The 57,671-nt window shown below is 42.2% G+C and carries 49 protein-coding genes (1 of these 49 running past the window's edge); 15 read left to right on the top strand and 34 right to left on the bottom strand.

What is annotated here, in order from left to right:
- The 4 genes from AC2FA3_RS06620 to AC2FA3_RS06605 form a co-directional block, all read right to left on the bottom strand.
- Nucleotides 1-744, bottom strand: the beginning of a protein-coding gene (locus AC2FA3_RS06620) for an alkaline phosphatase D family protein (protein WP_490508903.1). It extends 942 nt beyond the left edge of the window; the window shows 744 of its 1,686 coding nt (coding positions 1-744); the start codon lies at nucleotides 742-744; its stop codon lies off the left edge, out of view.
- 146 nt (nucleotides 745-890) lie between these two features.
- The gene (locus tag AC2FA3_RS06615) at nucleotides 891-1,277 is read right to left on the bottom strand and encodes a hypothetical protein (protein ID WP_490508902.1); all 387 of its coding nucleotides are present in this window, start codon (nucleotides 1,275-1,277) and stop codon (nucleotides 891-893) included.
- A gap of 165 nt (nucleotides 1,278-1,442) precedes the next feature.
- Nucleotides 1,443-2,486, bottom strand: a complete 1,044-nt coding sequence (gene lipA / locus AC2FA3_RS06610) for a lipoyl synthase (protein ID WP_490508901.1) — start codon at nucleotides 2,484-2,486, stop codon at nucleotides 1,443-1,445.
- Between the two features lie 197 nt (nucleotides 2,487-2,683).
- Nucleotides 2,684-3,079, bottom strand: coding sequence for a carboxymuconolactone decarboxylase family protein (locus AC2FA3_RS06605; RefSeq protein ID WP_490508900.1), 396 nt, complete (start codon nucleotides 3,077-3,079; stop codon nucleotides 2,684-2,686).
- 398 nt (nucleotides 3,080-3,477) lie between these two features.
- Here AC2FA3_RS06605 and acnB point away from each other — a divergent pair, with 398 nt between their 5' ends.
- The 3 genes from acnB (at nucleotide 3,478) to AC2FA3_RS06590 (ending at nucleotide 7,379) form a co-directional block, all read left to right on the top strand.
- Entirely contained in the window at nucleotides 3,478-6,081 is a 2,604-nt protein-coding gene (acnB, locus tag AC2FA3_RS06600; protein WP_490508899.1) for a bifunctional aconitate hydratase 2/2-methylisocitrate dehydratase, read from the top strand.
- A gap of 207 nt (nucleotides 6,082-6,288) precedes the next feature.
- Nucleotides 6,289-6,732, top strand: coding sequence for a DUF805 domain-containing protein (locus AC2FA3_RS06595; protein ID WP_490508898.1), 444 nt, complete (start codon nucleotides 6,289-6,291; stop codon nucleotides 6,730-6,732).
- 200 nt (nucleotides 6,733-6,932) lie between these two features.
- Nucleotides 6,933-7,379 (top strand): PACE efflux transporter, encoded by a 447-nt coding sequence (locus tag AC2FA3_RS06590; RefSeq protein ID WP_490508897.1) that lies wholly within the window; start codon nucleotides 6,933-6,935, stop codon nucleotides 7,377-7,379.
- A 92-nt stretch (nucleotides 7,380-7,471) separates the two neighbouring features.
- On the opposite strand, the gene AC2FA3_RS06585 is transcribed toward AC2FA3_RS06590, so the two are convergent.
- Complete coding sequence (locus AC2FA3_RS06585) at nucleotides 7,472-8,269, bottom strand: enoyl-CoA hydratase/isomerase family protein (RefSeq protein ID WP_490508896.1); 798 nt, start codon at nucleotides 8,267-8,269, stop codon at nucleotides 7,472-7,474.
- A gap of 317 nt (nucleotides 8,270-8,586) precedes the next feature.
- Between AC2FA3_RS06585 and AC2FA3_RS06580 the strand changes: the two genes are divergently transcribed.
- Nucleotides 8,587-9,399: an alpha/beta fold hydrolase gene (locus AC2FA3_RS06580; protein WP_490508895.1), complete on the top strand. Its 813-nt coding sequence runs from the start codon at nucleotides 8,587-8,589 to the stop codon at nucleotides 9,397-9,399.
- A 189-nt stretch (nucleotides 9,400-9,588) separates the two neighbouring features.
- Here the strand turns inward: AC2FA3_RS06580 and AC2FA3_RS06575 are convergent, their stop codons facing one another.
- From AC2FA3_RS06575 to AC2FA3_RS06545, 7 genes are all read right to left on the bottom strand, one after another.
- Nucleotides 9,589-10,665, bottom strand: a complete 1,077-nt coding sequence (locus AC2FA3_RS06575) for an HpcH/HpaI aldolase/citrate lyase family protein (protein WP_490508894.1) — start codon at nucleotides 10,663-10,665, stop codon at nucleotides 9,589-9,591.
- Between the two features lie 133 nt (nucleotides 10,666-10,798).
- Nucleotides 10,799-12,028 carry a cysteine protease StiP domain-containing protein gene (locus AC2FA3_RS06570; RefSeq protein WP_490508893.1) on the bottom strand — a complete coding sequence of 410 codons (1,230 nt, stop codon included), beginning with the start codon at nucleotides 12,026-12,028 and terminating at the stop codon, nucleotides 10,799-10,801.
- Between the two features lie 7 nt (nucleotides 12,029-12,035).
- Nucleotides 12,036-12,854 (bottom strand): HAD hydrolase family protein, encoded by an 819-nt coding sequence (locus AC2FA3_RS06565; protein ID WP_490508892.1) that lies wholly within the window; start codon nucleotides 12,852-12,854, stop codon nucleotides 12,036-12,038.
- Nucleotides 12,855-12,976: 122 nt separating this feature from the next.
- On the bottom strand, nucleotides 12,977-14,320 hold the full coding sequence (locus AC2FA3_RS06560) for a phosphoribosyltransferase domain-containing protein (RefSeq protein WP_490508891.1): 1,344 nt from the start codon (nucleotides 14,318-14,320) through the stop codon (nucleotides 12,977-12,979).
- Nucleotides 14,313-15,632, bottom strand: a complete 1,320-nt coding sequence (locus tag AC2FA3_RS06555) for an NYN domain-containing protein (protein ID WP_490508890.1) — start codon at nucleotides 15,630-15,632, stop codon at nucleotides 14,313-14,315. The genes AC2FA3_RS06560 and AC2FA3_RS06555 overlap by 8 nt, the downstream gene beginning before the upstream one ends.
- A 64-nt stretch (nucleotides 15,633-15,696) precedes the next feature.
- Nucleotides 15,697-16,950: a S1 family peptidase gene (locus AC2FA3_RS06550; protein ID WP_490508889.1), complete on the bottom strand. Its 1,254-nt coding sequence runs from the start codon at nucleotides 16,948-16,950 to the stop codon at nucleotides 15,697-15,699.
- An 89-nt stretch (nucleotides 16,951-17,039) separates the two neighbouring features.
- Nucleotides 17,040-18,239: an ATP-grasp domain-containing protein gene (locus tag AC2FA3_RS06545; RefSeq protein WP_490508888.1), complete on the bottom strand. Its 1,200-nt coding sequence runs from the start codon at nucleotides 18,237-18,239 to the stop codon at nucleotides 17,040-17,042.
- Nucleotides 18,240-18,565: 326 nt separating this feature from the next.
- Between AC2FA3_RS06545 and AC2FA3_RS06540 the strand changes: the two genes are divergently transcribed.
- Nucleotides 18,566-19,831, top strand: coding sequence for a TerD family protein (locus AC2FA3_RS06540; protein WP_490508887.1), 1,266 nt, complete (start codon nucleotides 18,566-18,568; stop codon nucleotides 19,829-19,831).
- A 111-nt stretch (nucleotides 19,832-19,942) separates the two neighbouring features.
- Here AC2FA3_RS06540 and AC2FA3_RS06535 read toward each other — a convergent pair whose 3' ends face one another.
- The 3 genes from AC2FA3_RS06535 to AC2FA3_RS06525 form a co-directional block, all read right to left on the bottom strand.
- Nucleotides 19,943-20,551: a TerD family protein gene (locus AC2FA3_RS06535; RefSeq protein WP_490508886.1), complete on the bottom strand. Its 609-nt coding sequence runs from the start codon at nucleotides 20,549-20,551 to the stop codon at nucleotides 19,943-19,945.
- Nucleotides 20,552-20,681: 130 nt separating this feature from the next.
- Nucleotides 20,682-21,434 carry a TIGR00266 family protein gene (locus AC2FA3_RS06530; protein ID WP_490508885.1) on the bottom strand — a complete coding sequence of 251 codons (753 nt, stop codon included), beginning with the start codon at nucleotides 21,432-21,434 and terminating at the stop codon, nucleotides 20,682-20,684.
- 195 nt (nucleotides 21,435-21,629) lie between these two features.
- On the bottom strand, nucleotides 21,630-22,205 hold the full coding sequence (locus AC2FA3_RS06525) for a TerD family protein (RefSeq protein ID WP_201543718.1): 576 nt from the start codon (nucleotides 22,203-22,205) through the stop codon (nucleotides 21,630-21,632).
- 351 nt (nucleotides 22,206-22,556) lie between these two features.
- Between AC2FA3_RS06525 and AC2FA3_RS06520 the strand changes: the two genes are divergently transcribed.
- Nucleotides 22,557-23,216: a 7-cyano-7-deazaguanine/7-aminomethyl-7-deazaguanine transporter gene (locus AC2FA3_RS06520; protein WP_490508884.1), complete on the top strand. Its 660-nt coding sequence runs from the start codon at nucleotides 22,557-22,559 to the stop codon at nucleotides 23,214-23,216.
- Nucleotides 23,217-23,479: 263 nt separating this feature from the next.
- On the opposite strand, the gene AC2FA3_RS06515 is transcribed toward AC2FA3_RS06520, so the two are convergent.
- The 9 genes from AC2FA3_RS06515 to queC form a co-directional block, all read right to left on the bottom strand.
- Nucleotides 23,480-24,547, bottom strand: a complete 1,068-nt coding sequence (locus tag AC2FA3_RS06515; RefSeq protein WP_490508883.1) for a DUF475 domain-containing protein — start codon at nucleotides 24,545-24,547, stop codon at nucleotides 23,480-23,482.
- 263 nt (nucleotides 24,548-24,810) lie between these two features.
- Nucleotides 24,811-25,386, bottom strand: coding sequence for a TerD family protein (locus tag AC2FA3_RS06510; protein WP_025650997.1), 576 nt, complete (start codon nucleotides 25,384-25,386; stop codon nucleotides 24,811-24,813).
- Between the two features lie 358 nt (nucleotides 25,387-25,744).
- Nucleotides 25,745-28,042, bottom strand: coding sequence for a bifunctional 23S rRNA (guanine(2069)-N(7))-methyltransferase RlmK/23S rRNA (guanine(2445)-N(2))-methyltransferase RlmL (gene rlmKL / locus AC2FA3_RS06505; protein WP_490508882.1), 2,298 nt, complete (start codon nucleotides 28,040-28,042; stop codon nucleotides 25,745-25,747).
- Between the two features lie 469 nt (nucleotides 28,043-28,511).
- Complete coding sequence (locus tag AC2FA3_RS06500; protein ID WP_490508881.1) at nucleotides 28,512-29,039, bottom strand: peroxiredoxin; 528 nt, start codon at nucleotides 29,037-29,039, stop codon at nucleotides 28,512-28,514.
- A gap of 258 nt (nucleotides 29,040-29,297) precedes the next feature.
- Nucleotides 29,298-30,506: a mechanosensitive ion channel family protein gene (locus tag AC2FA3_RS06495; protein WP_490508880.1), complete on the bottom strand. Its 1,209-nt coding sequence runs from the start codon at nucleotides 30,504-30,506 to the stop codon at nucleotides 29,298-29,300.
- Between the two features lie 91 nt (nucleotides 30,507-30,597).
- Complete coding sequence (locus tag AC2FA3_RS06490) at nucleotides 30,598-32,109, bottom strand: dihydrolipoyl dehydrogenase (protein WP_490508879.1); 1,512 nt, start codon at nucleotides 32,107-32,109, stop codon at nucleotides 30,598-30,600.
- 72 nt (nucleotides 32,110-32,181) lie between these two features.
- Nucleotides 32,182-32,679, bottom strand: coding sequence for a peroxiredoxin (locus AC2FA3_RS06485; RefSeq protein WP_201543727.1), 498 nt, complete (start codon nucleotides 32,677-32,679; stop codon nucleotides 32,182-32,184).
- A 163-nt stretch (nucleotides 32,680-32,842) separates the two neighbouring features.
- Nucleotides 32,843-33,172: a hypothetical protein gene (locus AC2FA3_RS06480; protein ID WP_490508878.1), complete on the bottom strand. Its 330-nt coding sequence runs from the start codon at nucleotides 33,170-33,172 to the stop codon at nucleotides 32,843-32,845.
- A gap of 386 nt (nucleotides 33,173-33,558) precedes the next feature.
- Nucleotides 33,559-34,338, bottom strand: a complete 780-nt coding sequence (gene queC, locus AC2FA3_RS06475) for a 7-cyano-7-deazaguanine synthase QueC (protein ID WP_490508877.1) — start codon at nucleotides 34,336-34,338, stop codon at nucleotides 33,559-33,561.
- Between the two features lie 273 nt (nucleotides 34,339-34,611).
- Here queC and ttcA point away from each other — a divergent pair, with 273 nt between their 5' ends.
- Nucleotides 34,612-35,811: a tRNA 2-thiocytidine(32) synthetase TtcA gene (gene ttcA / locus AC2FA3_RS06470; protein WP_490508876.1), complete on the top strand. Its 1,200-nt coding sequence runs from the start codon at nucleotides 34,612-34,614 to the stop codon at nucleotides 35,809-35,811.
- Nucleotides 35,812-35,958: 147 nt separating this feature from the next.
- Here the strand turns inward: ttcA and AC2FA3_RS06465 are convergent, their stop codons facing one another.
- The 6 genes from AC2FA3_RS06465 to ccoN all read right to left on the bottom strand — a co-directional run bounded on the left by AC2FA3_RS06465 (nucleotide 35,959) and on the right by ccoN (nucleotide 42,134).
- Nucleotides 35,959-36,540 carry a FixH family protein gene (locus AC2FA3_RS06465; RefSeq protein WP_490508875.1) on the bottom strand — a complete coding sequence of 194 codons (582 nt, stop codon included), beginning with the start codon at nucleotides 36,538-36,540 and terminating at the stop codon, nucleotides 35,959-35,961.
- Nucleotides 36,541-36,741: 201 nt separating this feature from the next.
- On the bottom strand, nucleotides 36,742-38,151 hold the full coding sequence (gene ccoG / locus AC2FA3_RS06460; protein ID WP_490508874.1) for a cytochrome c oxidase accessory protein CcoG: 1,410 nt from the start codon (nucleotides 38,149-38,151) through the stop codon (nucleotides 36,742-36,744).
- 517 nt (nucleotides 38,152-38,668) lie between these two features.
- Nucleotides 38,669-39,826 (bottom strand): cytochrome-c oxidase, cbb3-type subunit III, encoded by a 1,158-nt coding sequence (gene ccoP, locus AC2FA3_RS06455; RefSeq protein WP_490508873.1) that lies wholly within the window; start codon nucleotides 39,824-39,826, stop codon nucleotides 38,669-38,671.
- Nucleotides 39,823-40,005, bottom strand: coding sequence for a cbb3-type cytochrome oxidase subunit 3 (locus tag AC2FA3_RS06450; protein ID WP_191690612.1), 183 nt, complete (start codon nucleotides 40,003-40,005; stop codon nucleotides 39,823-39,825). The genes ccoP and AC2FA3_RS06450 overlap by 4 nt, the downstream gene beginning before the upstream one ends.
- Entirely contained in the window at nucleotides 40,005-40,643 is a 639-nt protein-coding gene (gene ccoO, locus AC2FA3_RS06445) for a cytochrome-c oxidase, cbb3-type subunit II (protein ID WP_490508872.1), read from the bottom strand. The genes AC2FA3_RS06450 and ccoO overlap by 1 nt, the downstream gene beginning before the upstream one ends.
- Nucleotides 40,644-40,652: 9 nt before the next feature.
- Entirely contained in the window at nucleotides 40,653-42,134 is a 1,482-nt protein-coding gene (gene ccoN, locus AC2FA3_RS06440; protein ID WP_201543736.1) for a cytochrome-c oxidase, cbb3-type subunit I, read from the bottom strand.
- 853 nt (nucleotides 42,135-42,987) lie between these two features.
- Here ccoN and AC2FA3_RS06435 point away from each other — a divergent pair.
- Nucleotides 42,988-43,377 (top strand): SCP-2 sterol transfer family protein, encoded by a 390-nt coding sequence (locus tag AC2FA3_RS06435; RefSeq protein ID WP_201543737.1) that lies wholly within the window; start codon nucleotides 42,988-42,990, stop codon nucleotides 43,375-43,377.
- A gap of 106 nt (nucleotides 43,378-43,483) precedes the next feature.
- Here the strand turns inward: AC2FA3_RS06435 and AC2FA3_RS06430 are convergent, their stop codons facing one another.
- A complete protein-coding gene (locus AC2FA3_RS06430) occupies nucleotides 43,484-44,467 on the bottom strand; it encodes a hypothetical protein (protein ID WP_490508871.1) in 984 nt (327 codons plus the stop codon).
- Between the two features lie 461 nt (nucleotides 44,468-44,928).
- Here AC2FA3_RS06430 and AC2FA3_RS06425 point away from each other — a divergent pair, with 461 nt between their 5' ends.
- The 3 genes from AC2FA3_RS06425 (at nucleotide 44,929) to AC2FA3_RS06415 (ending at nucleotide 47,402) form a co-directional block, all read left to right on the top strand.
- Nucleotides 44,929-46,164 carry a lipoprotein-releasing ABC transporter permease subunit gene (locus AC2FA3_RS06425; RefSeq protein WP_490508870.1) on the top strand — a complete coding sequence of 412 codons (1,236 nt, stop codon included), beginning with the start codon at nucleotides 44,929-44,931 and terminating at the stop codon, nucleotides 46,162-46,164.
- Nucleotides 46,165-46,208: 44 nt separating this feature from the next.
- Entirely contained in the window at nucleotides 46,209-46,889 is a 681-nt protein-coding gene (gene lolD, locus AC2FA3_RS06420) for a lipoprotein-releasing ABC transporter ATP-binding protein LolD (protein WP_183618766.1), read from the top strand.
- 195 nt (nucleotides 46,890-47,084) lie between these two features.
- The gene (locus AC2FA3_RS06415) at nucleotides 47,085-47,402 is read left to right on the top strand and encodes a hypothetical protein (protein WP_490508869.1); all 318 of its coding nucleotides are present in this window, start codon (nucleotides 47,085-47,087) and stop codon (nucleotides 47,400-47,402) included.
- 98 nt (nucleotides 47,403-47,500) lie between these two features.
- On the opposite strand, the gene AC2FA3_RS06410 is transcribed toward AC2FA3_RS06415, so the two are convergent.
- Nucleotides 47,501-48,076 (bottom strand): DUF2062 domain-containing protein, encoded by a 576-nt coding sequence (locus tag AC2FA3_RS06410; RefSeq protein ID WP_490508868.1) that lies wholly within the window; start codon nucleotides 48,074-48,076, stop codon nucleotides 47,501-47,503.
- Nucleotides 48,077-48,329: 253 nt separating this feature from the next.
- On the opposite strand from AC2FA3_RS06410, the gene AC2FA3_RS06405 reads away from it, so the two are divergent.
- From AC2FA3_RS06405 to AC2FA3_RS06390, 4 genes are all read left to right on the top strand, one after another.
- On the top strand, nucleotides 48,330-51,485 hold the full coding sequence (locus AC2FA3_RS06405) for a ComEC/Rec2 family competence protein (protein WP_490508867.1): 3,156 nt from the start codon (nucleotides 48,330-48,332) through the stop codon (nucleotides 51,483-51,485).
- Nucleotides 51,486-51,800: 315 nt separating this feature from the next.
- Nucleotides 51,801-52,856, top strand: a complete 1,056-nt coding sequence (gene sppA / locus AC2FA3_RS06400; protein WP_490508866.1) for a signal peptide peptidase SppA — start codon at nucleotides 51,801-51,803, stop codon at nucleotides 52,854-52,856.
- Nucleotides 52,857-53,003: 147 nt separating this feature from the next.
- On the top strand, nucleotides 53,004-53,891 hold the full coding sequence (locus AC2FA3_RS06395) for an alpha/beta fold hydrolase (RefSeq protein ID WP_490508865.1): 888 nt from the start codon (nucleotides 53,004-53,006) through the stop codon (nucleotides 53,889-53,891).
- A 73-nt stretch (nucleotides 53,892-53,964) separates the two neighbouring features.
- Nucleotides 53,965-54,753, top strand: coding sequence for a CPBP family intramembrane glutamic endopeptidase (locus AC2FA3_RS06390; protein WP_490508864.1), 789 nt, complete (start codon nucleotides 53,965-53,967; stop codon nucleotides 54,751-54,753).
- A 103-nt stretch (nucleotides 54,754-54,856) separates the two neighbouring features.
- Here the strand turns inward: AC2FA3_RS06390 and dusA are convergent, their stop codons facing one another.
- Both dusA and AC2FA3_RS06380 read right to left on the bottom strand, forming a co-directional pair.
- The gene (gene dusA / locus AC2FA3_RS06385; RefSeq protein WP_490508863.1) at nucleotides 54,857-55,828 is read right to left on the bottom strand and encodes a tRNA dihydrouridine(20/20a) synthase DusA; all 972 of its coding nucleotides are present in this window, start codon (nucleotides 55,826-55,828) and stop codon (nucleotides 54,857-54,859) included.
- A gap of 204 nt (nucleotides 55,829-56,032) precedes the next feature.
- Entirely contained in the window at nucleotides 56,033-57,334 is a 1,302-nt protein-coding gene (locus AC2FA3_RS06380; protein ID WP_201609105.1) for an MFS transporter, read from the bottom strand.
- Nucleotides 57,335-57,671 lie beyond the last annotated feature (337 nt).

Genomic DNA, 57,671 nt, shown 5'->3' with positions numbered 1-57,671 from the left:
ATGCTGGCGATGGCATTCTTGCAAATCAATATCGGTACGGTAGCAAGCATAGCGGCGACGATAATCGTCTAAGCTAATGATTTCATTTTTAGGTTCTAAAGGGCGCTCTTCTTTTAAATCGTTATCGCGATAAAAGCCTTCTGGGTACTCATAGATATAATCGCCTAAATGTATGACGGCAGAGATATCAGCTTGCTTGGCGATATTGGCATAGCCGTTAAAGTAACCAAAACCATAGTTCGAGCAGGAAACTACTGCTAAGCGCACGCGATCGACTTCGTTTGCTGGCAGGTCTTGATGCGGTATAGTGCGTGTGCGACCGATAGGAGAAAGATAGCCCAATGCTTCAAAAGCATAATAATAAGTGGTATTTGGTTGCAGGTTTTTAGGGTCGACTTTTACGGTAAAGTCAGATTGCGCTGTCGCTATTGCGCGACCTTGAGCGACGATATTTTTAAGCGCTTGGTCTGTTGCCACCGTATAAGCCACAGGGATGCTAGAGGCCTCGATACTACCGTCGTTGGTAATCCGTGTCCATAGTATCACACGATCATGCAGCGGATCACCACTGGCAATACCATGTACGAAAGGTGCTGCACCTTGATAACCCAAGTCATCTAAATCATCGAGGCTATTTGGCGGTTTGATGTAATCGTCATCTGACGAACAAGCGCTGAGCTGCGTGAGTAGAGTACCGGCTACCGTTACCTGACCACCCAGTTTTATAAATGCACGTCTTTTCATCAGTCATCCTTGATATGAGTTAAAGATAAATTCCATTTATCATTCGTAATAGTAAGTAATCTATATGAATAGGCTGGGTTTAGCAATCGCCAACCCAGCCTATTTAGTAAACATGAAAATCTTTGATAGCGAGCTTAATAAGCAGCCTATTTAACGATACTGCCATAACAGCTTTGCAGTGTTTTTGCCACCACTCTAGTAACGAGCTGTGTGCGATAGTTGGCATCTATTGCAGCATTGCCGAGCTCGACGATAGTTACTTGCTGCGGCGCTTGCTCACTGACGCAGCCACAAACTCTACCTTTTACTTCTTCCTCTTGGGCATCTGTCATAGCGACACTGGCAATGCGCCAGGCGTTTTGTTTTTCAATCTGACTGCGGCATTGGTTATCAATCGCAGCTTTAAAGATATTCATCCCAATCTCGTTTGCCGAACCAATTGCCGTGCCAGCATTGGTATTGATATCATTGGTGGCACAGCCAGCCAGCGCAAATGTAGCAAACATGATGGTTGAAGCAAATAGTTTTTTCATAAGTTTTCCTTACTGTTTATCAGTATTGGTTTGAGTATCGTTATTTGATATCAGTGGCGATTTTATTTTACAGATTTTTAAGACTATAACGGCAAAGATAAAAAATAAACACAAAAAAAGAGACCATGATAGGTCTCTTTTTTATATTAATAAAGGTTTTAAAATCTAGCAGCCAAGCTTACCTTCCGCTTCTAACGCCTTTTTGCTACGAATTGGTGCTGGGCAATCTTCACCATAGTATTGACGATCAGCAAAGTAGCTTGAGCGTACCATCGGTCCTGCCCAGATGCTAAAGAAACCAATCTTTTTGCCATAGTCCATATAACGCTGGAACTCATCTGGATGCACATAACGATCGACAGGTGCATGGTCTTTACTAGGTTGTAAATACTGACCGACTGTAATCATATCTACGTTATGCGCTTTTAGATCATCAAGCAGCGCATAGATTTCTTCTTCAGTCTCACCAAGTCCAACCATAAAGCCGCATTTGGTGGCGATATCAGGACGACGCTCTTTATAGAGCTTGAGCAAATCTAAGGAATGTTGATAGTCAGAGCCGGGACGGAAAGCTTTATATAAACGAGGCACCGTTTCAATGTTATGGTTAAACACATCTGGCGGCGTTTCGGTCAATAAATCTAAAGCAATCTCCATACGACCACGGAAATCTGGCACCAAAATTTCAATCAAGCAATTTGGGCTTAGCGCGCGAGATTCGTTCAAGACTTCAACGAAATGAGCGGCTCCACCATCTTTTAAATCATCGCGGTCTACTGATGTAATGACAGCATATTTAAGACCCAGGCCTTGAATGGTCTCAGCGGTATGGCGTGGCTCGTCTTTGTCCAATTCATTCGGGCGACCATGACCGACATCGCAGAACGGGCAGCGACGGGTACAGATATCACCCATAATCATAAAGGTCGCCGTACCATCGGCAAAGCACTGCGGCAGGTTAGGGCAGGCAGCTTCTTCACAGACGGTATAAAGCTTTTGCTCACGCAGCGTGGCTTTGATACGCGCCACTTCAGCAGGTGAGGACATTTTAACCCGAATCCAATCAGGCTTTTTCTTTGCCTCGACGGTCGGAATCACTTTAATTGGGATGCGTGCGACCTTGTCGTAGCCACGTAGCTTTTCGCCTTGGATGGCTTTTTTCGGTTTCGCACGGGCAGCGGGGACGTGGGTTTGTACGGCGTTTGTCATAATCAAATGTTCTCTTAACCCTTGATAGTATAAGGGTTTATGGAATTATTAGAATGTTTTATGAATGAAGCTATTATAGCAGATAATGAGTCAAGGTTTTTTAGGCAATCTTGTTAAGATAACTAAGAAAGCTACTAGGAATAAATAAGGTTTTTATAAATAATAAGACTACTACGAAGCTCACCTTTACCCTAGTTTTATTTATTGATATCAATGTCCATGTCATTTAGTACGTCTATGGCAGCGCGAAACGCTTCTTGGCTGGCAGGTGCGCCGCAATAAGGTAGGCTATGCATCAACACTTCTCGGATTTCAGCGACGCTAGCACCATTATTTATCGCCCCACGGATATGACCTTTTAGCTCAGCGGAACTTTTTTGTGCAATTAAAAAGGCAATCGTAATTAATGAGCGATATTTGCGCGGTAATACGGCGTCATCTTGCCAAGTGCTGCCCCAAGCGTGTTCGATAATCCAATCTTGTAAGGGCTGAGTAAATGGCATCGCTGAGCCAAGCGAGCGTTTGACATGTGCCTCGCCCATCACTTCAGTACGAACTTTTAGACCATTTTTATAATTGGCATTATCGTCCATCTTATTGTCCTTAATATTTACTGGAGAAATCTATTTTATAAAGTCATATATACAAAAATCTGCTGATGAAATCCATCTGATAAGTTATTAGATAATAAGAGTATAGCAGGCACGCGGTTTTTATTTAACCGTCGATGTAGAAAAGGAGAAGAGTAAAATGAGCGGTAAGGTGACAGGTTTACTATTTAAGCGCGTCAATCATATTAGTTATGGCACTATTTTTATAATAAATGTCCAATATGGCTTTATTCTACGCCTTTTCGCGGCTCAGCCATTAACATTTTGAGCGTTTTGAGCTATGATTGCACGGATAATTATTCAATGCAGTACATCGATGTAGGCTGTCATCCTGACTACTCACGTGATGTACTGGTCACCAACCGACGAGGACGACTATTGTGTTAGAAGCTTATCGTAAACATGTCGCAGAACGTGCTGAGCTAGGAACTGTACCACTTCCACTAAATGAGAAGCAGGTAGCAGAATTGGTTGAGCTACTGAAAAACCCACCAGCGGGCGAAGATGCGTTCTTAATGGACTTGTTAGAAAACCGTATTCCTGCCGGTGTTGACCAAGCCGCTTATGTTAAAGCTGCATTTTTAGCCGCTATCGTTAAAGGCGAAGCGACTTCACCACTTATCAGCAAGAAAAAAGCCGTTGAAATTTTAGGCACTATGCAAGGTGGTTACAACGTTCAACCATTGGTTGCGGCTCTTGATGATGCCGAAGTAGCACAAGAAGCTGCTGATGCGTTGAAAAAAACCTTGCTAGTATTTGACGCGTTCAATGACGTAACTGAGAAAGCTGAAGCTGGTAATACTATTGCTAAAGAAGTGGTTCAATCTTGGGCGGATGCTGAGTGGTTCTTAAGCCGTGATGCTGTACCAGCAAAGACCACTTATACGACATTTAAAGTAACGGGCGAAACCAACACTGACGACTTGTCTCCTGCACAAGATGCGTGGAGCCGTCCTGATATCCCATTACATTCATTAGCCATGCACAAAAACTCTCGCGACGGCATTAATGCTGACGTTGAGGGTGAAATTGGTCCAATGAAGCAGATCGAAGCCTTAAAAGAAAAAGGTCATCCGCTTGCTTATGTTGGCGACGTGGTAGGAACTGGTTCTAGCCGTAAATCTGCGACCAACTCAGTATTGTGGTTGATGGGTGATGATATCCCGAACGTGCCAAACAAACGTGGCGGCGGTTTAGTACTCGGTAACAATATCGCTCCTATCTTCTTCAATACTATGGAAGATTCTGGCGCATTGCCAATCGAAAAAGTAGCGGTTGATAAGCTAAATATGGGCGATGTGTTTGATATCTATCCGTATGATGGCAAAATCACCAAACATGACTCTGATGAAGTGCTATCAACCTTTAAGCTAAACTCGCCAACCTTGCTTGACGAAGTTCGTGCAGGTGGTCGTATTCCATTAATCGTTGGTCGTGGTTTGACTAACCGTGCCCGTGAATATATGGGTCTTGGTCATTCAGACGTATTTTCTAAGCCAGAAGAGCCAGCTGATACTGGTAAAGGCTTTACCCTAGCGCAAAAAATGGTTGGTAAAGCGTGTGGTCTAGCAGGCGTCCGTCCTGGTATGTACTGCGAACCAAAAATCACTACTGTCGGTAGTCAAGATACCACTGGTCCAATGACCCGTGATGAGCTAAAAGATTTAGCTTGCCTAGGTTTCCAAGCAGACTTGGTGATGCAATCATTCTGTCATACAGCTGCTTATCCAAAGCCAGTTGATATCGAAACTCAGCATACACTTCCTGACTTTATCATGAACCGTGGCGGCGTGAGCTTACGTCCAGGTGATGGTATTATTCACTCATGGTTGAACCGCATGCTCCTTCCAGATACCGTTGGTACTGGTGGTGACTCGCATACCCGTTTCCCAATTGGTATCTCATTCCCAGCGGGTTCTGGTTTAGTCGCTTTTGCTGCTGCGACTGGTGTTATGCCACTTGATATGCCTGAATCGGTTCGTGTACGCTTCGTTGGCGAACGTCAACCTGGTATCACGCTACGTGACCTAGTGCATGCCATTCCTTACCAAGCGATTAAAGAAGGTCTGTTAACCGTTGACAAGAAAGGTAAAATCAACGAGTTTAACGGCCGTATTTTAGAAATCGAAGGTTTAGAAGATTTAACCGCTGAGCAAGCATTTGAATTGTCTGATGCCTCTGCTGAGCGTAGTGCTGCTGGTTGTACCATCACGCTATCTGAAGCGTCAGTGACTGAGTATCTAACGTCAAACATCACCTTGCTTAAGTGGATGATTTCAGAAGGTTATGGCGATGCACGTACCATTAGTCGCCGTATTGAGCAAATGCAAGAGTGGCTTGCTAATCCAAGCCTGATGCGTGCTGACGAAGATGCAGAATATGCTATTGACATGACCATCAATATGTCTGATATCAAAGAGCCGATTCTTTGCTGCCCGAACGATCCAGACGATGCTAAAACTTTGGCAGATGTCGCAGGCGACACCATTGATGAAGTATTCATTGGTTCATGTATGACCAACATCGGTCACTTCCGCGCTGCCGGTAAACTGCTACAAGATGTCCCTGCAGGTAGCTTGAAAACTCGTCTATGGATTGCGCCACCTACCAAAATGGATGCGCGTCAATTGATGGAAGAAGGTTACTACAACATCTATGCACAAGCTGGCGCTCGTACTGAAATGCCAGGTTGTTCATTATGCATGGGTAACCAAGCTCGTATCGCACCGAACTCTACTGCGGTATCAACGTCTACCCGTAACTTCCCGAACCGTCTCGGTCAAGGTGCTAACGTCTATCTAGCATCAGCTGAATTGGCTTCTGTTGCTGCGGTACTTGGTAAATTACCAACTAACGAAGAGTATCAGCAGTACGCTGGTATGCTTGATAGCATGGGCGAAGAGGTATATCAATATATGAACTTCGACCGTATGGAAACCTATACTGAAGAAGCGGATAAAATTAACGTTGCTCAGTTGACCTAATTTTCGTTAAAGCTTAATGTAAAATTTTTAAGTTTTAATAATCTTATTTAAATAGAAACCCCGTATCATTATGATGCGGGGTTTTTTTATAAATTTAAAATATACCAATAATGATTTGCAAACTTTTATTGAGTGTTTATAATCAAAGTCGCTCATTCACCTTTAATTACTAACTCTTATTTTTAGAGACTAAAAATCACTTAAGTTATGGAAAATAAAAATATGCTTGATAAAGTAACGCCACCACCTTTACCGAATACTAGGATGGTTAATAATCATAGTGTTGAAGCAAACTATGGCATTATTGATTGGTTTAAAAAAGGATTAAGAAATTATACCAACTTCTCTGGTCGTGCTCGACGTAAAGAATATTGGTTTTTCGTATTGATACAAATGGGTTTGTTCATCATAGCGATGATTTTAGATGTGATTATATTTAATTCAGAAACGGGACTATTCTATATTGTTGTAGTACTTGGTCTGTTTTTGCCGGGCTTAGCGGTGACTATTCGTAGATTACATGATACCAGCCGTTCAGGATGGTGGTTTTTGCTATCCATTTTGCCATTAATAGGCTCTATTATATTATTGGTATTTCTAGCGAGCGATACCAAGCTTGAAACCAATCAATGGGGTCCGCCAGCAAAATAAGCCTTTTATTAGTCTTGTTTTGCGGTAAGCGTCGACTGGTTTCTCGCCTTTGGTTTCTTGTCTTGGCTCCTGTATAATATAGGGGCAGGCGGAAACCGTGGCTCTGTATGTGACTTATCTTTTTCTATCTCGGGACGGACCGATACTTTTCTAGGCAATTTTTTGTTTATACTAAAGAGCCAAGTGCTTTGGAGTTTTGGTTGATTATTTTATCCCCACTCAAACGTCGTATCGTTTATGTGACCATCTTTGAGCTTATCGCTGTCATTGCTTCTACCTTTGTATTAATGAAACTAAGCGGCGGCGATGCGACAGAGTCGTTACCCGTTGCTGTGATGGTGTCATTGGCTGCGGTTATCTGGAACTTTTTATATAATACTGCTTTTGAAGCGTGGGAGCGGCGCAAGCAAGTAACTAAGCGCACGTTATTAATCCGTAGTGCTCACGCCTTGGGATTTGAAGGCGGCTTGGTATTGATTTGCTTGCCGCTATATATGATTTGGTATGATGTCGGTTTAATCAAAGCCTTTATGATGGAAGCAGCGTTATTGCTATTTTTCTTGGTTTATACCTTTGTATTTACTTTGGGTTTTGACAAGATATTTACCTTACCGCATCATTATAAAACCGCATCTGCTTCTTCATAAGTAAATAGATTAATGGTATTAAATGACCCAAAAAAAAGGCTGCTATTAGGCAGCCTTTTTTTGGTAGTACAGACGATATCATTATTAGGTTTTTATTTACCTTGATAAACGGGCTTACGTTTTTCCATAAAGGCGGTGATACCTTCAGCAAAGTCAGCGGTTTTGGCCATCATGGTTTGTTGATCCACTTCCATATCGAGCGCTTCATTTAAGCCCGTAAAAGCATGAACATTAATCATATGCTTCATTGATGCCAAGGCTTTGCCCGGTAAGTTGCTTAGCCGTGTTGCCAATGCCAGTACGCTGGCGTCAAGCTCATCTTTGCTCACGACGCTATTGACTAAGTTTAGACGCGCGACATCATCGCTAGTGAGTTTATCGCCCAGCATCACAAGCTCAGTCGTTTTCGCCGCACCAATCAATTGATTCAATAAGTAAATGCCGCCCGCATCTGGAATCAAACCGATATTGACAAAGGCTTGCACAAATTTGGCATTATCAGCGGCAATACGGAAGTCGCATGTTAATGCCAAATTCATCCCAGCACCCGCCACCGCACCTTCTAATTTAGCAATAATTGGCTTATGAATATTACGCAGTTTTAGGCTTACTTCTGCCACTTCTCTGAGCATAAAATCAAGCTTTGCTACCAATGCTTCTGATTCCATACCGTTCTCTAACATCTCACCGATATGACCGCCACTAGAGAAATTATTATTCGACCCTTGTAATACAATCACGCGCACGTCGGCATCTTGATCCGCTTGATCAAGCGCGTCCATCATTGCGCCTTTTAATGGTGTGCTAAACGCATTTAGCGTCTTAGGGTCATTCATGGTAATAGTGGCAATATGGTTTTCGCTATGATATTCGACCAGAGGTTGTGACATATTTGGTTTCCTTAGTAAGAATGTTAGATAAGCATTACTAATAACAATGGACGTTATGATGGATAGGGTGCTTAGGTGTAACAAGTCATTCAAGCTGATTACTATAGCAGCTTGCTATGATTATAAAAGCGAGTTTTGTGGGCGCTTAAGGCACGGACAAAAATATTTTATTTTTCCTTATTTTGATATATTTATATTATTGAATATATACTATCTGCCGTACCAAAATAATGCTATGAAGTATTTGCTTGGTGCATTATGCTAGAAGGCAGATTTTAAAAGGTTTGATTTTTTATTACACCAACAAGGAAGTGGTTATGCCAATGATAAATGTAAATAATGTCGATATTTATTATGAAGACAGTGCGCCCGAGGATAAGCAAAAACCTGTCATGGTATTCGCTCATGGTTTGCTATGGAATACGCGCATGTTCGACAATCAAGTTGAGTATTTTAAATCTGGCTGCCGCTGTATTGCATTTGATTTTCGGGGACAAGGTCAGTCTGAAATCACCAAATCTGGCTATGATATGGAGACACTGACCGAAGACACGCTAGCATTACTGGAAGCGCTGGATATTGATAAATGCCATTTTTTAGGGTTATCCATGGGTGGTTTTGTCGCTCAGCGTATCGCGCTAAAACGTCCAGAGCTACTGCTATCGCTAACGTTACTTGAAACGTCGGCAGACCCTGAAGACCCAAAAAACGTGCCACAATATCGTAAGCTGATGAAAGCTATCCGCTGGCTTGGGATGAAACGTGTCAGCCAAAAAGTCATGCCCATTATGTTTGGCAGCAGCTTTTTGACTGATAAGTCGCGTAAGGCTGACCGTAGAGAATGGCTAGCGATACTACAAAGTAACCGTAAGGATGGGATCATTAAGGCGACCATGGGCGTTATTGAGCGCACGGCAACCTATGATCAGCTAAGTGACATTAAGGCGCCCACCCTTATTATCGTTGGCGATGAAGATACGGCAACACCTTATGCAAAAGCTGAGCGGATGCATTTTGCGATTAAAGGCTCGAAGCTTGCGGTTATCAAAGGCGCTGGGCATACGGCGACGGTAGAAGAACCTGAGCAAGTGAATAAGGTGATTAATACCTTTTTAGCAAACTGTGTCTAACTTTGAGCTAAACTGGAACCAGTCTTGAATAAAGCATCATAATTTATAAAGTGATGAATCTTTTATACTAAAAAAAGCCGTTATCTTAAATAGGATAACGGCTTTTTTATTGAAACTTAGATTAACAGATTAACTTTAAAATGGCAGTTTTAAAAACATACTCTAAAGCAGTAAGGTTAATGTCTTTATTTATAATCTAGTCGTATAGTCAGTATTGATATCATCAAGGGTACCAAAAACCTCGGCGCGATTGACGATTTCTGTTGCCCATGCACGGTGTGTGGCAGGCTCGAGCATGGTATCGTTATATTTAAATACCGCTTTTGCCTCGCTATGTAATATTGCCTGCGCTTCATCCAAGGTACTTAACGGCACACAATACGCTTGCTGTACCAAAGCAATCTGACTGGGATGAATGACTGTTTTGCCGACCAGTCCCAAGTTTACATCACGCATCAGCTCTTTCATAAACAGCGTTGGCTGCTCTAAGTATTCAAATACTGGCGCGGTAAGATAAAAACCATGCGGTACAAAGCAGCCAAGCAGCTGATAGGCGAGCGTACCAATCGGGGTATCATAGACGATGCTATTTTTAGGACGGCGCAAACGTAGCGCTGCAAATAAGTCGTTACCACCGATACGTAAGGCAAAAACAGGCTGGCTAAAGGCTTCTTTAAAGCCGATTGCCAATTCTTGATTGTGATGCGGGTTAAACAGCGCTGCCGTCTCAAGCGTCGGCATTAATAAATGCTCAGTGCTTAAATTCTGACACGCCATGCGCCAATTAGACAAGCTATACATATCGACTTTTGGCATCACAAAACCGTCGACCAAATCAATATGAGCAAAATCTGCCAACTGCTCTAACATCGCTGGATGACGCGGACGTATAAATACTAAAGGTCTGGTTGGCTGATCGGTTTGTGCTTTTGATTGAATGCCATGTTTTTTTGCTGGGTCATTGATACTATCGACATGCGCTGCCCACGTATGTAGCAGCGTTTGCAGTCGTATGAGCGCTAGCTCAACATCGCTATGGCTGACCGCATCTTCTAAGCAGATAATAATACTGTTAATCGTCGATAATTTTTCGCGCGTAATGACTTGCCAAATATCTTGCCGCGTCGCAGGCATGTAAAGGCTGGCGCCCAATTGATACGGGTGATGAGTATGCGGCTTAAGCATCGCATGACGCTCAGTAATCAGGTGGGCGTAAGACTGATCGTTATTATAAAGGTTGGACTCGTTGTGCGGTATATCGGACATAGTTGGCATCGTAAATAGTGATAAATGAATGGTTTATAGAGGGAAGGTCATAGCATAAGGACGTATGATAAAAACAGCGCTGCTAGTGCAATATGGATACATTTCTTTCGCAATGCATCAATACATTAATAAATCATGAACGATCTGTTGCGCGCTGCTTGATCAATGTAATCGCTTGATAGGGGAGTATTTTAGCACCTAATACCGTGATATTGATATCACGCTCGCTACATAAATGGCGCAATAACACCGTATCAGGGTGATCGGCGGTTGCGAGCAAGATGCGCTCAGGATCACGGCGTAATATCGCTCGTGTCGCCTCTGCAATGGTCGGCTTAATGCGATTGCGGTTGCTAATGTCATACTCTGCTGCCAGCATATCGATTAAATCCGCGGTCTGATAACGTGGTTGCTTAAACGTTTGCAAGTATTGGAGAGGCGTAGACAATGCCCGCCGTGCAGTATCAATATGATCAACAAAGGCTAGGCTATGATCTACCTCAACCAAGCTATCATAAAAGACACTACGATGTAGCCCCGATTGTGGCTCAGTATATAAACTGCGTGATATTAGTCCCGATATGGTGCTGTTCAATAAACCTGAAGGAATCAGCCAGTCATCCTCACTGGCTGCTAGCCAAGCAACGCCAGCCGGATCAGCAAGGGTTAATAAGGGAATAACATTTTCACCTTGATGAAAAATATTGGCAAAATTTGGATGATTAGGGTTACTAAAAACGTCTAAGCTACGAGCCAGCTCTTGGTAAATAGCCCCTTTACCCGTCCAGCCATCGACAAATACGATGTCACTGTTTGGATGAGTGTCTAATATCATCTGTAAAGCAACGGCATCAAGACCGCGATCGCGAATGATACTGATACCATAATGCACGCTTGGCAACGCATAGCTGCTGTTGGCATCTGCTAGAGCGCGCTGCAATAATACGCCAACTGGCAAACCTGCACGTACCAAGCTGACTAATACTAATGGACGTTCAGTATCTACAGTTTGCTGAAAAATCTGCTGTAGCGTATAAGCCAAGTTAGCAATATCAGTCGCGGTTCTGGTTGTTCCTTGCTCTAATGCTTGCTGATACAATTGCTCGTGTATGGCAGTTGGTGCTTGCTCTAACGTCAACATGTCTGAATAATGGCGCTGACCGCTTTGAATCAGAGCTTCTTTTTGGCTAACCGGTACATCGGCAACTGACGCTTTATCAACGATGTCGAGCAGTACAGTTACATCGCTAGCGAGATAACTACCTGAGCCATATGTATTTAGTGTTTGCGTCATAGCTTTGGTCATTGAATACTCTGTAGTTATAATTGGTTTTACGGCAAGTATCGCGCTTAGGGTGGTCATTTCAAGGCTATGCTTGAAGCTTATTATGCAACTGACCATGATTGGGCATGCCATACCAGTCAAGCAATTGCAAAAATGGTAAATCGGCCAAGCTATCACCAAAACCAAAGCTTGGAAGCTGATGGTCTAAATGATTATCTAATAAAAACTGTACTGCATGACGTTTATGAACCGCGTGCGGCAATATCGCCAGATTATTCGCATTCACGTGCACATAAAAATCTTGCTCAAAGTCACGTATTAACGTTGGCAAATTTTTAGCTAGCTCTACTAACGCTTGATGTTCTTTTTGCGCGTGCTTAATAGCCAAATAAATGGTCAATTCTTCATTAGCAGAACCATTATTAAAGCTATCGATATGCGGTGTAAATACCAGCTGGCTGCTGTCATTTTCACTATGACTAGCAAATAATTGGCTTAGTTGCTCCAATTTATCTTGCAGTGGTGCAAGCTGACTATGCATACGCTGTTGCCACTGCGCTTGTAACGTACCGTCTTTATCAAGAATAATCGCACCATGAGTTAAGACTTGCCAACTGTCAAAAGGTAGCTTAACGCGTTTGATTTCACTGCGGTCGCGTGCGGTGACCACTATCAATTCGGTACTAGCCAATAGCCAATTAAAGAACGCAGCTTGGCGCTGACTCATAAAACTTAGTGGCTTACCTTGTTTATTAACGGTCGCGCAAACTAAGTTTTCTGGTTCAGCCGTCGGCAAATTCCATGCATCGATTTTACGTTGGGTTTGAAAAAGCGTATCGTCCAAATCCATCAGCGCGTAGGGTTTAACGATATCGGGGTTGGTTTGAAAAAATAGGGTAGTCATATTATTTGCCATAAAAGCGTGCGTAAGTGTTGAATGTGAAAATAAAAGTAGGATTTAAAGAATAGTTTTAATGGGACAGCTTTTATAACATAGCCTTAGTAAGCTGGCTTTTGTAAAACAGCTTAAAGCGTCGGACTCACCACCAACACATTATCCAAACCTTTCCACATGTCATCAACACTATCCGCCGATGTTTCTACACATAAGACAATCAAATCCCAATCGCTAGGCTCAACATTATAGGCAAAGTTGGTCATACCAAGCCCATAGTTATCGCTAAAACTTAGCATAGTGGTAATCGCGCCACCAAGGGCAATTGGTGAACGTGTTAACGCACTAAAATTAACTGTAGAGTTTTGAGTTTGCGTCTCAAGCCATTCAGCCAATAAAAACGGTAACCAAACAAACTCATTACTGCCTAATAATAATATCCGTTTGGGCAACTGCTTTTTATCAAAATTTTCTTTCTCAGATTGGGCTTGCTTATTAAATACCTTGAATGCAGTTTGAAACCGCAAAAGGTAATTATCAAAGCCGTTGGTACTATCTAAGGTTGGGAAGCGTCCCCAATTGCCAGTATCACCTAGCATATGACTGCCAGCCTCAGTGGTATCGACCGATGGCATCGTAATTGGCTCAGGATTGGGCGCATCCGTCCATGTCCATGCACCAGACAACAGGTGATGGCGTTGAAATTTAATATTAGGGAGGCGTTTAGCGATCTGATCAGATGCAACGTCTTCCGAGTCAGCGTTATCAGAATCAGCTGCACCCTGATGCTGATTTAAAGACCAATCTACCAGAGTGGTCAGATGGACTTGCTGTAACTGGTCAAGCCCAGCATTGAGCAAGGCTGTAACGACATTGACGCAAGTGTTGCCCGTTGACGCTTCGTCATCGACCATAATCAAGGTTTTGCTCGCTAGCAGCTGCGCTTGAGTCGCTTTATCTGCACTTTGATAAATCAGATGCTGGCTGGCGTGACTATGGTCTTCACTAAATGTGGTTAGCAAAGCATGATTATTATCGCTGCCATGTTGCGCATGACGGGTAGAGTTTAATAACACTGCATTGGGATAGCGAGTTTGTAGCGCTTGATGTACCCCCGCAGATAAGCCAACTGCCGTCTCTGCCATACCGATTACCAAGATTGGCTCAGGCAAATCATCTGGTACTAGGCTCGCCAAATCAGTAAAAGCATGACGCATGGTACTTGGTGCGACTGGAATATGCCGACCTAAGACTTTTGAGACAAACAAAAACGCGCGTTTTGGGTTAATACGCTGAGCGAAATCGAGCAAGTCTTCTAGTTGATAGCTGTCAGACTTTTCTACGTTATTGTTGTCTGTAGCCACATTAGTTTGATAGGTTAGATCAAGGGTGCCACGTGGTAGGGTGATGCTGCGTTTATACATAGTATTAGATATCGTGGTATTAAGTATTGTGTTATTTTTAAGATCAGTCATCGCTTATTTCTATCCCATATTTTTCGCAAAGATAACGTAGGTCGCCATCTATATTTTGATGCTTTGGCGTAAATCGCCATTGTATGCCTGCTCGGTTTAACGTAAATAGAATCAAGCTTTTGCCTGACTTATTTTGTACATCAAACTCACCTGAAAATAATAATGCATTCTGTTGCTTATCAATGATGCTTAGTTGAATAGGTGTTTGTGTAGAATCATTCGCTAAGTTCTCAAGCTCACTTGATAATGCAAAGTTAAGTTGTTCAATATTGGCAGGTTGGAGGTTTAGATCACAACTAAATTCAGATATGGATTTCTCAGCTTCAAGCTGTTGATCCAGTTCGACTGCACCATCTTCGCTATGAGTCTGTCCGTAAAATATCATGTCTTCATCGCCACGTACTTTTGCAGTGGCATCTACTCTAAATAACACGGCATCGATCGTAGGTGCCGTTGTAATTTTGATAATAATGGGCGCAGCGGCAAAGAGATTGGATGCTGATTTAGTATTAGTTATATTCTTAGTAGAAATTATAGCGGCTGTTGAGTTTTTTTGCGCTTTTAGTTTTGCCCACATACCATTAGATTGCCGTCTTATATCGTATAATCGTAAAGCGATTATCAAATCAGAGAATTTCGCATAACCATACTTATCCAATTTAATATTGTCATGATTTTGGCTAAGTTGGCTGGCAAGATAAGAGAGATTTAACCAGCCATTATGTGTACTAGGATGTTCTTTAACGATTTTATTCAAGGCATTAATCAGGTGGTTTTGAGTTTGTAGCTGTTTAGTCGTCCACTGATTTGAGACATTTTTAGGTGTTTGGTTTTGCGAAATGTTGGTTTGAGTGGAGCCGTTATTTGTCTGATTCGGCAATAAATCCTCTACATAAAAGAATTTATCACAAGCCTGTGAAAAGGCGCTGACCGTATTGCGTTTGCCAAAACCAAATACCTTTACATGGTTTTTGCGAATACGTAGAGCCAGTGAAGTAAAATCACTATCACTTGAGATCAGACAAAAACCATCATAATTGTCACTGTAAAGTAAATCCATGGCTTCGATAACCATGCCGATATCAGTGGCGTTTTTGCCTTTCACATAAGCGAAATGTTGCATAGGGTCGATGGCGTATTTAAGCAATGCTTCTTGCCAGCTCTGGATATGCGCATTGCCCCAGTCGCCATAGATTTTTTTACAAGTAATATGGCCAATACTCTCTATCTCTTGCAGAATATAACCAATACTTTTTGCTGAGGCGTTATCGGCATCGATAAGTACGGCAATACTTTTGAGTTTAGCTGGCATTTATTTTCCTTAATACACTTTTTTAAAGTGACTATTTTATATTTTCTCAATTTGTAATGATTGCTTAACCTTGACATCCTACTAACCATAAAGCACCGCGACTTTGCTTACTCAATTGCGGCGTGGTAAGCGCAGCAGCTGTCGTGCATGACATGCCAGATGAACTAAATGACTCAGATAAGTTATCTAAACTAATTCCAGCGCTCGCGAGCAGGGCGGATAATAACTGAAATTTCACCGCATAGTTCATATTTTGTGCATGTTCATGCACGAGGCTAGACGTTACCATGCCGATAACTTCGCCAGTCGGCAGTAATAAAGGGCTGCCACTAGAGCCGGGTTGAATGGGCGCGGTAAATTGCATATAACGAATATCATCGCTAAGTCCTGTCAGTCCTGAGATACAGCCTTGAGTCACTTGTAATTGGCTGCTCAATCCTGATAATGGAAACCCTAAAGTCGTAATAGTTTCACCCAAATTATCAGTACAACGCTGTGCTAAGGGTAAATAACTGGGCAGCGGCTCGCTTACTCTAATAATGGCTGAGTCACTGCCGATATCGCTTAATACTACTTGTGCTTCACGATCAGGCTGTCCTTGTTGGCGAATTCCAATCATCGCCGCCGACTCAATGACATGATAGCAAGTCAGTAGATGATAAGGATCAATAGCAAAGGCCGTCCCTGTCCAAGTTTCACCAGACTGAACTTGGCGTGGTGGGCGCGATTCGTTATTAGTTCCTGATATATTTTGTTGGCGTTGGTTTTCTTGAATCAGCGCATGCGTATCTGGTGGACGAATATCAAGGCTGACTTGCACTCGATGCTCAAGACTTGCCAGTCCTTGGGTGGAGCTTTCCCCAAGGGCACGACATTTAAACTGCCCATTACGTCGGTATATTTCTAATATGATCGCCGCCTTGACATGACGCTCACTTGCGGTAAATTCATAGCCAATATCGCCATTGTTTAGCGTTAAATTTACCTTGCTTAATTCAACGGCAGGTAAGTTAAGGCTTGGCTCATGATAAACATAAGCAATCAGTTGTAAAAAGCTTACCCCTTGTTTATCAAACAATGCAGGCAAATCCAGTTGCCATGCGTTTGGATTATCCTTACTATTGAGCTGCGCCCACTCTTTTGGTTCATGCAGATAAGCAGGACTACAGGCAGCTTTACGATGCTCATCTAAAGGCAGCCATAATAGTCCAAGCTCTTGACCAAATTTTAGATGATTCATCGCCGCAAAAGCGACCGAACAATTCGATTGCGCGATAACCGTATTTGCCCCTAACACTAACGTGGTTTGTGCTGTCATCGTTTGCCTCTTATTGAATATATTCGGTTGCTATCAATTTATGAACGCCGATTTATTACCATCGATTTTTTTTATTTCATTGTTTTTGCTTACTCAGTAGCATCTTCTTCAATCTTTACGCTGACCATGATTGAGCGGACTTGGCAGGGAATGATTTGCTGAGAGATATCAGCCAGTTTTGGCTTATCGGTTAAGTCGAGCCAATATCCAAAACCAACTTGGGTCAAATCGACGCCGCTATGGGTAGTGTAATCAATGCCACCAGAGGGGCGACTGTTAATTTCAAGCACTCGGTGCTGACCGTCATCGTCGGCTTTGGTTTGTACGCTAACGATACCATCGCAGCCAAAGGCTTTGATCAGTGGAATAACAACATCCATGACCGCTTGCTCGTAGCCGATATGCTGAATTTTCCCCGTTTTATAACGGGTGACAGCCGCCAATACTTCGCCATATTCGCAAACGACATCGATAGAATACTCTTGCCCTGACAAATAAGGCATTAGCAGCATAGGAATAGGGCGCTCATGCACCATTAGGCTGTTTGCATAAGCATTGATAAACTGCGTGGTATTAATTTTTTTCTCTTCGGTAAAGTATAAATGCTCAAAGCTATCGTATGGCTCGCTTGCTTCTTTGTCCGCATTTTTACCAGCCTCTTTATCCGCTCCCTTAACTTTGCCTAAACGCCAAAATCCTTGCGCAAAAATACCCGTAACCGGTTTGACGCATAAAGGCTGATGACCGTGCGTAGCAAGTAATGCCTCAAGCTCTGCGAGAGTATCAAAGCGCCATGCATCGGCAACGGGAATATTATGCTCGTAGCATTGCTGCATAAATGTAAACTTATCATCTATTGCTTCTAACGCCGCCACACTTGTCGCCCCAGTTAATAAACGAATACCAGCCGCGTCAAATGCCGGACGATGGGCTTCATAATCAATGCCATTACGTCCAGTCAGTAACACTTTGACGTTATTGTTTTTGGCTTGCTCTAAGACAAACTCCCAACGCGGCATTAATGGCTCAGCAGATTCGAGCATTGCTTGCTCATCGCTATCTGTGGCGCTTGCAGAAGGCTCACGGTAAACGCTATCGGCAAACTCAAAAATCTCAGGTCTATTATGACGGTGTGAAGCGATAATGTTGAATGGCGTATCAGATTGGGTTTTTAATGCTTGCAGGCTGGCTAACATATCACGCTGGCTTGACTGACCTTCGGCTAACCAAACGGCAGATGGAGCGGCAGTCGACGTTGTATGAAGGCTTTCGTTAGCAGGGGTTTTCATAATTCTCTCAGCGTTATCATAAATTTTAGAGTGGACTAACTAGGACTGGTATTTAACAAGACGACAACCCAAGGCGCAATACGGCGTTGGTTAACAGCGTTGGTTAACAGTATTGGTTATAGCAAGGTCTATTATATACAAATGCTAAGCGTTATAAATGCGGCTGACAAAATAGCATTAAGTATTTGTAAAAATATTTTTGCAGGGTTGTTAACGCTTTGTTGAACGGGTGTGCGCTTTAAAAATCAGCCGTTATCCATGCTACTATATAGCGATAGTTAACAGCACCCTTATGAGCAAATAATAAATAACCTAAAGGATAAATGATGAGTCAATCTCAAAAACTGATTGCTGGCGCCAATGCGCCGCTACCAACGGATAATATCAGCATCCGTATTTTAAGCCAAAGTGCCATCGATTGTGCCGCTTATCGCCTGACCACTGCAGGTAAAGTACGCGGCGATGGTGACATGATATTTTATGGTCAGACGCGTAGCGATGATGGCAGCGTAAGCTTCCGTGGTCATGATAGCGATGGATTTTTTGATATTAACTTACCTACGCAGCCAGCAAGTATTGAGAAGATAGCCCTCGCGTTTTCTAGTGCGCAAACGCTTGCGCAAGTCGGCGATGTCGATATTCAGGTATTACAAGGCAGCCAAGTGTTGATGACTTGCCAACTAAGCGCAACTGGACGTAACGAAAAAGCCATTATTTTAGCGGAATGTTATCGCCGCCAAGGTAGCTGGAAGTTCCGTTTTATCGCCCAAGGTTTTGAAGGTGGTTTAAAACCTTTGTCTGAGCATTTCGGTGTTGAGATTGCCGATGAAGCGCCAGCTCAAAGCCAGTCACAAAATCAAGCACCAAGCCAGTCTCAATCTATCAATACGCAAAAAGCGGGTAGTGTGCCTCAAACAACTACGCCACCGCCAATTCCTACAGCGTCTCAAAATTCGTCAATTAACCTAAGCAAAATTACCTTAACCAAAAACCAATCTAGCATCAATCTAAAAAAACGTGATGATTTTGGTAAAATTTCTGTCAATCTTAATTGGAATCAACGCCCAGATAGCAGTACGCAAGCGCCTAAAAAAGGCTTGCTCGGCGACCTATTTAAGCAGCATAAAGCCGCTGGTATTGACCTTGATGTTGGAGCGATGATTCATCTTAAAAATGGTGAAAAAACCCTGATTCAAGCCTTAGGGAATCGCTTTGGTAATCTACAATCAGCGCCTTACGTATTGTTACGTGCCGATGATAGAACCGGACAAGTCAGCGGCGGTGAGTGGCTCGATATCAATGGGCAACAATGGTCGCAGATTGAAGAAGTCTTTATTTTTGCTTTCATTTATGAAGGCGCACCAAACTGGGCGCAAACTGATGGCGTCGTGACCATTCATGTACCCGAACAGCCGCCGATTGAAACCCGTTTGACGGAAGGTGCTGGTAATTTACCAATGTGCGCCATCGCACGTTTGGTCAATCAAAATGGCAGTATCAATGTTGAGCGTATTAATGAGTACTTTAAAGGCCATCAAGAGATGGACAAAGCCTTTAATTGGGGCTTTAGCTGGAAGCGTGGTAGCAAGTAAGCGCTTTAATAGTATTATTTAATACAAAAAATCAGCCCGTCTATTATAAATAGACGGGCTGATTGCTTATAGGTTACTAACAGTCGTCATTATTCAGGCTGCTTAAACTATTTACGCATGCGGTGTGATAGCCGGCATCAAATCATGGAAAGTACGACCAGAAGCCGTTTCACCAATCGCATGCATTTTCCACTCATTATTATGACGATACACTTTTGCCATAATCATTGCTGTATGAGTACCTTGCGACGATAAGTTATAGCGCGCCACTTCAGTATTGTTATTGGCATTGACGATACGGCAAAAGGCATTTTCTACCGTTTCAAACGTCTGACCAGTGAAGCTATTGACCGTAAAGACCAGTGAAACTACATTCGCTGGAACTTTCGATAAATCAACATTGATGACTTCATCATCGCCGTCGCCATCACCAGTGCGGTTATCACCCGTATGGAGAATGCTGCCATCTTTTGATTGTAGCTGGTTGAACCAAATCGCATCGACGGCTTGTTTATTGGCATCAAACATAATACATGAAGCGTCTAAATCGATAGAGTCGCCGCCGCTACCGCCGCCAAATAACTTGCCTAAGAAGCCGCCTTGTTTCTCTTGCGCCCCTTGAAATACGTCCCAACCTAAACCCAATTTTACTTGAGTAAGCTCACCGCCAGCTTCTTTGCTGAGGGAGATTTTTTGACCCTTTTGTAGACTAACTGCCATGGGAAAATCCTTATAATAATTGTGAGTGGAGTAATTAATTTTTTAGTGCTGGTTTTTAGTTATCAATTTCTGCGCTGTTTTATAGCTATCAATCTCGGCTATAAACTTAAATTATAAAATGAAACTTAAATTATAAAATATTATCTAAAAAACCACTGCTGCCACCGCGACCACCTGAGCTAGTACCTAAAATGCTTTGTAGCCAGCCTTGATAGCTATCACGATTGCGCGAGCAGATAATGACTTTGCCAGTTCCTGAGAAATTTAAAACCATCCCTTCGCCGCTAGTGACCGAATTGATGATATTGCCCATAAAACCTTTTTTCTTACTGGTGGCGACCGATAGCTTGTATTCTAAACGCGAGTCCCAGCAGACCACATGACCGTTATCAATGATGACATCTTTGCCAGGTTCGACATCAATCTCAAATAGTGAGCCAAAGCCCGATACCACTACCTGACCATTACCTTGGGTTTGCATCACCATAAAGCCGCCAGTATCTCCAAAGACAGCGCCACCTAAGTTACGCTGAATCTTAGCTTTGACTTCGACACCTGTTTGCGCCGCTACAAATGCACCGTCACTAAGCGTATATTGCTGCGCGCCGACATCAAGTATTTGCATATCACCATCTAGCGTTGGTGCCAGCAAACAATCACCTTCACCATTGACAGCTTCAATCTGCTGTTGGAATAGTGATTCGTCGTTGGCAAAGCGGCGCATCAGTGACTGTATGAGTCCGCCTTGTAGCTTACCTTTCAGCTCAAGGTTCGACTCCATCATCACCATAGCATTGGCTTCACAATAAATAGAGTCGCCTTTTTTTAAGTTACAATGCAAAAAAGGTTCAATAGTGCCGATTAAGCTAAACGTTGCGGCCATAGGGTGCAAATCCTTGTATCAATATTAGAATAGTAATTTAATTTTTTTTAAATTATTTCTTTGTTTTTAAACGCCTGTCGAAAGAATTCTAGCTAAAAGCAAACTTTTGCTAGCCAATTACTTTTAAAGCCATCAAATGTGATAATTGGACACACTTGATGGCTTTTTTTGATTCTACAAATTCAGCTTTTAATCTTAAACATTAACGCCAAAGGATGAAGCTAATGGACCTAGACCGCCGCTGAAGCCTTGACCAACTGCACGGAACTTCCAGTCACCAGCATGGCGATATAATTCACCAAAAATCATCGCTGTTTCAGTGCTACCGTCTTCTGATAGGTCATAACGTGCAATTTCAGCTTCGCCATTATCATTTACTACACGGATGTAAGCGTCGCCAACTTGCCCAAAGTTCTGGTTACGAGCTTGGCCTTCATAGATGATGGCACAGATAGCCACTTTGCTGACGTCAGCTGGGATACTAGCTAAGTTGATTTTGATTTTTTCATCATCGCCGTCGCCTTCACCAGTACGGTTATCGCCTGTGTGTTCAACCGCGCCGTTGTCTGATTTTAAGTTATTAAAGAAGATAAAGTCTTGGTCGTTGCGGACTTTACCTGCTTCATTGACCAAAAAGCCAATCGCATCTAAGTCAAACTCTTGACCGTCAGTAGCGCGTGGATCCCAGCCAAGACCGACAGTGATATTGGTGAGACCTGGCGCTTCTTTTGATAAGTTTACGTTGCCGCCTTTTGTTAAGCTAATAGCCATATAAATATCCTTTGGATTAATAGTTAAGTGGATTTGGTTTTATAAAATAAACTAAAAATAGGGCAGTGATTACTCTTTTAGCGAAAGTAACTGACTTAGCGAAAGTATCTGAGCGCAGAAGGTCAATAAATCGACCTGTACGCCATGTCCTGCCTATCATTACGTTTTACTATACTAAGCGTTTGCTTACTAAGCAAGGCGTATTTTGTGTGCCTATCTGACAGTTATATTTTTGTTTATAAAAAAAGTGATTTATGGCGATATTAGACCTATTTTGGCTATTTATCTTATTATGATTTATAATAGCGCGCCCAGGTTCCCTCTACCCTGACTTAAAAAAAGGACTCTTCTATGAGCAATAGTACACTTTTGACCACCCCGATTCAATCTATTCGCTACAGCCGTGCTTTATTCTGGCTTGCGAGTCTGCATATCTTTATCATCGCTATCAGTAATTACTTAGTGCAAATACCTGTCGGGCTATTTGGTTTTATTACCACATGGGGCGCCGTCACCTTTCCGTTTATTTTTCTGATTACTGATTTGACTGTGCGAATTTTTGGTCAACAGTTGGCTAGACGTATTATCTTTTTTGCGATGCTTCCTGCACTAGCAATTTCGTACTATTTTTCGGTCGTATTTGCTGATGGACAGTTTGTCGGTCATGAGCATCTGCTAGATTTCAATTTATTTGTCTTTCGCATTGTTCTTGCAAGCTTCAGCGCTTATGTCGTTGGCCAGCTTTTAGATATCCAAATCTTTAATAAATTGCGCCAACTTAAAACTTGGTGGATTGCGCCCTTAGTATCGACGTTTATTGGTAATCTGGTCGATAGCTTTTGCTTTTTTGCCATCGCTTTTTATAAAAGCCCAGACCCTTTTATGGCCTCGCACTGGGTTGAGATTGGCGCGATGGACTACTTGTTTAAGATAGTGATGGGCGTGCTTATCTTTTTACCTTTATATGGTGTGATATTGGCGAAATTGCAGAAAGTGCTGGCAGGGAAGTAAAAATAAACAGCTAGGTTGAGCGTATTGAAGATGGTATATATTGGTAAGGTGTTTTTCATGCATCAAATGTGTATATAAACTCAAATTAACGCCGAAGATTTAGCTAATTATTCAAAAACATTCAATTATTCAGAGTATGCAAATACAGATACAAAAACAGGTTATACCAATTGCTTGATATAACCTGTCATTGCTAATATCTTTTATCAAAGTTCTTTTTACTTAATTTAAAGTTAGTGGTAAAAATTAAACTAAAATTAAGACTAAGTAATCGACTTCGCTTCGCGCTTACGATAATTGAGTGAAGCGATAAACGCCCAACCAATAAACGCAATACCAATCAGACCAGTGATAATCTCTGGTACATGGAATTTCACCGATAACAACATGATGATAGCTAAAGCGCCAATGGCATAATGCGCGCCGTGTTCAAGGTAAACAAACTCATCAAGCGTGCCTTTATCGACCAAGAAGATAGTCATCGAACGCACAAACATCGCACCGATTGCAAGACCAAGCATAATCACGATAACGTCATTGGTAATCGCAAATGCGCCAATCACACCATCGAAACTGAATGAAGCATCAAGGACTTCTAGGTATAAGAAGCCGATAATACCGCCTTTCATAATCGCACTGGTCGCTGCAGCGCCCGAGCCATTTTCTTCATTTTCCAAATCTGCTTCAAGATCGCCCTCTAACATACCCGAGACCACTTGTACGCCAAGGTATACCAAGATACCCCAAACGCCAGCGATTAGGACCGCAGCTGATTGATTAGGGTTGGCAAATGATACCGCAATCATCAACACGATAAGCGCTACAAAGACACTCATGGCATCTACTTTGCCCAGTTTTGCCAAGCGGCTCTCAAGCCAATCAAACCAATGTACTTCTTTATCGTCAAAGATAAAGTTCAAGAACACCAGCAATAAGAAGATACCACCAAATGCTGAGATTTCAGCATGATGCGCCAATAATCTGGCTGAATACTCTTTAGGATCGTTTAAGGCTAGGTCGACCACTTGCATAATACCCAAGTCAGCAGTGACCGCAACGATAACAATAGGGAATACCAAGCGCATACCAAAAACTGCGACTAAAATACCAACGGTTAAAAATATCTTTTTCCAAAATTCGTCCCAGCCTTTTAGGACTGAAGCGTTGACCACCGCATTATCAAACGATAATGAAATCTCCATGACGGCCAAAATAGCGGTAATAGATAAGGTGGTTATCATACCGCCCATACCGCCATGTGAATATCCCCACCATGCCGCGACCGCTAGGGCAATGGCTGTGAAGATAAAGTCTAAATAAAAATGTCTCATGACACATCCTGTCTGGTTGCATAAAGCTAAGGTCGGTCTATTATAGACACTAACCACAAAAAAAGCGGTTATCGCTAACCGCTTTTTTGCATAATTTTAAACGAAACATAAAGCATTACCAATCATTTAACGACTGAAAATTGTGACTATTTTGCAACCACATTTTACAGTTCTAATCACAGCGCATAATGATATAGCATAACTTTAAGTTTTGGACGTGTTTATTGTCTAGTTAAAGCTGTTAACACGGGTCAAATATCAATTTAGATATCGACGCCATACTGCTGACACATGGCTTGCAAGCCACCTGAATAGCCTTGACCAACGGCGCGGAATTTCCATTCACCGTTATGACGATAGACTTCGCCAAATACCATCGCGGTTTCAACAGAGTAATCTTCTGCTAAGTCAAAACGTACCACTTCCGTGCCAGTTTCTTCATTTACAACACGGATAAAAGCGTTGGCGACTTGACCAAAGTTTTGGCTACGAGCAGCTGCATCATGAATGGTCACCGTGACGACGATTTTATCGACATCAGCAGGTACTTGGGTCAGGTTTACTTTAACGACTTCATCGTCACCATCGCCTTCACCAGTACGGTTGTCGCCGGTATGCTCAACCGCGCCATTGTCAGATTTTAGCTGGTTGTAAAAGATAAAGTCATGATCGCCGCGTACTTTACCCGCCGTGCTGAGTAAAAATACACTGGCATCCAAATCAAATTCAGCGCCAGACGTTGCGCGCTCATCCCAACCAAGACCGATAAGTAGCTTGGTTAAATTTGGGTCAGTTTTGGTTAGCGATAAGTTACCGCCTTTATTAAGTGATAAAGCCATGGGGTTATCCTTGTTATTAGAGTGATTAAGGGTTTGATAGTTAAGTTATATAAATAAAAACAATCGCAATAGTGGGATTAAAGCGCTCGTAAATCTACGCTTCACGGTTGTTTAGCTATTACTTAGCTAGTATTTAGTGACGCTCTATCATAGCAACAAAAAATGACCCAATCAAAGCTGATTGGGTCATTGTTATGTGTACAGCTATATATACGATAAGACTGACTATAAAAGACTGTTTTTAAATGCGAATACGATGTTCACATTAGAAAACAATGTTTAAATGCGCTGATTAACCTTTATATGCACCTATTTTATAAGAATCTATAAACTTAAACTTAAACTTAAACTATAAGTCTTAACGATGGCGAATCTCAAAGCTCTGATGAATCGGCTTTTTAACATCAAAATCAAAACCAATGGTTTTTTGGGTGATATCAACAACGTCATAGCGTTCAGTCAACTGCTCATCGAGCTCAAAACGGGTAAAGTTGTTGGAGAAATACAAAATACCATCAGCGGTCAAGCGATTCATTGCACGATTAATAATGGCAGAGTGGTCACGCTGGACATCAAAAGTACCTTGGAACTTTTTCGAGTTCGAAAAGGTTGGTGGATCGATAAAGATAATATCAAATTGCTCAGTATTGTCTTTAATCCACTCAAAAATATCAGCGGCGACGAATTGATATTTATTGCCACTGACATTTAAGCCATTCAAAGCAAAGTTCTGCTTACCCCAATCGAGATAATTCTGTGATAAATCAACGCTGGTGACTTTTTTTGCGCCAGCCAAAGCCGCATGGACACTTGCTGTACAGGTATAAGCAAATAAGTTTAATACGGATTTATTACGACTGTTGTCTTTGATACGGGCGCGCATATTACGGTGATCAATAAATAAACCCGTATCGAGATAATCAGTAAAGTTAACATAAAAATACGCGCCATCTTCACGAGCGACATAGAACTTGCCACGCTTTTCCGTATTGCCTTGCTTGCTATATTGATCATTACCAGATTGACGGGCGCGGGTTTTAATAAAGATTTGTTCACGGTTAATCCCAAACACTTCACGGATACCCATTAACGCCAAATTAAAGCGTTTTTTCGCCGTTTCAGGTGGAATGGTTTTTGGTGGTGCGTATTCTTGCACGTGCACATAATCGCCATATAAATCGACCGCTACTTTAAAATCGGGCAAATCCGCATTATAAACGCGTAAATTACTGACAGTGTCTTTTTTAGCCAATTTTTTCAATTTGGCAAGATTCTTTTGCAAACGGTTGATGAAGTCTTGTCCTTCTTCCACTTCAATCTCACGCTTCTCAAAGCGACTGACCAGATTACCCGTTTGTCCAGCAATCAAAGTGCCATAGCGGAAATAAACCGTAATAGCACCATTATGACAACGTAAGGTTTTTGGCTCTTTAATCGGCAAGATATCGACTTGTTCGACATTGGCCGCCAAGATTCCGAGCATTGGATTGATATCATTACCTGCAAAACTGTCTTGTAGAATAAGCCCAATCGCTTGGTATAAAGGTTTAATCATTTCTTCATCACCCAAACGCTCACCATAAGGCGGGTTAGTGATGATTAAAGGATTGCTCAATCGACCATCATCAGCCAATGGCTTTAAGATGCTGCTGAGTCGGTCAAGGGCGCGGGTTTCAAGATCAAGTAGTGGTAATAAATCCTGCAAACCTGCGGCAATTAAGTTCTTTTCTGTCGCCAAAATCGCACCGCTGTCGGCATCGAAGCCTAAAATCAGTGGCAAAGTATCTGGTTGTTCGTTAATAATTTCTAATGCTTCACGAAAACGCATTTGCGCATCATCAATCATTTGTTTCCATAACGCATCGTCATGATGTTGCCACTCGTAAAAACCAAATTGATTGGCCGCTTTATCGATACCGACGGCATAATCGCAATGCATCAGCAATGCTTCAATGATAAAGGTGCCTGAGCCACACATCGGGTCAATTAAGGCATTATAGAAAGGCGCATCACCTTGTTCGTTTTTCTTATGCCAACCTGCGCTATAGAGCAACGCCGCTGCTAAATTCTCTTTTAACGGCGCTTCAGTCATGGCCACGCGGTAGCCACGGCGATGCAAACTGGTGCCTGATAAATCTAAATATAGCTCAGCTTGCTTGTCATTGACCGTGGCAAACACAGAAAAATCTGGGTTCTTACTATCGACGTTAGGACGGCTGTCATAGACTTCGTTAAAGGTATCGGCAATCGCATCTTTGATACGAAGCATGGCAAACTGCTGACTGACAGCCACACGTTTATCAACCGATAAACGAATTGCGAACGTTTGTTCTAAGCTAAATTGCTGCGTCCAATCCACCGATTTTGCCAAACCATAAAGCTGCTCTGCCACATCGTATTCGGCATTGATATTTTTGCGTTTAATCAGCATCAACACCCGTGAGGCAACCCGCGACCATAAGCAAATGGTATATAGGTCGCGTAATGTACCGGTGACTGCCAAACGACCGGTACTCTTGATATCACTTGCAATACCGAAACTGGTCAGCTCAGTTTGTAGCGGTGCCTCAAGCCCATCGGCACAGGTAATAATAAGGTCAAGCGACAACTCTGCTGAAGTGGCTGGTAATGAGTTGGGCGTGGTTGTTTCGGTCATACGGATACCTGTGGGCTAAATTGATAAATATTGATAAATAAAGTACATCATAAAATAAGATGTTTAACCGCTAATTTTACCATAATTACGCTATGGATGGTTTAAGTGGCTTTGATTAAAAAACAGGATTTAAAATTTTGGCTTTGAGGCATTATTAAAACCATGGCTATCTAGCGTCAGATTAAAAAAAATGGTTCGTTATTGGTTTTTAATCTAAGGCGTGTCCTCATTTTAAAAATGCTAATAAATATGAGATAAGTTGCAGTCAAGCGAGAAAAATAAACCGCTCAATAATAGAGGTTCTTGTAAAAAAAACATAAAAAAACTGCTTAGCCCTTATGTTTAAGAAATAAGCAGTTCGAAAGTTTTTGAGCTTCAGTATTCAAGCATCAGTATTTGAGTATCTATCGACGCCTGACAATACGAGTCAAGAGCCAATGTACTTAAGCATTGTACTTAAGCATCGTGGTTAAGCATTACTTTTCAAATACGCTAACATGGTGTCTGCATCTGATACTTCAAACGGGTCTGTTGGGCAATTGTCGTCAAAACCAGCTTCCTTGAATACTTTTTTGATGGCTTTATTGTCGACAAGCATCGAATAACGCCATGAGCGCATACCAAAGCCAAGATTACTCTTATCAACCAGCATGCCCATTTTACGAGTGAACTCACCATTGCCATCAGGAAGCAAGAAAACGTTTTCACGGTTTTGCTTTAGGCCCCATTGGTACATGACGAATGCATCATTGACAGAAATGCAAACGATTTCATCTATGCCTAACGCCTTAAATTCATGATAAAGCGCTTCATAACGCGGTAGATGGCTGGTCGAACACGTTGGCGTAAAGGCACCTGGTAGTGAGAACACCACCACTTTTTTATTGGCAAATAACTCATCTGTGGTTAGGTCATACCATATGAATGGGTTGTCTCCTCCGATAGAGTCATCGCGAACACGAGTTTTGAAAGTCATATCAGGTACATGGGTAATCATTATTTACTCCGATTTAGGTTATTATCTTTTTGTTTTAAAAATGCTGCATTTATATGATAATGGTTATAGCAATCCATAAGCAAATCTTTAAGAGTATATTCACGATATAAGCTATCAAAATATATGAGCTTTTTTTAGACCTTACAAGCTACGCTAGTTGTTCTTGCCATATCCTAGAGAGCTATGTTTGAAGTACTCTCTGTCGTTTCAGGCTTTTAAACTTACTTTTCTAGATTAGGAGCACGCTTTAATAAAACGTTATTTATCATCCTTTTTTAACGATACCTCTTCTGTTTTTAACGATACCTCTTCTGTAACCAACTGGGTAGTAGTGGCAAAGGGTTTGGTGGCAATAGGATAATCGACATCTTTTGGCATCAGCAGGCGCATATGCGGGTAGGGCGTGGAGATGTTTGCCGCATCAAAGGCACTTTTTATATGCTCTCGTAAGCCTTCTTTAATTTTCGGCATACGCGCCACCGCCGCAGGCTTGACCCAAAAACGCACGATAAAAAATACACCATATTCGCCAATTTCGTCGATGGTCGCTGACGTTTCAGGGCGCTTTAGCACCACTTCGCTATCAGCCAATACCTGCAAAATTACTTCGCGCGCTTTCTCGATATCATCTTCAAAAGCAATACGCATGCGGATATCAAAGCGTATAAAGTTTTTTGAGGTTAAATTGGTGACCACAGAAGAAGCAACATTCGAGTTAGGAATAATAACGGTGATATTGTCACGGGTTAAGACATGGGTGGTGCGTAAAGCGATAACCACGACGCGCCCTTCATTATCATTAATATTGACCCAGTCGCCCACTTGAAACGATTGCTCAAGCAAGATAGTAATGCCAGCGATAAAGTTGGCAAGCGTAGATTGAGCAGCAAAGCCGACCGCCAAACCAGCGATACCCAAACCTGCTACCAATGACACGATATCGAAGCCAAATTGTGCCATGACGCTGGCAAGACCTAAGACCAATAACAGCACAGATAAAATATTTTTAAGCAGCTGCTCAATAGAAGCGTTCAGACCATAATGCTGCAGGACTTTATGAATAATTTGCCCTGATGACGTCCACAGCACGTAATAAATACCCGCCCAAGTGCTGGCTTTGGCAGTAGCTTTGACCGTCTCCGGCTCAAAGTTTAGCTGACTCATGATAGCTATCAAGCTGGTCACAATCCAAATATAGCGCAGCACTGAGCGAACAATTTTAGACCGGCGTTCATTTAAGCGGATTCTGGTTTTGCTTTTTTTGACAATATAAATCGCAAGCCAATAAAAAAACCCCAATACCGCCAACAGTATGAGGATTTTGATACCCGTACTCACCAATTCTACCGATTTAGCTGACCAGTCTAAGGAGTCTTCATCTATAGTGCCGCCAATAGCAAGGTATAGGCTAGTATGTAGGTCGCGAACAATCTCTTGAAAGAAGTCAGTAATACTAGCGATTGCCATTGTTTTATCCATGCAAAGTTTAGGGCTAAATAAGATGGGTAATAAAAAATCTGCTTGTAAATTAACTTAAAGCACCGAACCAAACAGACGTTTAAAAATTACCCTCTTGGGTATCATGCGATTGATAAGGTATCTTCATCAGTCGCTGCACGTCACGTAATGCGGTACGCAAGCCTTCTAATATCGTCGGATGATAAAAAGGCGTATCAAGCATGTCTTTGATACTCATATCATTGGTAATCGCCATGGCCAATATATGCCCGATATATTCAGCATCAGGAGCGACCATGCTTGCGCCCAAGATTCTATCTGTCTTTTTGCAACCATAAATATGCAATAAACCACAGTTAACACCCATCACGCGGCTGCGTCCTTGATTATCAAAGCTCAAACTTCCGATGACATGTTCAAGCTCTGAGTCTGCTTGGATTTCAGGTAGCGACATGCCGACGTTAACGATTTGCGGTGAGCAAAATACGATAGAAAATGGCGTAGCAGGCGGACGGATATAAGCATCTTGGTTATTTTCACAAACCATGCTACCCGCGCTAAAACCTTCATCACTGGCAACATGTAATAAAGGGAGGTTGGCATTGGCATCACCAACGATATAGACTTCTAAATCACCGATTTTACCGGTTTTTTTATCAAGCTGTTTTGGGCGATTTTTATCATCAAGCTCAACGCCTAGGTTTTCAATGCCGAGCGCATCGATATTATTGCGGCGACCGGTGGCGACCAAAACGTACTGACCTTGCCATTGCTGCGTTTGACCTGCGCTATCTTCGTAATCAATAAAGGCAACTGAGCCTTCATTTGAGTCTTTATTAGCCGAATTTTCTTGAGTGCCAACGTCGGTAATGTTACTACCCAAATGCATGGTCAGCTCACGACTTAAGCAATCAATGGCTTTACTGCTAATGTCATCGTCCTTTAGACCCGCCACGCGTTTGACACGATTAAATAAAGTAACGTCGACGCCTAAACGAGTAAAGGCTTGCGCAAGCTCTAAGCCGATGGCGCCTGCACCAACCACAGCCAATGACTTTGGTAAATCGGGTAGCTCAAAGACGCTATCGGAGGTAAGTAAGTTATCACCAAGCTTATCAGCCCAGCCATCTGGGATAAAGGTTGAGCTGCCAGTGGCAACAATAATTTTATCCGCTTCGATCAGCTCGTCATTGACCTCAATTAAGCCTTGTTTATTGATATACGCGCGACCGGCTATTTTTGTCTCTGCAGGCCAACTCTCTACTTGCTCCTCAACATAGCTGGCAAAATGATCACGCTCTGCGCGTACGCGCTCCATGACTTGTTTACCATCTATTTGCACGCTGGCATGCACACCAAACTCGCCAGAATGATTGGCATCGTGGGCGCGGTCAGCGGCGGCAATCAGTAATTTGCTTGGCATACAACCAACAGCGATACAGGTAGTCGTCCAAAACCCATCATTAATAATCAAGACGTCGTCTTTTAGTTTTCTGGCTTGGCGAAAGGCGTTTTGACCGGCAGTACCGGCGCCAATGACTGCAACCGATACCTTGCGTGTCACTTTTTTATTATTGCTATTATCAGCAGCGCTATCAGGCTGTTTATTCATATTATTCTCAAATAAGGAGGATTTTATCATAGAGGATAGGTTCTAAAAATTATCAAAAAATCATTAATAAAACTAGGTTGCTAGCGTCGTAAGTAAACGCTCAGTATAGCCTGCTGCTCTCAGATTGCGCTGCGCATGGGTAAGGGTGCCATTTTTATCAAAGACAAAGGTAGAACGTACAAGACCTAAGCTAATTTTTCCATACATATTTTTTTCTTTAATGACATCGAAGTATTGGCACAGTTTCTCGTCATTATCACTAATAAGCGGAATATGCAGATTATGCTTGGCGATGAATTTTTCGTGAGATTCAACGCTATCGCGCGAGACACCGATGATATCGTAGCCCAATTCATCAAATTCATTAAGCCGCGCTGTAAAGTCTGTCGCTTGCGTGGTACAGCCTGGCGTATTGTCTTTTGGATAAAAATATAAGATAAGCCCTTTATCGGTATGAGCGACCAGTTCTTTTAGGCTGATATCGTCATGAATAAAGTTGCCGTCAAGCTCGCGTACGATGGTGACTGGAAAATCGGGTAGGGTAATAGTTTCAGTGGTCGGCTTAGCCATTATAAAATCCTTATTAGTTTCGCTTATGCGTATATTATGCTCAGTGGTCTTATTATAAGCAGATTCATCGCAATAACTAGCCAGTTTTACACTTCACTTATTCATTCGCAACAAAAAAGACTGGCAATGACCAGTCTTTTGTAGCAAGTATTTTTTAAGTAGTTTAAGCGGGTTTTTGTGGCTGCTTTAAATCCAAGCCAACCGTGCATTGCTGCAAGTCTTTTTGCATTTTTTTCACGTAGGGTAAGCTTGATGGGTCTTTTTTATCTTGCGCGTAGCTTTCGATTTCCCACATCTGACCGATGGTCATATTGCTGCGGACACCGATGGTGCATTTGCATAGTTTGGTCGCTGTATTTTTGTCAGCGACTTTATATTTGACCGCGCCATTAACACAGGTATTGATATTAGTCTGTTTGATATCGGCAGCATTTGCTTGTGGCAATGCAAACAGAGCAGCTAGGGCTAGGGGTAATACGGGCAAAAACTTCATAAACATCCTCTACGGGTCGCGTCGATTTCTCAGATTTTTTTATAAAAATCTTGGTCGTTTTATTTTGTCACTTTTTAATTAATAGATCTAATTAATAGTGTTTTTAATGATTTTGTCACTCATGTTATAACGTCTATAGATAAATATATAGGAGATTTTCTATGTATATATGACTCATTATATTTACCTAACCATGAGCAGCTAACAGTCGTCACTGATATAGTCGCCCATACCATAGCAAGGAAATCGCTTAAAATACAACGGCAGCGTGCTGTGTTAATGCAAGCAAATGTTGCGCAAATGTTTAATGGGCTTTTGCGTAAAGGCAATTATACTCTTACTTTAAGATAGCTATAAACCTGTTTTTACAGTATTTATTAATACTATTAAAGCTGATAATGGGTAGGGTCAGTAACCCCAGCTTGAGCAAATCCTTGGCGACGTAGCACACAGCTGTCGCAGACACCGCAAGCAAGACCTTTGGCATCTGCCTGATAACAAGAAATCGTCTTCCCATAATCGACCCCTAGCGATAAACCGAGCTCGATGGTTTTTGCTTTGGTTAAATGCTGCAGCGGTGTTTGAATCGATAAATGATGACCAGTAACGCCAGCTTTGGTGGCAAGATTTGCCATGTGTTCGAAAGCGGTGATATATTCTGGGCGGCAATCAGGGTAGCCTGAATAATCGACTGAACTTACGCCAATGACGATATGGTTGGCATCGGTCACTTCAGCGACTGCTAAGGCATAAGATAAAAATATGGTATTACGCGCAGGCACATAGGTATTTGGTATGGCATCGTTATCGACTTCATTACGATGTTTACTGAAGAGTTTATCAGTATCGCCGTCAGGGACAATCATGCTGTGATCAGTGAGTGATGAACCGCCAAGCTGCGCGATATCGATATCAATAATACGATGATTGACTCCTGCGCTTTCAGCGATGACTTTGGCAGCGACAAGCTCACTATTATGACGTTGACCATAGTTAAAACTGACCGCTGTCACAGACGCATAGCGTGCCTTTGCCCAATATAAACAAGTCACGGAATCAAGGCCGCCCGACAGAAGCACGACGGTATTTTGGCTTTTATGCAGCGCGGTTGAGTTAGCGTCGTTTTTTGGATTGGTAGCGGAGGTCTGCGCAGTAACGAGAGTCATATTCGTATCTATTATTAGTCTATGAAAAATGCTTATTCTAGCAAACATAGCAAACATAGCAAACATAGCAAACATAGCAAACATAGCAAACATAGCATCATTACATAAGCTTGGGGGTGTTATTAAAGTAGGATTAAAGTGCCACTAATTTTGTGCTAGTTTTCAATCCGTTAGCAAAATTTGTTATAATCGCTGCTTTTAAAGCACGCCTGCCAAAAAATATTGCCAACAACTTTGTAGCAAAATTAAACTTGTAAAGATATTGAGTAACTTATGACCGTAGCGACCTTGTTTACGCCAAAAATCACCCCTCAGTTTGATGCTGTTTCTATCGATACTGCTTCTACAAATGCTAGTTCTACCGATATTGGCTGGGATAGCTATGCGGAAGATACTGATGTTGCTGATGAATTTGACGAAGCCACAAACAATGATAGTACGGCTGAGCAGCAATCGCCATCTACGCAACTGCTACCGACTGAAACGGCACAATTTCGCAAACTACAAAAAAAGCTTCGTCGTCAAGTATCATGGGCGATTCGCGATTTTAATATGATTGAAGATGGCGACGTCATCATGGTTTGTGTGTCAGGCGGCAAAGACAGCTATACGTTGCTCGATATTTTATTGCTACTTAAGCGCATTGCCCCGATTAGCTTTGATATCGTCGCGGTCAATCTCGACCAAAAGCAGCCTGGTTATCCTGAAGATGTTTTGCCCGCTTATCTGAACGAACAAGGTATCGCCCATTATATTTTAGAAAAAGACACTTATAGTATCGTCAAAAGCGTGGTGCCAGAAGGTAAAACTTATTGCTCGGCCTGTTCACGTTTGCGTCGCGGCTCGCTATACGGTTTTGCCAAACAAATTGGCGCGACCAAAATTGCCCTTGGTCATCACCGCGATGATATGCTCGCGACTTTCTTTTTAAACTTATTCCACGGCGGCGCGCTTAAATCGATGCCACCAAAACTGCTAAGCGATGATAAGCAAAACTTGCTTATTCGTCCGCTGGCGTACGTTGAAGAAAAAGACATTATTGAATACGCGCGTTTAAAAGAATTTCCAATTATTCCATGTAATCTGTGTGGTAGCCAAACCAATCTACAACGGGCGATTATCAATGACATGTTACGCGAATGGGATGATGCCCATCCGCAGCGTTTAGCGTCTATCTTTAAAGCGATGCAAAACGTGGCACCGTCGCAATTAGCCGATCGTGAGTTATTTGATTTTGAGACATTAAGCCTTGAGCGTGATGATAATGAGCGTTTGTTTGAAGGGGATAATATCCAAGCAGGGCAGACCGACAGTCTGGCTGAAATTGGCTTACCTGTAGCACCAAAAACTCAAATATTTAATCCTAAATTCGCTAGTAATCAGAACCCTAATCAGCAGGCAGAAGCAGCGGATGAGATAACGAAAAATAGTCCTAAGACGCAGAAAATTCCAACCATTAACCCCGTTATTTAATGAGTTGATCGTCTAAAGCTATGTTGCTTAGATAATCTTAAGTTAATTTGATAAAGTTAGATCCATAAAAGTTAGCTCTATAAAAAACCAGCCCATAATAACTAAGGGCTGGTTTTTTTAATCTTAACGGTAGCTATTTAAATAGTATTAGCTTTCTGCAAAAACTTGTAATGGATTGAAAGTCACCTCTGAACGCGGCAATTTTGCTACATCTTGCATGCGCCAATCATCCTTGCCGTCGTTACTAACTTGCAAATAGTACTTCGCTTTAACAGGATCGATATCTACTTGGGCGCTATATTTATTGCCTTCTTCATGCTTTAGGACCACGTCACGGTCTTTTTTGATATCAGTGGCGTGTGAGATAGATAACTCTAAGGTATCAGGATAAGTTACCGGCTCGCCGTTCAATAACTTACCAGATTGCAAGCTTTGCTGAGGATAGTTTAAATAAAACACGATATCACCATTATCAGCAAACTGCATCTTACCGTGTAAATCTAAATCATAAGTGAGCTTGTCACGTGAGACGTCGTGATAGAGGGTTTTACCATCCATATACCAGTCGTCTCGTACCACACTATCACGGATTTGATAAGAATAATAAACAAACCAGATGCAAGCGATTACCACAAAAGCTGGCATGCCAATGACAAAGATAACCACCATATAGTTTTTGTACCATGGTTGGCTGTCTTGATGCTTAAAGTTTGGTGCTGGACTAGACATAACATACCTATTAATCAGATATTCGCTTATAGATGATTGTTAAGACTCTCTATAAGTCGTATCAACGGATAAGCTGACAGCTAAATGCGGCCAGTTTATTGCCAAATGATTCACCCATTAATTAATGATAAATAGCTTTAAATAATAATCAATAATTAACGCATGAGAGTTGTAAAATATATTCAACAAGCACACAAAGGCTTATTGCCCTTGCGTGGTAAAGATGTTTTGTTTGCTGACATTGTATTTACCATCTTCACTCTTCACCGTTAAGGTAACCAGTGTCTGACCAAATTCAATCACATCAGGGTCACCATAAATACTGACCGGCATATCAAAGCTTTCGCCAGCTTCTAACGGTACGTCGTTAAAACGTAGCTCTAAGCTTAGACCGTCTTGCGGCTCAAGACTTATCTTATAAGTATGAGCGTCTTGCGTTTTATTGGTTAGCTTAACGATATAGCTGTTCTCAATCATGCCTTGCTGATTCAATGAAGACAACTGGTTACGGTCACGGCGAATGTCAATCTCTAGCGGTACACGATCATTCAAGGCATAAATAACACCGCCACAAAGTACGGTCAGTAAGGTTAAGTAAGCAAAAAAGCGGGGGCGGAATAGGCGACTTGGTTCTTTTTCTACCAATTGACGCTCGGTGGTATAACGAATCAAGCCACGTGGGTAGCCGACTTTATCCATGACGTCATTACAGGCATCGACACAGGCGGCACACTGGATACAAGCGACTTGCAAGCCATCACGAATATCGATACCCGTCGGGCAGACCTGTACACACATCTGACATTCGATACAGTCGCCTAAATTCTCAGGGTTGGTGCCTTTTTTACGGGCGCCGCGAGGCTCACCGCGCTCATAATCGTAAGAAACGATTAACGTATCTTTATCAAACATCACACTTTGAAAACGACCATAAGGACAGATTTGAACACACATCTGCTCACGCATATAGCCTGCATTGACGTAGGTAGAGAAAGCAAAAATAAATATTGATACCCAAATCCACGTTGACCAATCAGGGAAAGGGATAAACCCTATCATCTGCCAACTACTATATAAAGCCTCTGTACCGGACACATAACTGACGAAAGTCGTGGCGGTAATCATCGAGAACACAAACCAAATAAAATATACCAAAAAACGCTTAAACGCTTTCTGTGCGCTCATCGGCTCTTTATCGAACTTGATACGCTTATTACGATCGCCAATGACCAGTTTTTCGACATATTGGAACATATGCGTCCAAATAGTCTGCGGGCAAGCATAGCCGCACCATACTCGTCCGGCGTAGACAGTGACCATAAACAGTGTAAAGGCAGCAATAAGCGCAAAGGCGGCAATAAAATAAAAATCTTGCGTTAAGAAGGTCATACCAAAAATATAGTAATGCTGTGACGGCACATCAAACCAGATTGCTTGCCGACCGTTATAGCGTAACCACGGTAAAATCAAAAATAACGCCAAAAATGCATACATACTAATAACACGGATATTTTGGTAAAATCCGGTAACAAATCTAGGGTGGATACGTTTTTTATTGGCGTTAAGATCGACCTCAACGACAGGGATTTTATTGGATGGTTGTGCTGACATAAACGTGCCTCTTTAAAAAAAGAATCAGTCTGCTGGCATGATGAACAAATACCATTAGTCGTTAGGTATATGAGTGTGCGATGTTATCAATGTCAGTAAGTAGCGAAATATAATAAAAGCCAAAATATGCGGGCTTAGCTACCAAATGAGCGATTGTAAATAATTGAGTTAAATATGCTTAAATGGATGATTCGATAGTGTTTCTAATAGATTGCTATTTTAGCATTCTCCCTACTATAAATGGGGTGAGAATGTTAAAAAGCAACATTTATATCATAATTATTGATAAACAATTGGGTAACAGTAGTTACGAATAATCAATCCTCAAAACTTATTATTAATTAATGAAGTTATAAATATGTTAATCCCATTAGTTAATAATAAGCAGAAGCACTAAATAGAAATCAGAACCTAAAATGAGAAGCAAAACTGATAAACAATCAAAAAGGGAGGACTGCAATAACAGCCCTCCCTTTTTTAAACTTACTTTTACGATATAGCGACTGACTAAAAATTATTAGTTAGTGGCGCTAGTTTCTGATGTGGCTGCTACCGTTGCTGCTTTAGGAGCAGTAGCAGAAACAGGTTGCGCTTTAGCAGGTTGAGCCGTTTTGTCTGATAGTGAATAAACATAGGCAGCAAGTAGCATAATACGCTCATTGCCCAGTTTGGTTTCCCATTCAGGCATTACGCCTGCACGACCATAACGCAAGGTTTCGCGGATAGTTTCGCGATCGCCGCCATATAACCAGATATTATCTGTTAAGTTTGGCGCGCCAGTAGAGGTCATACCTTTCGCATCTGGACCATGACAAAGCACACAGTTAGTAGGCTCATTAAAGATGGCCTTACCTTGAGTCACTTTTGCTTTATCAAGCTCATAACCTGGTTGGTTACCAGAGATTGATAGCACATATTCAGCCACGGCACGAATACCATCTTCACCGATTTGATCACGCCATGCAGCCATACCACCGATACGACCATTATGTAGTGTGGTTAAGATGTTTGACGCTTCGCCACCATATAACCAATCATTATCCGTTAAGTTTGGATAGCCTAGTGCACCTTTAGCATTAGAGCCATGACAGACCGCACAGTTCTGTAAGAACAGACGACTACCAACTTTTAACGCATTCGGGTTTTCTGAAAGCTTTTCTACGTATGGCGCAAGTTCAGCGATTTTCTCATCAATCTCAGTTTGCAAATTGGCAGGCGGTGTTTCACTGCGACGCATCGTTGCTTGCATCTCAGAAAGCGTTGCTAAGGTTTTAGTTGCACCGCTCGCATCGGCTTTGGCCAAAATGTTTTGCTCAAAGTTATCGGTAAATACTTTGTTATTACTTTCAAGTTCGCTGTTCAACTCATTATGAGAAGTCCATGGCACAGTTTTACCATCTACTTCTACGGTTGTAATACCCTCCCACTTTGATGGAAAGATGGCAGGGAATAACACCCAATAGGCGACACCCCAAATGATTGAGCCAAAAAATATCACTAACCACCATTTAGGCAGTGGTTTATCGTATTCCTGAATACCATCATAGGTGTGGCCAGTGGTACCGTCTTCTTCTACTTCTGGCTTGTACTTCAAAACCATTAGCAAAACACCGAGGATACCCGCCCAACACATAATACTTAGTATGGTGATCCAAGAACTCCAAAAAAATGTCATCGTTTATCCTTATTGCGCTGCTCTTCAGACAAAGATTCGATATCTTCGTCATCAAGCGCAAGTTGTGCATCTTCTTCGAAGCGTTTTTTGTTTTTTGGCGAATACGCCCACCATGCAACGCCTACGAAGGCAATAAAGGCAGAAACGGTCGCAATTGTTTGTAATTCACCAATACCCATTAGCGCTGTCCTTCCATCGCGGTACCTAATTGCTGTAAGTAGGCAACCAAAGCATCAAGCTCAGTGGCACCAAGTACAGCATCTGGCGCTCCTTCGATATCTTCTTCAGTATAAGGCACACCGAAGCGATCGCGGAATAGACGCATTTTGGTTTGCACATTGGACCCATTAACTTCGTTGGTTGCAAGCCAAGGAAAACCAGGCATTACTGACTCAGGTACTAAAGAACGTGGCGCAATCAGATGCTGTTTTTGCCAATCTTCAGAATAGCGTCCACCGACACGTGCAAGGTCAGGACCCGTACGTTTTGAGCCCCATAAGAATGGGTGATCCCACGTTGATTCAGCGGCGCGTGAGTATGGTCCATAACGTTCAACTTCAGCACGTAGCGGACGAATCATTTGCGTATGACAAACGTGGCAACCTTCACGGATATAAATATCACGACCTTCAAACTCAAGCGCCGTCCACGGCTCCATAGCAGGTAGGGGAGCGTTCACCCCACCTTCTTCAGGACCCTTGTTATCATAAATCAGCGGTACGATTTCAACAAGTGTTGCAAAGCTGATCGCGATAACGATAAAGATAACCAACAAGCCTGTATTTTTTTCAATAATTTCATGCGGTGTACCAGACATGATCGCTCCTTATACGTTAGCTGCCGAAGGTTTATCAACACTAGGTTCATGATCAGTAGGATCTGCAATACTGACAGGCTTACCTTCTGGCATCTTAAGTGTTTTATAAACGTTATATGCCATAACAAACATACCCGATACATACAATAGGCCACCAAAAGCACGACCAATATATGGGAAATGTGAGAACTCAACCGTATCAACGAAGCTGTATACCAATGTACCGTCTGGATTGGTTGCAAGCCACATCATACCTTGGCCAATACCAGAAATCCACATAGAGACGATATAGAAGATAGTACCCGCTGTTGCTAACCAGAAATGCGTGGTGATTAAGCTGATAGAATACATTTTTGGTTTGTTATAGATACGTGGTAACAGTACATATAGCGAACCAATGGTAATCATACCGACCCAACCAAGCGCACCTGAGTGTACGTGACCTACTGTCCAGTCCGTGTTATGAGATAGGGCGTTGACGGTCTTAATAGACATCATCGGACCTTCAAACGTCGACATCGCGTAGAACGACAATGCCACAATCATAAAGCGAATGATTGGATCGGTACGTAGCTTATCCCAACTGCCTGATAGCGTTAGTACACCGTTAATCATACCACCCCAAGATGGAGCAAATAGGATGATTGAGAACACCATTGCTAGAGACTGCGTCCAATCTGGAAGCGCTGAATAATGCAAATGGTGACCACCAGCCCACATATATGAAGCAATCAATGCCCAAAAGTGAACTATAGACAAACGGTAAGAATAAATAGGACGACCAATCTGTACCGGAACGAAGTAATACATCATTCCAAGGAAAGCTGCCGTCAAGTAGAAACCTACCGCATTATGCCCGTACCACCACTGCACCATCGCATCGGTTGCACCGCCAAATAATGAGTAAGATTTAAACGCACTAACAGGGATGGCCATACTGTTTACGATATGCAGTAGTGCAATCGTAATAATAAAAGCAGCAAAGAACCAGTTAGCCACATAAATATGTGAGGTTTTACGTTTGATGAGCGTACCAAAGAACACGATGGCATAAGAGATCCACACCAAAGCAATCAAGATATCGATTGGCCACTCAAGCTCAGCATATTCCTTGGTCGACGTCAGACCTAAAGGAAGGGTAATAACTGCTGATACAATAACCGCTTGCCAACCCCAAAAGGTAAACCAAGCTAAATAAGGGGCAAACAGCCTCGTTTTACACGTACGTTGAACAATATAGTATGACGTCGCGAACAAGGCGCAACCGCCAAACGCGAAAATAACCGCGTTGGTATGTAGCGGTCTTAGACGACTGAATGTCAGCCATGGAATGTCAAAGTTTAGTGCTGGCCATGCTAACTGTGAAGCAATGAACACACCAATACTCATGCCGACGATGCCCCATATCACGGCCATTATCGTAAAGAATCTTACGACAGTGATTTCATATTCACGGTCAACTGGGGCGACTGCTGTGTTTTGTAAACTCATTGGATGATTCCTTTACAGCCCGAATTATCAACAGAATTAACTAACTCTCCGCGGCATCTGTCCTATAGAAATCTATAAGTAGATAATGATTGCGGTACATGCTGTTTTTTGACTACTTTTATCATTCTTACATTATTAACTATCAAGCTAAGCTTTCGCTAGTAATCAGCTGTCGCTGATGAGTAGAGGACGGCGATAAAAACGTACTGCGCTCACAGCTAGTCGATAGTAGGATTGTTAATAAACGGTCAGATTTGATAAGAAAATACGCCTTCCTTGAGCATCAAGCATCTATTGAGGCTGAGTATGTATCTTAATTATTACTACTACAAATAGTATGAACGAAGATAGATACTAATATTCAACGGATGATAAAAGGCTTATACACCATTGATGTATGCTAGCGGCGGCTGACAAAAAAACATGTTTACGTAATGTTTAGTTAAAACTCCTGACTCTGTTTAAGGGTATTGTAACGCAAACCTAATCAAATATCATCAGAACTATGCGCCAAAATACAAACTCTTTGGTAAAAATATTAGCAAGCAACTTATTATTGCTGTGTTGTTCCTCTATTTTATACCCAATCTTCATACTATTCTAGGGTTGAAAAAATATACTGCTAGTAAGCTCAAAAAACAAATTGTTACGAAGGTTTTGTAACAATTGTAGCGTTAGTTCTACAAATAGGTTTTACTTATTATGAATTCGCATCTTATAATGACACTTAGCATGATGAGTCATAAAGTGCTTTTTGTATTAATGTTAATGACACTTTTAACCATTTAAATAGTGGTTAGGCTAGAGCGCTACACAGCAATAGCCTACCATAATAAGTATTAGGGATAATAATATGGCAGTTTTTTTGACAGATGAGTGGTTTGAGCAAGTTGAACAAATGGGTAACGAAGCCGGTGAGTTAAATTTACCACCTGCGCTAGCCAATATGATCGTCAACCTAAAGGTATCTGACACCGAACAAGATATCGAAGCGAGTTTCGCAGATGGTTTGTTACATCGTGGGCTAAATGACGCAGCGACAACCACTTTATTGCTTGATCGCAGTATCTTGCAATCAATCATTACCGATTTTGATACCAATGAAATCATGGGTGCCTTTATGGGCGGCAAAATTCGTGTTGAAGGCGATATGTCACAATTAATGGCCGTACAAACCGCTCGCCCAAGTGCTGAGCAAAAAGAGCTGTATAGTAATATCAAATCAATGACCACGATGGCTTAATGGTCTGTTTTTCATTTTTATATAAATAATATTGAACACAAAAAAGCCCTTAATACATATTAAGGGCTTTTTCGTCAAAGAATTTAACAGTAAAGTAATTTCTGAATTAACTGGCTTTTGATTGTTGCACGCTTGCTTGCGATTTTTGATTTTCTTTATAAATCGCCGCTTGTAGCCAGATATTGGCTTGTACATAGTCATGCACTTGAATAGCCGCAGTGGTTGAAGTTTTAGGTGCGCCAATACGAATCACAAACGGGTCAGCATCTTGCTCACGTAATACCACCACATCAAATAAGATAATGGGCTGACCATTAAATACCGTTTCTTGCTTACCAAGCACCTGACCTTGGCACCAAGCTTCATCTTCTTGTCCTAAGGTGTCACCAAACAGGTAAGCACACATATGACCGAGATTAATCTCGACGGGTGCCATTTGTTCTTTGGTTTCAGGCTGCCATGCTTTGATTTGTTCTTGTAAATCATCAGGCATTTTTCCGTCATTGGCCGCGACAATGTCGTTAAAAGCACGATGGTAGCGAATGGCTTCTTGGTCTTCGACCATAATCACTTCGTCTTGTTCGCTCAGCTTAATCTCATGCGCCCAAGCACTAAAATTCACATAATACGCCATATCTTGCTGATATAAATGACGGTTGGCCGTATAAAGCTGGTCGAAAGCATAGATGATACTGCCATCAGCGGTACGTAAGCGCAAGACCGCATCATGGGTATTGTCATTGACAATCATGCGTTCGATTTTGCACGTCAAACCATAAGGGCTATCGACGCAAGGGTAGGCGTTAATGAAGCATTCAGGCTTGCCATCTTTCATCGCCAGCACTTGATTGATATGACAAGGCTGGTCTTCAGATAAGAGTAAGCAACTGTCTTTTGCAGAACTGACATTACTATTGAGACCTTTTGGCATGGCCGCTTTTTCAATCATCTTTTGTAGCCATTCTGGCACGTCTTGACTCATGTCATCGGTCAAAATGCGCCAATGATCGGCGTGGCCGGCAGACTGCTCGTCAGTTAGGGTGATTTTGATAGGGGATTGGATATTTTTATATTGATAATTAATGGTCATGAATATACTCAAACTTAAGTCAGCCATGAGGTTTGGGTCTAAAACTGTGATTGCTGACCATTATCCAATATATGAGCGGATTGGTTTATGATAACCAGCAATGTCGTCAGTAAAGAGGCAACAAACAACAATGAGGGGTTAATGACAATTGTCCTTAGCATACAATATATAGGTATAGACGCAACTAATAGCAAGCCCCTCATGAAAAATAATGTTAAAAGTTGAGTTTTTATTAAAAAATACCGGCAGTTTGCGCTAATGACTGGCACATATAAGTCAAATTGTGTCAAACTAGCTTCCTTTTGACAGCGGCATTTTGCTGATCATAACCCCTGTTTTTGTGTTCGATTGATATGTTTTTGCGGTAAGTGCTTTGTTAAGCGTAATGCTACGAGGCGGTTGTTGCATCTGATTTTATAACATAAATAAAGTCGCACGTGGATAAGATAAAGAGTTTGAATATGTTTCGTCCTTTAGCGTTATTTATCGGCTTACGCTACACCCGAGCAGAGCGTAGTAATGGTTTTATCTCCTTTATATCGCTGATCTCAATGATTGGTCTGACGCTTGGCGTGGCGGTACTGATTACGGTACTATCGGTCATGAATGGTTTTGATCGGGAGCTAAAGACTCGTATCTTGGGTATGGTGCCACAAGCGACGGTGATCTCAACCGAGATTATCGGTGATTGGAAGCAGGTGGCAGATAAGATTAAAGAAGATCCAGAAGTTGCTGCCGTTGCGCCTTTTATCCAGCTGCAAGGTATGCTGACCTCCAACGGTCAAGTAGCTGGAATTATGGTCACCGGTGTTGATCCTGAATACGAAAAGAACGTCTCTATCATCAACGAGCATATGGTGGAAGGCAGTATTGATACCTTACAAAACGGTGAGTTCAGTATTGTGCTTGGCGAAGAGATGGTGCAATCCTTGGGGCTGCGCTTAGGCGATAAAGTGACGTTAGTGCTGCCAGAAGCGTCGCCGTCACCAGCAGGCGTGATACCACGCTTTAAGCGCTTTACCTTGACAGGTATCTTTACCATCAGTCCAGAAGTAGATAGTCTGATGGCTTTTATTCCGATGGGTGATGCGGCAAAATTACTGCGTCTGCCAGAGGGGGCTCAGGGCATCCGTATGAAGCTTCATGATATCTTTAAAGCACCGATGGCCGCCCAAAAAGCTGCTGCTATCGCCCCTGAGCAATTATATCCTAGCGATTGGACCCAAACCCACGGCAATCTATTTGGTGCTATTCAAATGGAAAAAGCCATGGTCGGCTTGCTTTTATTCTTAATTATTTTAGTTGCGGCCTTTAATATTGTCTCAAGTTTGGTGATGCTAGTGACCGATAAAAAAGCCGATATCGCCATTCTAAAAACCTTTGGTGCTTCACCGCGTCTGATTACCCATGTCTTTATGGTACAGGGTGTGGTTATCGGCTTTATTGGTACCATTGCGGGTACGATACTGGGTATTATCTTTGCCCTGACCGTCAGTGACATTTTGGGTTTTATCAATAATAGCTTTGGTTTAAATTTATTTGATGCTTACTTCGTCAACTATCTGCCATCGCAGCTGCGTTTGACCGATGTGGTGCTGATTACCAGTGCGTCATTTGTATTGAGCTTTTTGGCGACCATTTATCCAGCACGCCGAGCGGCTAAAATTCAGCCTGCTCAAACGCTACGTTACGAGTAATCTATAGGCGTTAATACCATGATAAATACAATAAAGGAAGCGCTATGTCTGCGATTTTAAAAGCGACCAATATTAATAAGATTTACGATGAAGGGGCGGTGAGTACGCAAGTATTGACAGGTTTAGATTTGACCGTCAATGCCGGTGAGCGCATTGCGATTGTTGGTACCAGTGGCTCAGGAAAAAGTACCTTATTGCACTTGCTCGGCGGACTTGATACGCCAACCAGTGGTGAAGTATGGCTACACGGACAGCTGCTAAATACGATGAATGAAACTGAGCGCGGCGCGATGCGCAATAAGCACTTAGGATTTATTTATCAGTTTCACCATCTGTTGGCGGAATTTACTGCGGTTGAAAACGTCGCTATGCCGCTACTGATGCGTCCAAAAATGTCGACTACAGAAGCGCGCCAACAGGCTATCGATATTTTAAACAGTGTCGGTCTAGAGCATCGCTTGGCACACAGACCGGGTGAGCTATCAGGCGGTGAGCGTCAGCGTGTAGCGATTGCCCGTGCGCTGGTGACCAAGCCTTCCCTTATCTTGGCAGATGAGCCAACCGGTAACTTGGATTATGACAATGCCCAAAGCGTGTTTGGCCTGTTATCAGAGCTACAAAGTACCATGCAAACAGCGCTATTAATGGTGACGCATGACCGCAGTTTGGCGGCACTTGCTGATCGTCAGCTACTCTTGCGTAATGGTCATTGGGAAGATTATTAAACCTTTATCTTTAATATTTCGTTTTTAATAATATTTTTAACCGTTTCTTCTAAAATTTGCATGATTGCCGTTACTTAGCGGTAGCATGATACGGTTGGACTTTTTATAAAAGCTGCTTATAAAAAACGCGAAAAAAGAGAGGCTGCATCTAGCAGCCTTAACTAATGAATAAAGCCGTAAATAAGGATTGATAAGATGGATAAAGATGACGACCCAATTGAAGCGTTTGGCAGTATCGAAGAAGGCAACGAGCCATTAAAGCCTTATATGGATCCGACGCTGTTTGACACCATTGATAAACAGGCGCAAATAGAGTTGCTCACGCCCGTTTTTGATTCGATTACTTTGGCTGGTGCGGATTACGATTTAAAAGCGCAGGACAGTGCAACCGGTAAGCGCTATACGCTGCTGAAAGATGAAAAAGTGATTGATATTTTTGTGATGGATACTAATCTTATTGACAATGTTCTCAATGCTATTGAAAAGCATAAAGATCAAGAAGATGAGCTATAACGTTGTGTGAAAAATAAGCGCTTTCTGTGTTTTTTCAGTGAGACTGTTTTTATAATAAGACTGCTTTTTAACGAATAGTTATTAATAATAAAAAGATACTAACGCTTGGTTAATTTATTAGAAGGCTTTTTCTGACGTTTTTGCCAACTGGTGACGGTTTTATAGCGCCAGATGGCTTTAAATGCTAAGCCGCATACGATGCTGCTGATAATAGCTAAAATCGTCAACCCTAAACAAAATGCAGCGATTGATACCGTACCTTTATAAGTAATAAAGGGGTTGGCACCGTCTGATAATGCCCATAGGCTAAAATCCGCAATCATCCTGCCGATAAGTCGCAAGCTAATCATTGGTACATCAAGGATTTTGGCACCAATATAGTAGCCAGCATAAAAGACCGGTAAGCTGGTTACTGGATTGGTAATCCACGTTAAACCGAGCGCCATCGGCACATTGGCACGAAAAATGAGCGCACCGATTAATGCCAGTAACATCTGTCCTGGTAGCGGAAAAAACGCGCTAAGCACACCGATATAAACCGCTTTATTTAAGCTGTGGCGATTAAAATGCCATAAACGCGGGTCGGCAAGTTGCGGCGCAAACCATTTTAATGTGCGGCTGGCTAAGATTTTTTCAGGAGTGGGAAGTAGATCTTTTAGACGTTTATTTGGCACAGAATTGCCTTTACTCGTTATCTGCAGCCCGCTCAAATATATTGCTAGGCTGTTATGCAGTGGTATTATTAATAAAAAATACAGATAAGAATGTTATCAGAAAAGCAGGAGGATAATGTTGGATAATCATCGTCGCAATATTTCTGCTCAGTATAGGGTAATAGTAGAATAAATGCCATCGCCTGACGCTAGTGCCCACTATTAAAACTAAAGTCAGTCGTCATCCAAACAGAGTATCAAGCAAGGAATGCTGGTGTACTGGTTACTTGGTAGCTTAATAATCATCGTTATGATGGGCGTTTTGGCCGTTGCTGATAGTATGACACTGCCTATAAGCTCCTTATTAACGCATCTCAGCGTAGCAGAGCTCAGCGCTGCTACGACATTACCGCTATTATTAACGATACTTACTATTGTCTTATTAGTCGTCAGTCAACGTCTTATTTTATTTCCTCATTCCTTTAACACCAAAATACCTCTTGCTCAAAATACTTCTCTAAATTCTACGACAACCTCATCTTATAACTTGTCACTACTGTCTAAATGTATCGGCTATTTCTTATTGGTAGGATTATCGTTGGCGCTGATTATAGGTAGTGGGCTGCTCGCTTTAATGAGCCATCAGGAGGCGCAAAATAGTGCCATAAAGCAACCTTTGCGTTTACAAGCGCTAGTCAGTATCGAAGGGATAAGCGATAGTGTTTATGATATTACAAGCGATAGTGGCTATCGTCAGGTTGCCACCATCAGTCAAATATCACCGTTATTGTCTGAATTGAAAGCGCAGGATTTGGACAAATTGACAGCACAATACGCTGCCAATTATAGAGAAGCTCTGGATAATAGCCTAAGCAAAAATAAAGAAAATAAAGATGATTTGAGCGGAGATAGTGCTGAAACTTTTGCGGACTTTGATAAAGTTGAATACCGTGTATTGCTAAATGCCTATCCAAAAAAGCCAAAGCTTAAAAAACCTTCCAAAAAATACTCTACAAAACAAGCCAAAAACCCATTTAAGCAATCGCAGATGACAGATTTAAATCATCTACAGCCCGGTGATCAGTTATTGATGACCTTGACGCTAACACCACTTGCTAACTCTGAGCAAGCAATAAATAATCCAACGGGATTTGATAGTTATCGGTGGTTACGAGGGCGGCATATCGATGGGGTTGCTAATATATTAGCGACCAGTACTGTAACTACTCCCTTTGATGACTCATTGGCATTATCTACGGCGGACAATTCTTATCTACAACGTTTTCGTACCGCTATAGACCAAGGACGTTGGCAGTTGCGCCAACACTTTTATCAAGATTGGGTAGCGCAAACCACCGCACAGCAGCAAGCAAAAGCAGTGACTTTGAGTTTACTGACCGGCGATCGCAGTTTAATCAATCGTGATACCAAAGATTTATATCAGCTGGCCGGTATTTCTCATTTATTGGCCATCTCAGGGACGCATGTTTTATTTTTAGCGATTGTGTTAGCAGGATTGGCGGTCTTACTGCTGAATCGTTTTTGTCCATCACTTTATCGTCATATCCCGCGCTGGCAAGTACGCTGGTGGGTCATGATTAGCGCGGCTTTTATTTATGCGTTGTTTACCGGGTTTGATGTCCCTGCTGCGCGTACCGCATGGATGTTATTAGCGATAGGGTTGATACGTCTGACACTACTACCGATTAGTACCATGCGTATATTATTGGCGCTGGCAGTATTGATGGCATGGCTTGACCCGTATGTCTTGTGGCAGGCAGGTTATTGGCTGTCTTTTATAGCGGTGGCGCTATTGTTAAAATATGAGGATAGCTCAGTACAGTCGAATCAAGCAGAATTCACCCAGCTAACGGTTTTTAGTCATGATGATAATACAAGCAAGCATATGCTTAAACGCATGGTGCTTGGCTTTAAAAGGCTGTTCAAATTACAGTTTTGGCTATTCATTGCGCTGTTGCCCATTACTTTGTTATTGTTTGGCAAGGCTTCACTGTTAGGAATTGTCGTCAACCTATTTGCTATTGGTTTATTTGGTTGGGTGATTGTACCGCTGAATCTACTAGCGGGGCTTTGCTATCTTATTGTGCCCACACTAGCAGATGCTATTTGGGCACTAGTGATTGCTCTGGTTGCTTATTTGCACGAGCTGATGACGTGGCTGACGGCATTACCTATATTCTCAGGGGCATGGCTCTATACGCCAGTCAATACGGCTATTTTACTGATGGTTTCATTGGCTATGTTGCCATGGTTATTGCCTCGCGGGCTTATCAGTCGTTGGCTCGCGCTACCGCCACTAACGCTGCTGGTTATGACAGTATATGCCAATCAGCAGTCGTTAACTATGATACCAACTCTTTATATTTTACCGACGGGTGACCAATATGTGAGTGCGGTTTTGCTGCAATATCCTGTGATAGATAGTGAAAATGTGCCTAAAGATAATAATAAAGGCGCATCCGCTATAAGGGTAAATAAGAAAAATGTCAGTTGGTTGTTTCTAGCCAATCATAGACCTAATAGTGTCCGTACGATGCCAAGTACGCTAACGGCTGATAAGCTTTCCGCGACGATAGAGCAGCAATTACGCAGCTTATCGATTAAGCGCTTAGAAGGTATCGTGGTGCAAAGTAGTAGCGCTGCATTGACTGCTAAATTGTCAACATCATCGACAGGTTCGACTAACAACAGCAAGATATTGCAGCCCAACAGTTCTAAGTTGAATAATTCTAATCCGAGCAATGCTGAATTACTACCAATGACAGTGGTGCAACTAAGTCAACGTTTCCCAACGGCTCAATATTGGCAAGCAGGGCGTAGTGAGCGCTGGTCTAAACTTCAGCGCGCTTATCAAACAACCAGTCAAGCTAAAACTTATGCAACCATCAGCGCCCAAGGTTGTGAGCAAGGTAAAGTCTGGCAACTTGCCAATGGTGATTTAGCTTTGCAAGCCATAACAGGTTGGAGCAAAATAAACGATGCCAGTGTGTGGGATTGTACACTTGCTATTGACAGTGGATTGCCTATCCAAGTGATAAATTATAATGCGGCTGAGCCACTAAAATCATTATCTACCAAAATACAAACGCTTCAATCCGATATAGAAGCGCCAATCAATAAAGCTAGAAATCCTCAATCACGCCTGATTCTGAATGCCGATAGGCATCCGCGCGTTTGGCAAATGTGGTCGTTATTATGTGCGATTGAACCGAATGCTAAAAATGACACTTTAAACAACGCATTAAACAATACCTTAGATGATGCCATACATAGCACGACATGGCTTGGACACAGTACTTCGCAGATATCTGCAGATGTAATAAGTGAGCAACAAATCCATGAGATAATCACTTATGATAATAAGCCACTAGATGCCGCTTTATCTTTTAATACTGCTAGTAAGGATTAACCTTAAGCTTTACCTTAATAGTGTTATTCTTATAAAATGCCTCGCTCCTACTTATAGAATGCCTTGCTTATAAGGTGTCGCTCTTATAAAGGTGTCGCCCTTATAATATCAAGCTATTTCACAGTTCTGCTATTGAACCATGAGGGAAATGGCACCATACTTAGTAGCTTACTTAACTTTTATGAAAGCGCTACAAAACGCACTTCTATAAGTATAAGTAAATATACTTATTGCGGTTGTATTAAGTTTTTGCTCGATTAAGTTTTAAGACCCTCTCTTTTATCGTTTTACATTGTTTCTGACTTAGGAAGTTATATGCCCAACTGGCCACCAGACCCTAACAAACGTCCTGACAACTCGGCAAATCAGCCAACGCCCCTGCAGCAGTCAAATCAGCCAAGCGGACAAGAGTGGCGACTGATTGAAAATACGTTATTAGCCAGTGTGGTTGAGCAGCGCCGCGCCCGTCGCTGGAGTATTTTCTTTAAGCTATTGACCTTTGGTTATATCTTATTGATATTTTTAACCCTTGGCCGCGGTTGCAGCACCAAAACGCCAACCAGTCTCGATGGCGTAGATACCAGCAAGCCGCATTTGGCAGTGGTTGAAATCCAAGGGACGATTAGTAGTGGGGATGCAGCCAATGCTTATGATGTCAATGAAGCCTTGACGCGTGCCTTTAAAAACAGCAATGCCAAAGCGGTGGCGCTCGATATTAATTCACCTGGTGGCTCGCCGGTACAGTCTGATGAAATTTGGCAGACGATGATGGATTTACGTAAAGAATATCCTGATAAAAAACTCTACGCAGTGATTGGTGATATGGGTGCTTCTGGCGCTTATTATATCGCTTCAGCGGCGGATGAGATTTATGTCAATCCATCAAGCTTGGTTGGTTCGATTGGTGTGATTATGCCAAGCTATAATATCGAAGGCTTAATGGATAAATTCGGTGTTGAAGACCGTACTATTACAGCAGGCGAGTATAAAGATATTTTAAGCTTGTCACGTCCGCTTACTGCTTATGAAGAGCAGCACGTCGAAAAAGTGTTGAATAATACCCATAAGCACTTTATCAATGCAGTCAAACAAGGTCGCGGTGATCGTCTGAAAAATCCTGAGGAAAACAAACTGTTTTCAGGGCTGTTTTGGACCGGCGAGCAGTCTATTGAGCTTGGTTTAGCAGACAAAAAGGGCAGTATCTCAAGTTTAGAGAAGCAGCTTAAGCTTAAAAATGTGGTCAACTATACGCCGACTGATCCTTTTAGTTTATTTATGGATCGCTTCGCGGTTAAATTAGGTGCAGGGCTTGGATCAAGTATCAAGCTTGACGTATTGCCGCAAGAAGAGGGTGAGGCGCAGATGCGCTAAGTACTTTATATTTTAGATTTAATGTGTATGATTGTTGAGGCTGAGCGTATGATTATGCTCAGCCTTAATTGTATATAAATTTAGATTATTATAATAACTATTTCAAATAACTGTTTAAATCACTATTTAAATTATTGAGAGCCTGTCATGAGTGCCATTAATTTACAGACCTTTGCGTCATTACCCAAATCTAAAATAACCCAAAAACCGGTCATTCATTTTGCCCATGCTAATGGTATGCCAAGTGCTGTTTATGCGCCGTTTTTTGCAGCGCTTGCTGAATTTTTTACCATTGAATATATTCCAATGTTGGGTAATACGCCCGATTATCCAGTAGATGATCATTGGAAGAGCCTGACGCAGCAGATTATTGATAGTGTGGAACGTACTTGTGAGCAGCATGGCGTTAGTCAGGTGGTGGGTGTCGGTCATTCGCTTGGTGCGATGTGTACTATGCAGGCGTTATACCGTGCGCCAGAAATCTTTGCGCAAGCGGTGCTGATGGATCCACCTTGGATTTATGGCAAAGTTAGCCTGCTATGGCATTTGGCTAAAACCGCAGATAGATTACCGCTAATGAATAATCGTTTGATGGATAAACTTTCGCCAGCGGGCGTGTCTAAGCATCGCCGTGATGTTTGGGATAGCCGCGAAGATGCCTATGATAAGCTGCATCATAAAGGGTTTTTTAAAGATTTCGATGAGCGTAGTTTTGATGGCTATATCGAGCATGGTTTACATGAGCGTGCTGATGGAAAGGTAACACTGGCCATTCCTAAAGCCAGCGAAGTTGAGGTTTTTCGTACCAATCCATCATGGTATTGGCTGACCCCAAACCGTGCTCCTAAGCCGCCGGTAACACTCATCATTGGTGAAGACAGTATATTTCTTAAACGCCGATTTCCGCAGCAAATCAAATCACGCCTTAATATCGATTACGAAACCCATGCAGGTGGTCATATGTTCCCACTTGAGCACCCAGAGTCTGTGGCGCTACAAGTGCTTGAGCTTATCAAACAGCAGTTACCAAAATAAGCTGATCATTTATGCTAATGCTCATCATAAATATAATGTGGGCAGCTAGTACACCTTTTTGAGTGACGATTTTATGATAAAAGATGCGCCCACTTCACCTGTTATGACTATAGAACCTAAGCGTGCAACGCTATTTTCACGCTTAGGTACGTTGCTACTGGTCATAGGAATGGTAGTGACATTTTTTATTAGTCAATTGATAGGCGTGTATATCGCCGGCAAACTGGTATTACCTGCCGCTAAAAATGCAACCATAGGGGATATTTTCTTTTTTGGCAGTAATGATGGCACAGTGGTGAGCTTCTCTATCATCATAGGCTGCCTATTACTGATAGCAATCAGCGTATTGTTGATTCGTGTGAGAGGCGGGAATGTTAGGCAGTATCTGGCACTGAAACCCTTCTCATGGGCGGTAGGCGTCGGTATGCTAGGATTGCTGTTGATATTTATGATTGGCAGTCAGGCATTAACTTACCTGCTTGATAAATCGCCGTTGGTCTTCGTCGATCCTTTGTATCAGTCTGTCAGCTCAGTATGGCTATTGGTATTTGCGATGGTGATTGTCGCCCCAATCTATGAGGAGCTTATCTTTCGCGGGTTACTATGGTCGGCTATTGTAGAGCAATTCTCAGCCGCAGACTATATAGAGCATCGCGGTGCAGTAGTCGCCAGTTTAGTAACCAGCTTAATCTTTGCGATAATTCACTTGCAGTATGGTCTTTATGAAATCAGTACCATTGTGGTATTGGCCTTGATATTTTGCTACGCGCGTATCAAGTCAGGTTCGCTAGTGCTGCCGATGTTGCTACATATTATTAATAATGGGGTAGCGATGGGACAGTATTTAGCGCAAGTTGCTTAAAGATGTATGCATAAAATAAGGGCTGATATGGTGAAAGCGTTCACCATGTCAGCCCTTATTTTATGCTTTCCGATTTGCGGCTTAGAAGGCAAAGGGCTTGTTTCTAAGCATCTGGATTTAATGCTAAGACTTCAGTCGCTGCGTACTTAATATCGTCAATCGTCAATTGAGGTTTGCCGCTCAATGCCTGTCGCCATTTGCGAGCACCCATCAAACCTTGGAATAACCCTAAATAATGCCGCGTCATCGTTGGCAACGCTTCGCCTTTAGCGATTTGTTCTTCTAGATAGGGGTATAGCTGCGCTAAAATATCTGAGCGCTTAGGGCTGGGTTCGCCCCATAAGCTATTGGCTTCTGCCAATAAGTAAGGGTTATGATAAAATGCCCGTCCGATCATCACCCCATCGATATGCTGCAAATGCGCTTTGATATCAGCAAGCGTCTCGATACCACCATTAATCTCGATATCAAGCGCAGGGAAATCCTGCTTAAGCCGGTAAACATCCTCATAACGTAAAGGCGGTATTTCGCGATTTTGCTTCGGGCTCAAGCCCTGTAGCCACGCCGTACGAGCATGAACGATAAAGCGCGTACAGCCTGCTGCCGCGACTTTTTCAACAAAATCTACCATAAACTCGTAACTGTCAAAATCATCAATTCCAATACGATGCTTGACGGTCACCGGGATATCGACCGCCGCTTGCAGGTGCTTGACCAAATCTGCAACCGTGTGCGGCTCTGCCATGAGGCAAGCGCCAATCTTATTATGTTGGACGCGATCAGAGGGACAACCAACGTTGATATTGACCTCATCATAACCATGCTGCTGCGCAAATTCAGCGCATTGGGTCATCTCGCTAATATCTGCGCCGCCCAGTTGTAGCACCAGCGGATGTTCAAGCGCATCAAAACGCAGATGCCGCGCGCGATTGCCATGTATCAGTGCACCGGTACTAATCATCTCGGTATAAAGATAAACGTGTGGATTAAACAGCCGTGCAAAGTAGCGATAATCTGTCGTTGTCCAATCAATCATGGGCGCAACAGAGAGTCGTTTGTTGGTCATATCAACCATTATGGTTAAACCTCGTTATTAAGCATGCATACTTTTCAGTGCATTTTTAAGAATAGTTAAAGTGATAATAGATAAAGCGCCATGGTTTGTATGTCCATGACGCCTTTTTTTATCACTTTATCTATATAGGTTAAATAGTAAAAAAATCAATGCAACAGCCAAATAGAAATAAATTGAATAGTGGTCACATTAAACAGCTATTCTCTAAATTACCTCATCGATTTTTTTGAATTCGGGCAAATTATAAAAATAAATGCCCATGATGATACCAATAAAGCCAATAAAGGCTATATAAAGGGCAGGCGAAAAACTGATATATAAAGTCGCATAACCAAGCCCAAAAGGCACTAAGACTCCGACAATACCGTAAGCGACATTATAACAAAGCGCCATGCCAGTAAGTCGCACATTGGTTGGAAATAATTGCACCAAGATGGCCGGTACCATGCCAACAATACCAGAGCAAAACCCTAACAGTGCATACATGATAAGAATATAATCGCCACTTGCTTGCAGATGATAAAAGAAGGCAAACATCTGGGCAATCAATAACATAGAACCAATTGCCAACACTTTACCGAAGTTTTGATGATTAGATATAAGTCCATAAAATACACAGCCAAAAATCATAAATACAATGCCTAGACTGTGTGAAAATCCAAATAAATCATTGTCTAAAGTAAAGCGCAACTCAATTAAATCAGGTAATAACAGGACGATAACGGTTGTGACACTCGATATAATAAGGGTAAGCAGCAAGCCGATAAAAATAGAATGCTTACAATGCTTAAAGAGTAAGGTAAAGGGCTTAGCAATATAATCACTTGGTTTTGAGGCTTTCATAGCAATGAAAAAAGGCGACTCGTCTATCCAGCGCCATGCCAACAGTGGTAAAACGCTGAATATCGCTGCGGCAAAAAATGGTACACGCCAGCCATAGTCAGCCAATTGCTCTGTGGTCATGGAGTTGGTCAGCCAAAGAAAAAAGGCGTTAGAGAATAGGACACCGACAAAAAAGCTGGCGGTCACATAGCTACAGGCGATTGATAAATATTGACGCGGCACGTGTTCTGAGACAAAAACCCAAGCCAGTGGCACAAAAAGCCCAAATGCCATCCCTTGTATCAGGCGTAAAATAATAAATAACGCTGGCGCAAACAAGCCCAATTGTGTATAAGTGGGCAAACAGGCCATCGCCAGTAAGCTAGCTGCGGTCACCAAGATACTGATTAATAGTATCGGTTTACGACCTTTGCTATCTCCATAGCGCCCGAATATAACGCCACCAAATGGGCGGGCCAAATAACCAATGGCAAACAGCCCAAGCCCTTGTATTTTCGCCATCGCCGCGCTGGTATTAGCGGGGAAAAAAGCGGCTGCAATGATATCGGCGAGATATAAATAAATCAAAAAATCAAAAAACGCGACTGCGCTGCTAAAGCAGATAAATAGTACGGCATTTCTATCTTTGGAAGACATTAGTGCATATTGAGAACGAGAAGGCATAATAAATCAAGCACCACATAAAGAAGAGTTTATCAAGACGGTTATTATCTAGATAACCGACTATAGTAAAAAACAAGAAACCAGCATAGCTGGATAATAATTTGCTGAAGACGTAAAGTTTTGCGCTAAAAAATACCTGAGCGACAATTCATCTATTTAAAATGGCGCGCTCAAGCTTGCTCTGTTTGTTGAAAAGCTATTCAAAAGTAATTAAATAAGCTTTATCGAATAAAATTTATTCGATAAAGTGTTCGACCCTTATATAGTCAAGCCCACCTAAAAGTGTTATAAACTAATTATCAAACCCAATTGTTATTATAAAGACCATGACTTACTC

The organism is Janibacter sp. CoH_79_TC_3 (assembly GCF_058197955.1).
Note: the sequence above shows the minus strand (reverse complement) of the source record. Positions and strands in the feature narration are given on the sequence as shown.

Excerpts from the sequence above, each read along its gene's own strand:
- AC2FA3_RS06615 (WP_490508902.1), bottom strand. The coding sequence starts at position 1,277 with ATGAAAAAACTATTTGCTTCAACCATCATGTTTGCTACATTTGCGCTG.
- lipA (WP_490508901.1), bottom strand. The coding sequence starts at position 2,486 with ATGACAAACGCCGTACAAACCCACGTCCCCGCTGCCCGTGCGAAACCG.
- AC2FA3_RS06605 (WP_490508900.1), bottom strand. The coding sequence starts at position 3,079 with ATGGACGATAATGCCAATTATAAAAATGGTCTAAAAGTTCGTACTGAA.
- AC2FA3_RS06595 (WP_490508898.1), top strand. The coding sequence starts at position 6,289 with ATGGAAAATAAAAATATGCTTGATAAAGTAACGCCACCACCTTTACCG.
- AC2FA3_RS06585 (WP_490508896.1), bottom strand. The coding sequence starts at position 8,269 with ATGTCACAACCTCTGGTCGAATATCATAGCGAAAACCATATTGCCACT.
- AC2FA3_RS06580 (WP_490508895.1), top strand. The coding sequence starts at position 8,587 with ATGCCAATGATAAATGTAAATAATGTCGATATTTATTATGAAGACAGT.
- AC2FA3_RS06575 (WP_490508894.1), bottom strand. The coding sequence starts at position 10,665 with ATGTCCGATATACCGCACAACGAGTCCAACCTTTATAATAACGATCAG.
- AC2FA3_RS06570 (WP_490508893.1), bottom strand. The coding sequence starts at position 12,028 with ATGACCACCCTAAGCGCGATACTTGCCGTAAAACCAATTATAACTACA.
- AC2FA3_RS06565 (WP_490508892.1), bottom strand. The coding sequence starts at position 12,854 with ATGACTACCCTATTTTTTCAAACCAACCCCGATATCGTTAAACCCTAC.
- AC2FA3_RS06560 (WP_490508891.1), bottom strand. The coding sequence starts at position 14,320 with ATGACTGATCTTAAAAATAACACAATACTTAATACCACGATATCTAAT.
- AC2FA3_RS06555 (WP_490508890.1), bottom strand. The coding sequence starts at position 15,632 with ATGCCAGCTAAACTCAAAAGTATTGCCGTACTTATCGATGCCGATAAC.
- AC2FA3_RS06550 (WP_490508889.1), bottom strand. The coding sequence starts at position 16,950 with ATGACAGCACAAACCACGTTAGTGTTAGGGGCAAATACGGTTATCGCG.
- AC2FA3_RS06545 (WP_490508888.1), bottom strand. The coding sequence starts at position 18,239 with ATGAAAACCCCTGCTAACGAAAGCCTTCATACAACGTCGACTGCCGCT.
- AC2FA3_RS06540 (WP_490508887.1), top strand. The coding sequence starts at position 18,566 with ATGAGTCAATCTCAAAAACTGATTGCTGGCGCCAATGCGCCGCTACCA.
- AC2FA3_RS06535 (WP_490508886.1), bottom strand. The coding sequence starts at position 20,551 with ATGGCAGTTAGTCTACAAAAGGGTCAAAAAATCTCCCTCAGCAAAGAA.
- AC2FA3_RS06530 (WP_490508885.1), bottom strand. The coding sequence starts at position 21,434 with ATGGCCGCAACGTTTAGCTTAATCGGCACTATTGAACCTTTTTTGCAT.
- AC2FA3_RS06525 (WP_201543718.1), bottom strand. The coding sequence starts at position 22,205 with ATGGCTATTAGCTTAACAAAAGGCGGCAACGTAAACTTATCAAAAGAA.
- AC2FA3_RS06520 (WP_490508884.1), top strand. The coding sequence starts at position 22,557 with ATGAGCAATAGTACACTTTTGACCACCCCGATTCAATCTATTCGCTAC.
- AC2FA3_RS06515 (WP_490508883.1), bottom strand. The coding sequence starts at position 24,547 with ATGAGACATTTTTATTTAGACTTTATCTTCACAGCCATTGCCCTAGCG.
- AC2FA3_RS06510 (WP_025650997.1), bottom strand. The coding sequence starts at position 25,386 with ATGGCTTTATCACTTAATAAAGGCGGTAACTTATCGCTAACCAAAACT.
- rlmKL (WP_490508882.1), bottom strand. The coding sequence starts at position 28,042 with ATGACCGAAACAACCACGCCCAACTCATTACCAGCCACTTCAGCAGAG.
- AC2FA3_RS06500 (WP_490508881.1), bottom strand. The coding sequence starts at position 29,039 with ATGATTACCCATGTACCTGATATGACTTTCAAAACTCGTGTTCGCGAT.
- AC2FA3_RS06495 (WP_490508880.1), bottom strand. The coding sequence starts at position 30,506 with ATGGCAATCGCTAGTATTACTGACTTCTTTCAAGAGATTGTTCGCGAC.
- AC2FA3_RS06490 (WP_490508879.1), bottom strand. The coding sequence starts at position 32,109 with ATGAATAAACAGCCTGATAGCGCTGCTGATAATAGCAATAATAAAAAA.
- AC2FA3_RS06485 (WP_201543727.1), bottom strand. The coding sequence starts at position 32,679 with ATGGCTAAGCCGACCACTGAAACTATTACCCTACCCGATTTTCCAGTC.
- AC2FA3_RS06480 (WP_490508878.1), bottom strand. The coding sequence starts at position 33,172 with ATGAAGTTTTTGCCCGTATTACCCCTAGCCCTAGCTGCTCTGTTTGCA.
- queC (WP_490508877.1), bottom strand. The coding sequence starts at position 34,338 with ATGACTCTCGTTACTGCGCAGACCTCCGCTACCAATCCAAAAAACGAC.
- ttcA (WP_490508876.1), top strand. The coding sequence starts at position 34,612 with ATGACCGTAGCGACCTTGTTTACGCCAAAAATCACCCCTCAGTTTGAT.
- AC2FA3_RS06465 (WP_490508875.1), bottom strand. The coding sequence starts at position 36,540 with ATGTCTAGTCCAGCACCAAACTTTAAGCATCAAGACAGCCAACCATGG.
- ccoG (WP_490508874.1), bottom strand. The coding sequence starts at position 38,151 with ATGTCAGCACAACCATCCAATAAAATCCCTGTCGTTGAGGTCGATCTT.
- ccoP (WP_490508873.1), bottom strand. The coding sequence starts at position 39,826 with ATGACATTTTTTTGGAGTTCTTGGATCACCATACTAAGTATTATGTGT.
- AC2FA3_RS06450 (WP_191690612.1), bottom strand. The coding sequence starts at position 40,005 with ATGGGTATTGGTGAATTACAAACAATTGCGACCGTTTCTGCCTTTATT.
- ccoO (WP_490508872.1), bottom strand. The coding sequence starts at position 40,643 with ATGTCTGGTACACCGCATGAAATTATTGAAAAAAATACAGGCTTGTTG.
- ccoN (WP_201543736.1), bottom strand. The coding sequence starts at position 42,134 with ATGAGTTTACAAAACACAGCAGTCGCCCCAGTTGACCGTGAATATGAA.
- AC2FA3_RS06435 (WP_201543737.1), top strand. The coding sequence starts at position 42,988 with ATGGCAGTTTTTTTGACAGATGAGTGGTTTGAGCAAGTTGAACAAATG.
- AC2FA3_RS06430 (WP_490508871.1), bottom strand. The coding sequence starts at position 44,467 with ATGACCATTAATTATCAATATAAAAATATCCAATCCCCTATCAAAATC.
- AC2FA3_RS06425 (WP_490508870.1), top strand. The coding sequence starts at position 44,929 with ATGTTTCGTCCTTTAGCGTTATTTATCGGCTTACGCTACACCCGAGCA.
- lolD (WP_183618766.1), top strand. The coding sequence starts at position 46,209 with ATGTCTGCGATTTTAAAAGCGACCAATATTAATAAGATTTACGATGAA.
- AC2FA3_RS06415 (WP_490508869.1), top strand. The coding sequence starts at position 47,085 with ATGGATAAAGATGACGACCCAATTGAAGCGTTTGGCAGTATCGAAGAA.
- sppA (WP_490508866.1), top strand. The coding sequence starts at position 51,801 with ATGCCCAACTGGCCACCAGACCCTAACAAACGTCCTGACAACTCGGCA.
- AC2FA3_RS06395 (WP_490508865.1), top strand. The coding sequence starts at position 53,004 with ATGAGTGCCATTAATTTACAGACCTTTGCGTCATTACCCAAATCTAAA.
- AC2FA3_RS06390 (WP_490508864.1), top strand. The coding sequence starts at position 53,965 with ATGATAAAAGATGCGCCCACTTCACCTGTTATGACTATAGAACCTAAG.
- dusA (WP_490508863.1), bottom strand. The coding sequence starts at position 55,828 with ATGGTTGATATGACCAACAAACGACTCTCTGTTGCGCCCATGATTGAT.
- AC2FA3_RS06380 (WP_201609105.1), bottom strand. The coding sequence starts at position 57,334 with ATGCCTTCTCGTTCTCAATATGCACTAATGTCTTCCAAAGATAGAAAT.